Below are 54373 nucleotides of genomic sequence, written 5' to 3' on the forward strand. Positions count from 1 at the left end.
AAGGAGGAACCCGCTTCCCTTGCGGTTGAACATCCGCGCCTGATGAATGCAGCGGCGCGGCACGCGGGGTCCGCCGCTATTCTTCGAGGCAGCGAAAGCGAAGCAGAGTGGCGTGGTCGGCCGGGTCGGTCAGGGCCGTCGCGCCGACGCGGAAGGTCTGGGCCAGGCGGGCAGGGGTCAGCACATCCCGGGGCCGGCCGCAGGCGATCAGGCGCCCGTCCGCCATCACCCCCAACCGGTCGCAGCCCATGGCCTGGTTCAGGTCGTGCAGCGCCAGGATCACCGTCACCGGCAGGCGGTCCACCAGCCGCAGCAGCGCAAGCTGGTGGTGGATGTCCAGATGGTTGGTCGGCTCGTCCAGCAGCAGAAGCCGGGGGCGCTGCGCCAGGGCGCGGGCGATATGCACGCGCTGGCGCTCGCCCCCCGACAGGGTGGGCCAATGCGCGCCGGTCATCTGGGCCATGCCGACCGCGGCCAGCGCCTGATCGACGATCTGCGCATCCGCCGCGCCAAGCGGCTGCAGCGCCGACAGCCATGGGGTGCGGCCCAGCTCGACGGCAGCGCGGACAGAGAGCGACTCGTCGGTATCGGCCTGCTGTTCGACCAGGGCGATGCGACGGGCGATCTGCCGCCGGGACAGCCGGGACAGCGATGTGCCGTCCAGCCGCACCTCGCCCTCGGCGCGCGGCAGCAGCCCGGCGATCAGCCGCAGCAGCGTCGACTTGCCCGAGCCGTTGGGTCCGATCAGGCCGAAGGTCTCGCCTGACGCGATCTCGAGCGTCACGTCCTCGACGATGCGGCGCGGCCCGGCCTTCCAGCCCAGGGCGGTGGTGGACAGTCTCATCCCCGTCTCCGGCTGCGGATCAGGATCAGGGCGAAGCCCGGCGCGCCGACCAAGGCGGTGACGACGCCGATCGACACCACCTGCCCGGGGATCAACATCCGCGAGGCGATGTCGGCGACGATCAGGAACACCGCCCCGGCCAATGCCGACCAGGGCACCAGACGGCCATGCCGAGGCCCGACCGCAAGGCGCACGGCATGGGGGATGACAAGGCCGACGAAGCCGATGGAGCCGACAAGGCTGACCATCACCGCCGTCATCAGCGTGGTTGCCCCGATCAGCACCGCTTGCACCCGGCGGACCGGGATGCCAAGCGCCGCCGCGGATTGCGCGCCGAAGGCAAAGCCGTCCAGCGCGCGGATGTGCCAGCAGCAGGCCAGGAACCCCGCCAGCGCGACCGGCCCGGCCAGCGCGACGTCGGGCCAGCGTACGCCGGACAGGTTGCCCAGAAGCCAGAACATGATCCCGCGCGCCTGTTCGGCATTGGCGGATTTGGCGATGAAGAAGCTGGTCAGCGCGTTGAAAAGCTGCGACCCGGCGATTCCGGCCAGAACCAGTTGCGCCGACCCGCCGCCCGCGGCCCGCGCCAGGGTCGAGACCAGTGCGAAAGCCAGCAGCGCGCCGATGAAGGCGCCGGTCGAAAGCCCCAGCGTCCCGCCGCCGACCCCCAGGATCGCCACCGCCACCGCGCCGGTGGAGGCCCCGGCCGAGACGCCCAGCAGATAGGGATCGGCAAGGGCGTTGCGGATCAGCGCCTGCAGCACCACGCCCGACAGCGCCAGCCCCGCCCCGCAGGCGGCGGCGACCAGGATGCGCGGTATCCGGTAGTTCCAGACGATGGCCGCGTCGATGGGATCGACCGGAAACCCGGCCCCCCCGAGCTTGTTGGCAAGCACCGCCGTCACCGTCGCAACCGGCAGCGGCGTCTCGCCGATGACGACCCCGGCCAGGATCGCCGCCAGCAGCAGGCCCAGCCCGAAGGCCCCGCGCCAGACGAGAAGCCAGAGGTGGGGCCGGACCCGAAGCCGGCCGGCGGGGGACGCCGTCTCGGTCATCGCAGCCCAAGCACTGGCAGCGCCGCGGCCAGCGTCTCGAGCGCGGCGATGTTGCGGATCGAGGGGTCCATCGCATGCGCGTCCAGGATCACGATCCTGTCGTTTTCGACCGCATCCATCTGGCGGGTGACCGGATCGGATTTCAGGAAGGCGATCTTCTTCTCGTGATCGTCGGCCTCGTACCGGCGACGGTCCATCCGGGCGATGACGATGATCGACGGGTTGGCTCGCGCGATGGTCTCCCAGCTGATGGCCGGCCATTCCTCGTCGCTTTCGACGATGTTTCTCAGCCCCAGTTTCGCCATCAGGTAGCCGGGCGGTCCCTTGCGCCCGGCGACATAGGGATCGACATCCATTTCCGCCGAGGAGAACCAGAATACCGCCGAGGCGTCCTGCAGGTTCAGCGCCTTCGCCTTGTCGCTGGCCGCCGCCTCGCGCGCCTGCAGCTGCGCCACCAGCGCCTCGGCCCGCTCGGGCACGTCGAAAATGCGGCCCAGTTCGCTGACGCCGGCATAGACCGACTGCATCTCGAACATGGTCGAGCGGGTGCCGTCAGAGCCGCTGGCATTGTCCTTGTGCCAGCAGTCGGCGGGCAGGACATAGGTCGGGATGCCGACATCGGCGAATTGTTCGCGCGTGGCGACGATGCCCTGCGGGCCGACATGCCATTCGTATTGCGCGGCGACGAGGCCGGGCTTCCTCGCCACCACCGATTCGAAGCTCGGGTCGTTGTCGGCCAGCCGCTCGATCCCGGCATTCGTGTCGCGAAATTCGGGCAGGACTTCGGTGAACCAGACCGAGGTGGCGGTCACCTTCTCGGCCAGCCCCAGCGAATACAGGATCTCGGTCGCGGCCTGGCCCAGGGTGACGGCGCTGTCGGGCGCCTGGTCGAAGGTCAGATCGACCCCGCAATTCTGCAGCTTCAGCGGGTATTGCGCCCCGGCTGTGACGGGCGGCGCGAAGCCGGTCGCGCAAAGCAGCGCGGCGGTCAGGAAGCGGACGAACATGGCATGTCTCCGATGATGACGGCAGCCGAAGACAGGAGGGGAGAGCGCGGCCCAAGACCGGCCGGCGCCCCGCCGGCGGTCGCGGCGGCTGGCTGGAACCGGTGCGGCAAGGCACCTCGGGGCAAAATTCATCCGGCACCTCCCCGGGCACCCCGCCCGGGCTGGGTTGAGATTGACGTCGGCAGGTCTCCTGACTGGCGGGTCATCGGGGCGTCGCGGCCTTCCCATGGCGGTTGCCACAGTGGCGTCGTCGCGAAATCCCTTGCCGCCTACAGTTGCGGGGGCAGTTCCGGTTCGCCGGACAGGTCCGGCGGCGGATTCCCTTTCAATTCCTTGCGGAAACCGACGATGTCGGACTAGCCCGCCCGCCGGCCGATGGCAAGCCGTATCGTCCGCCGAACCGCCGTGCGGCTTCCCGCCCGCCGCTCATGCTGCAGCGCAGAACGCATGGCGGGTTTGCCGCGGGCATGGCTACTGCCGCCGGCTGTCGCGGCCTATATCCGTCCTGTCCGAAACAGGCCCGCTGAACGGGCAAGATGAAAAAGGTGCCGAGATGTCCGCTGTCGAAATGAGCCATAACCCCGCTGCCGGTGGCTTGGGCCGCATCGTTGCGCGTGTGACCGCCACGGTTGCCGGCTGGAACAACGCCCGCATCACCCGCCGCGAGCTGAACCTGCTGACCGATCGCGAGCTTGACGATATCGGCCTGACCCGCGGCGATATCGAGCGGATTGCCCGCCGCGCCTGAGGCGTAGCCGGCGATGAACGGACCCCGCGGCGATGCCTCGGGGTTTTTTCATGTCCGCCGGCCCGGCCCGGGCGCAGATCGCCCGCCGGCGGGCGATTGGGCTTGCCCGGCCGCCGCCCTTGCCTGATGCTGGCGGCATGACCGCGGCCCGTTCCCATTCCTTTCGCGACGACCCGCTGGTGCCGGGCTTCGACGATTCCGCACCGCTGGCCGTGATGGATGCGGAATGCGCGCTTTGCAGTTGGGGGGCGCGGATGATCCATCGTATGGACCGCTCGGGAGACGTGCGGATATGTCCGGTCCAGACGCCGCTCGGGGCGGCGCTGCTGCGGCATTACGGGCTGGATGCGGAAGATCCCCCGAGCTGGCTGTTCATCGAGGATGGCATCGCCCATTCCGATTGCGACGCGCTGATCCATGCCGGGCGGCGGCTGGGCGGAGCCGGCCGGCTGGCCGCGCCGCTGCGCCTGCTGCCGCGCGGGCTGCGCAACTGGCTTTACCGGCGCGTCGCGCGCAACCGTTACCGGCTGTTCGGCAGGTCGGACATGTGCGCCCTGCCCGATCCGGCCTTCCAGCGGCGACTGCTTCGCTGACGGTCTCCGCCCCGGAGGAGCAAGGAGGGCCGGGAGCCGGCCGTCATTCGCCGCGCCGGGCCTTGCCCGGTGCCGCATCTATTTCCTCGGCCACCAGTTGCTGCAGCGTCCAGATGTAATCGTCATGGATGCCGTGTTCCGCCAGACCCCGGACCGTGCGCAGCAGGTATTCCGCGCCGGACCCGGCCGCCCCGGCCGCACGGGCCAGCCGCCGGGCCTGTTCCTCGACGGTCAGTTCGGCAAGCTGCGTGCCGACCGGATCGGCATAGAAGGTCAGGGCCGGTTCGCGCCCGCGTTCGGTCTCGACCTCGATCCAGCAGGCATTGGCCGCGAGTTCATGGGCGACCAGCTCGCGCCGCAGGATGGCGCGCAGCGATTGCGTCTCGGTTCCCGGGGCGATGTCCAGCACCAACCCGTCGCAGCAGCCGCCCGAGGCGAGGGCGAGCATCAGCCCCGGCCGGTCCGGGGTGCCGCGGAAATGTTCGAGCGAGATCGAGAAGCTGCGATGCCAGCCAAGCGCGGTGGCGCGGCGGCGGGCGCCGACGGCAAAGCCGGGGTTCCAGATCAGCGAGCCATAGGCGAAGACCGGAATCGGCCGCGGCCGCCCGCGCGTCAGCCGGTCGGCCAGAAGGTCCAGATCGTCATCCTCGAGCATCCGCCAGCGCGGGTCGTGCAGCGGTCCCTCGGCCGCGGCCACGCGGGCGACATGATCGTCGGACAGCGCGATGGGGCGGCAAGTGGTCATGGGCTCTCCTGCGGGCGGTGACGAATCCACCCCCGCAAGGTTTCCGCCGGCAAGGGACGGGTCAACCCCGAAACCGCGATGCCCTATGCCGCGCCCTGCAAGGGTCTTTCGCGGGATTTCGGCGCGGTCGCCGGCATGCCCGGCGGGGACATGTCCAGAAGCCGGCCGCACAGCCGCGCCCGTTGCGCCATCGTCGCATCGGGCCGGTCTGCACCTCGGTCACCTCGACCGCCGGCCAGGCCGGAGCAGGATCGCCCCGACGCTGGCCCTCGGGGCAGCGGATGGCAGAATCATGCGTCCGTCACGGCGGCCCCCGTTTCGGTTGCCGAGGAAAAACCTCGGGCCGGTGCGGCGATGTTCCGGCGCGCGCCTTCACCGCCGACCGATGCTTCCCCCCGGGATCACCGTTTCGGATTAGGGGTTCTCTGTCATGCGGGGGGCGGCGCGTCGATGTTAGTCTGAAGCCCGGAAACGTCATGCAGGAGGAGAGCAAGATGACGCAATTCACTCGGGCTGCGGGGATGGCCATCGCGACCGTGTCGATGTGGCTGGGCGGCATGGTCAGCGCCGAGGACGCTGCCCAGATCACCCATATCGACGATGCCCAGTCGATGGAGATCGCGCCCATGGAGACGCCCGGCGTGAACGCCTTCCTTCAGGACGTGGTCGGTTCGGACAATCCCGACAAGCCGATCACCTGCGGCTTCTTCCGGCTGGAAGCCTCGGCCGAGCCGCTGGTCTATACTTATGATTACGACGAGACCAAGCTGATCCTGGAAGGGGAGATCACGGTTTCGGATGGCACGAACAGCTTCGACGCGACCGCGGGCGATGTGCTTCTGCTGCCCAAGGGCGCCAAGGTGACATTCACCACCAAGACCGCCGGCAAGGCTTACGTCTGCGGCGCACGCCTGCGCGACACCGCCTAGGCGCGGGATCGGAAAGGGGAGGAAAAAATGAAAAAGATCAGCACGGGGATGATCCCCGTGGCGGTCGCGCTGATCGCGGGCGCGGCCGCTGCCGAGGAAAGGCTCAACCTGGGCGACCTGACGCAGGGCGACCCGTTCTTCTATACCGCCGACCAGTCGATCAAGGCCGATGACGGGCAGTCGAAGCTGCTCGGTACCGGCCGGCCGTCGCGGACCCATTCGCAGATCCCGCATCTGCCGGTCTATATCGGCTATATGAGCACCAACTACACCTATCGCTTCGTCACCGTCGCCGAGCAGGTGCTGACGATGATCGGCGAGGGCAAGCATGGGCTGTGGCGGGTGCAGGAAAACGGCACCATCCGCGAATATCTCAAGCCCGGCGCCAAGGGCCTGGCCCCCGGCGCCGATCCGCTGGCGCCCGAAAACCTGGAGGCCGTGCGCCAGGACTACGCCTCCTATCTGCCCAGCGAGGGCTGGGACGGCTATCGCTATCCCGATCAGCAGGTCGATGCCGAGGGTCGGCTGACCTTCGTCGACCTGCCGGTGACGCATCCGAAATACGAGGGCCGGTATGCCGGGCATGTGCCCATCGACCTGCCCAATTTCTACTGCACCATGTCCGAGAACGATTTCCCCTATGCCCGGCTGGCCATGGATTTCGCCTTCTCGCAGCCCGGCGCCAACCAGGTCGGGCCGCTGGGCAAGCGCGCCGGGCTGGACATCAGGGAAAACTACACCCGGGTGCTGCAACTGACGCAGTTCCCGGATGCGCGTTCCTGGGTGAATGTCGGCCAGCCGGGGCAGGACGCGCTGCATGTCGACTGGAAGCCCGTCGATGCCGGCCGCATGCAGGCGGAATATTACCTGGTCGAGCGGCCGTTCTTCAACAAGCCCTATCTGTTCCTGATGGCGGTGTTCGACAATCCGGACAATGCGGACTTCCGCTATGTCCGCCCGGACGGCGCCTATTGGAACGACCTGCCCGACAAGGACGGGCTGAAGACCGAGGTGACGCTTGCCCCGCGCTTCCATCTGGAAGGCGGCGAGATTGCCGATGCGGTCGGCCTGCCGCTTTACGGTGTGCATCACCCGAACCGCGCGGCCTTCGGTGCCGGCGGCGCCTGCCCGCTGAAGGGCGGCGACTGGGGCCGCTATCCCGACACCAGCGGCGGCAGCGGCTGGCCGACGCAATACGAGGAGGTCACGCCGCTTTGCGACGCGGTGCTGGTCGACCTGAAATTCTATGCCAATCTGGACGGCCGCGACTGGAACGACCCGCACAAATACCTGGCCAATGCCGGGGTGGGGACCAGGCAGGTGCAATATACCGTGCAGCCCGGCACCTACGGGACGTTCACCGATCCCTATAACGTGGCGCGCGGCGTCACGAACCCGCAGCAGATGGACGTGCCGGAGACCATCACCCTTACCTATCCCACTGCCGGGGCGCCGGTCGAATATGCCGAGGTGCCGGCGCCTTCCGAGGATTATCGCGTGGCGGTGCCTGCTCCCAGCACCTCCTGCCGGCCGATCCCGGGCTGAGCCCGGGATCGTGCCATGGCCCGGGCCGACCCTTCCGGCCCGGGCCTAAAGCCAGACCTCGCATTTGCGGATCAGCTCGGCGCGGTTCGCGGCCTGCAGGCCGATCCGGGCATTGCGCAACTGGTTTTCGACGGTGCGGGCGGACTTGCCGAGCAGCGCGCCGATCTCGTCGCAGCTCAGGCCCTGCGCGGCCAGCCGGATCGCCTGCAGTTCGGCCAGCGAGGGCCGGCGCGCCGGGCCATTGGACGGTGCCGCGGTCTTGCCATGCCAGTGGTGGCTGATCCCGGCCAGCGGTCCCAGGAAGTCGGCGGTGAACTCGCGCACGAAACCCTTGTCCGCGTCGGTCCAGGCATGGGGGTCGTGGGTATAGTCCAGGCACATCATCCCCACCGCGCGATGCGCAAAGGACAGGCGCTGGAACAGGATCGAGCGGCTGTCGATGGCGGTGAACTCCTCGCGGCAGTCGGCCAGCAGCGGATGCGATGCGACATCGTTGCAGGCGACCGGGCCGGGCTGGGCCCAGGCCTGGCGGAAAACCCGGCTGTGGTTGCGATAGGTCGCGCCATCGCAGCGCTGCGGATCGGAGCCGGTATTGTAATGCACGATGATCGGTGCATAGACCGGATCGCGCGGCGTGGGAAAGCCCAGGTCGCCCCGGCAGACCCCAAGCCTGCGCGAGATATATTCCAGCGCGACCACCACCATCTCCTCGGACGTGTCGATGGCCAGGATCATGTGTGCGACGCAGTTCAGCATCTCGGCCGGATGCTGCTGCCGCTGATAGCGATCGAGAAAGATCTCCTTCAGACGCTTGCGCGTCGGAGGCGATTCGATCAGCTCGCGCATGATGTCACAAGGGCCATGAGGGCCTGATTGGGTTATCACGGAGTCGGAACAGATTAGCCAGCGACAGGCCACCGGGCAACCTGTCAGTTTGGCGGGGCTTGGGCTGGCGGCGCTGCAGGCGTCCTGCATCGACGCCGGGGTCGCGCAGGCGGTTGTCCTTTCCTCTGCGCCCGTCCCCGGCCGGGCGACATCTTCGCGCCCAAGCCGCCGCCGAAGATGCGGGCCGGTTGGGCAGCACGGCATTCCGGCCCGCCACCGTCCGTCCGGCATGTTCCCGGCAATCCGCGGCATCGCGGCGGCGACCCGCCATCGGCGCGCCTCTCAGGCATATGCCTGGATCTCGCGGACAGCGCCAAGGCCCTGCGAGGGGCTATGAAGGCCGATTTTGCTCGGCTATGTTGAGGGGATCTTCAGATTTCCCGACGCTTGAACCGCCTGCATCCAAGCCCGACGGAACGCCCGCCATGATCCCCAACCCGACCGGCGTGCCGGTCCACACGCCCGAGACGGAACCGCCCCAGCGCATCCTCTTCGTCGAGGATGACCGCAAGCTCTGCACCTTCCTGTGCCGCTATTTCACCGAACAGGGCTATCTTGTCGAAGCAGCGCATGACGGGACCGCGATGCGTCGGGCGCTGTCGGGCAGGGCGTTCGACCTCGTGGTGCTGGATGTCGGCCTGCCGGGGCGCGAGGACGGCTATGCGCTGGCCCGCGAGCTGAAGAAAGAGCGCGACATCGGCATCCTGTTCCTCTCGGCCCGGCAGGAGGCGCTGGACCGCATCGTCGGGCTGGAGATCGGCGCCGACGATTTCCTGGTCAAACCCTTCGAGCCGCGCGAGCTTCTGGCCCGCATCCGTGCCATCCTGCGCCGCCTGCCCGGTGCCGCGATCCGGCCGCAGGGCGAGACGCGCCGGATCGGCTTCGACGGCTGGCTGCTGGACCTCGATGCCCGGGTGCTGCGGGACGCGCAGGGCGGAATGCAGGATCTGACCACGCAGGAATTCAACCTGCTCAGCGTGCTGGCGCAGCGGCCCGGCCGGGTGCTGAGCCGCGACCAGCTGCTGGACCTGACCGTCAGCCGCAACTGGTCGCCCTATGACCGCTCGGTCGACGTGATGATCGGCAAGATCCGCCGCAAGATCGGCGACAGCGGTCCCGAGCCGCGCCGGATCCGCACCATCCGCGGCGCCGGCTACATGTTCTCGCCCGAGCCCTGACCGGGCGCGGCCGCGGGATTGGGATCGGGGCGCAGGCAAGGCAGGTCCAGCACCGCGCGCGCGCCGCCGCCCTCGGCATTGCCGATGCGGAAATCGCCGCCGCTGACCAGCGCCAGCTGCTGGATCATCGGCAGGCCCAGCCCGGTCCCCTCGGGCTTGGTGGTGAAAAGTGGTTGCAGCGCATGGTCCAGTCCGCCGGCGTCGAAACCCGGACCATCGTCCTCGACCACCAGCCGCGCGTAATCGCCGCCGCGCCAGACATGGCGCAAGGCCAGCCGCACGCGACCCCGGCCATCGGTGGCATCCCGCGCGTTGATCAGCAGGTTGACCAGCGCGGTGCCGATCTGGCCGGCATCGACCGGCGCCAGCAGCGGATGGTCGGGCAGGTCGCATTCGATCCGCATCCCGGCGCAAAGCGTGCGCGCCAGCATGGAGGCGGTGGTCCGGACCGGCAGGCGCAGATCCCGGGGCTCGGGCGACAGGATCGGCTGGCGGGCGAAGCCCATCAACCGGGTGACCAGATCGCCCGCCGTCACGGCGGCGTCCAGCGCGTCGCCGGCATAGGGTTTCAGCCCGTCCTGCGCCGGCAGCCGTTCGGCGATCACCGCCAGATTGGCCCGGATGACGGCCAGCATGTTCTTGAAATCATGCGACAGCCCGGCGGCCAGCTGCGAGGTGGCCTCGATCTGGCGCATCAGCGCCAGTTCGCGCTCGGCCCGCGCCTTGGCGGCGCGCAGCTCGACCAGCTGGAAACAGCGCTCCAGCGCCCCCATCAGCTCGTCCAGGAAGAAGGGCTTGCGCAGATAGTCGTAGGCGCCCGCCTTCAGCGCTGCGACGGCGCTGTCCACCGAGGCATAGGCGGTCATGATCACCATGACCAGGCCGGGATGGCGGGCGTGCAGCCGCGCGGCAAGCTCGGTCCCGTCCTCGTGCCGCAGCCGGATGTCGATCAGCACCACCTCGACCGGCTCGGCTTCGAGCAGGGCGAAGGCCGAGGCCCCGTCCGGCGCGAGGCGGCATTCCACGCCCTCAAGCGCCAGCGCGCGCGAGGTCGAGACGGCGAAGTCGCTGTCGTCGTCAAGGATCAGCAGCCGCCGGGTCATGGCGGCTCGGCGATGCTCAGGCGCATGACCGTGCCCTCGGGGCCGGTGCGGGCGATCCAGGCGTCGCCGCCATGCAGCTCGGCGACGCGGCGCACCAGCGACAGGCCCAGCCCCACGCCGGAATCCTTGGTGGTGACCAGCGGGTCGAAGGCGCGGGCGCGGATCTCGGGCGCAAGGCCGGGGCCGTTGTCCTCGATCTCAAGGATGCTGCGACGCCCGTCGCGAAAGGCGCGCAGGGTCACCCGGGGCACCCGGCCGGGCACCGATTCCGCCGCCTGCCAGCCGTTCTCGATCAGGTTGCGGATGGCGAATTGCAACCGCGCCGGGTCGCAGCGCAAGCGCATGCCGTCGGGCACCTCCAGCGTGACATGAGCCGCGGCCGGATGTTCGGCCACCAGGGCCGAAAGCCAGTCGCGCAGATCGACCGGCACCGTCTCATGCGCGCCCTGGCGGGCGAAATCCAGCAGGATGTCGATGATCCGGCTGCAACGGGCGATGTTGCGGCGGATGCGCTGCACGTCCTCTTCGGCATCGGGGCCCAGGCCGGGGCTGCGCGACAGCACCTCGACCGAGCTGGTGATGGTGCCGAGCGGGTTGCGCAGCTCGTGGCTGATCGTGGCCGCGACCTCGCCCACGGCGGCAAGGCGCTGGCGGATGGCCAGCTCGCGCTGGGTCGAGCCCAGCCGGCGCAGCGCGTCGATCAGGTCCTCCTCGGTCAGGCGGCGGCGCTCGTTCGCCATCACCGCCCAGAAGGCCAGCAGGGCCAGAAGCGGCGCCGAGCCAAGGAAGACATGCGCCACGACCTGCATGTCGCGCAGGCTGGCCGACAGGTGCCGCGCGAGCAGGTAGAGCATCCCGAGCCCGGCCATCAGCTGCGCGAAGACCGCCGCGACCTGCCAGGCCCGCCGGCCCAGCCGCGGCGGCATGCGGTGCAGCCGCAGGGCAGGCGCGGCGGGATCGACCGCGCCCGGCGTGCGGCCGCGCTTGCAGAAGTCGCGGCAATGCGGCTCGAGGCTGCAGCAGAGCGAGCAGATCGGCCGTTCGTAGAAGGTGCAATAGGCCATGTCGCGCGTCTCGTAGCCATGGCTGCAGATGGCGCAGTCGCAGCGGCTGCGGCGGCGGAAGACATGCGGTTCGCGCGCGATGAAGCCGCGGCCGTGCCGCATCAGGCCCAGGCCGGTCGCCGCGACCAGCGACAGGGCAAAGGCGATGGGCGCCGACCAGGCCTGCGCCATCGGCCCGCCAAGGCCGGCGTAAAGCGCCAGCCCGGCCAGCGCCCCCAGCGCCATGCCGCCGCAGCCGACCGGGTTGAAATCCGGCAGGTGGGCGCGCCGGAACTCGATCCGCGCCGGGCTCAGCCCCAGCGGCTTCAGCACCGCCAGGTCGGCGAAGATCGCCCCCAGCCAGGCCAGCGCCAGGTTGGCATAGATCGCCAGCACCGCCTCGAGCGTGGCAAACACCCCCATCAGCATCAGCGCACAGCTGATCGCGACGTGGATCAGCAGCCAGATCAGCCGCCCCGGATGATAGCGCGCCACGCGCAGGAAGAAGTTCGACTGCGCCAGCGAGCCGGCATAGGCGTTGGTGACGTTGATCTTGACCTGCGCGACCAGGATATAGGCGGTCGCCACCAGCAGCGCCATGCGCGGCCCGAACAGGTATTCGTAGGCGTGCCAGAACATGCCGATGGGCTCGACCGCGAATTCCGGCGCCATGCCGTCGCCGATGGCCAGCCAGACCAGGAAGCTGCCCATCAGCACCTTGGCGCCGCCGATCAGGATCCAGCCCGGCCCGGCCAGGATCAGCGCCCCCCACCAGCGCAGCCGCGTTACCGCCTCGGGCGGGGGCAGGAAGCGCAGGTAGTCCACCTGTTCGCCGATCTGCAGCGTCAGGGCGCAGAGCACGCCGATGGCGCCGCCCAGCGACAGCAGGCTGAAGGCGGGACCGGGCGCGGCCAGCCAGCGCGCCGCCGCATCGGGCTCGGCCCAGGCGATGGCGGCAAAGGGCAGCAGGGCCAGCACGATCCAGGGCAGCTGCGTCGCCACCTGGAAGCGCGAGATCGCGGTCATCCCGCGCGAGGCCACCGGCAGGATCGCCAAGGCCGACAGCAGATAGCCCAAGGGCAGCGGCAGGCCGAAGCAGACCAGCAGCGCCTGGCCGATGATCACCCCCTCGAGCGCGAAGAAGATGACGGTATAGGTGGCATAGATCAGCGAGGTGATGGCCGAGCCGATATAGCCGAAGCCCGCGCCCCGCGTCAGCAGGTCCATGTCCACATTGGCGCGCGCCACATGATAGGCGATGGGCAGGCTGGTGACGAAGATGAAGGCCGAGGCGATCAGCACCGCGACCACCGTCACATGCACGCCCCAGGACAAGGTCAGCGCCGCCCCGATCGCCTCGAGCGCCAGGAACGAGATGCCGCCCAGCGCCGTGTGGGTGATGGTGGCGGGGCTCCAGCGCCGGTGGCTGGCGGGGGCGTAGCGCAGCGCGTAATCCTCGATGGTCTCGTCCGCGACCCAGGACTGATAGCTGCGCGGCGCGGGCTCCAGGCCGGGAAAGCCGCTTGCGTCCCGCGGCGGCAGGTCGGCTTCCCCGATGGCGCTCTGCCTGTTCATCGCTCCCCCCGGCGGCCGTCCCCTGCGGCCGCCGCCGCCAGCCTAGCGGGCTTTGCCCGGGCTGGGAATTGCCCTTGCCGTTCATGGCGCCGCGAAACCCCGTGCCGCGCCAGCGCCGGTTACAAAGAATTACAATTCCCCGGCTTGCGGCATGCATGGCGATTACATGCCCGGCCCAGGCTGGCGGCGGGGCCGGCCTGCCCGCCGGCCCGCAAGGAGGGAGGAGAACATGTCGAAAACCGTATTCAAGGTCGATCTCAACACGGCCCCCGAACAGGCCACGCAAAAGCCGCACAACCGCTGGCATCCCGACATCCCGATGGTCGAGACCTTCAAGCCCGGCGAGGTGCTGCGCGTCGAATGCTACGACTGGACCGGCGGCCAGATCGGCAACAACGACAGCGCCAACGACATTCGCGACGTGGACCTGACGCGGGTGCATTACCTGTCCGGTCCCTTCGGCTTCGAGGGCGCCGAGCCGGGCGACCTGCTGGTGGTCGACATTCTCGACATCGGCGCGCTGCCGGAGTCGCGCTGGGGCTTCAACGGGCTTTTCGCCAAAGAGAACGGCGGCGGCTTCCTGACCGAACATTACCCGCAGGCGACCAAGTCGATCTGGGATTTCGAGGGCATCTACACCACCTCGCGCCATATCCCCGGCGTGCGTTATCCCGGCCTGATCCATCCCGGGCTGATCGGCTGCCTGCCCGACCACAAGCTGTTGGCCGAGGCGAACCGGCGCGAGGCGGCGCTGATCGCCACCGATCCGAACCGAGTCCCGCCGCTGGCCGCACCACCCCATGCCGCGACCGCGCTGATGGGGCAGATGACCGGCAGCGCCGCGCAAAGCGCCGCCGAGGAGGCCTGGCGCACCGTGCCGCCGCGCGAACATGGCGGCAATTGCGACATCAAGAACCTGTCGCGCGGCTCCAAGGTCTATTTCCCCGTCTATGTGAAGGGCGGCGGGCTTTCGATGGGCGACATCCATTTCAGCCAGGGCGACGGCGAGATCACCTTTTGCGGCGCCATCGAGATGGCCGGCTGGATCGAGATCAAGGTCGATATCATCAAGGGCGGCATGGCGAAATACGGCGTCATCAACCCGATCTTCCGGCCCTCGCCCATCGACCCGCATTTCGACGACTACCTGATCTTCGAAGGCATCTCGGTCGACGAGCATACGGGCGAGCAATATTACCTCGACGCCCATGTCGCCTATCGCCGGGCCTGCCTCAACGCCATCGAATACCTGAAGAAATTCGGCTATTCCGGCGAGCAGGGCTACATGATCCTCGGCACCGCCCCGGTCGAGGGCCGCATCGCCGGCATCGTGGACATTCCCAATGTCTGCGCGACGCTGGCGATTCCGACCGGCATCTTCGACTTCGACATCCGGCCCAACGGCGACGGGCCGAAACGCTCGGTCCCGGACATTCCGGTCGCCAAGACCAGCTGACGGTGCCACGCGCCCGCGTCCCGGCTTTCGGGGCGCGCGGCCTCACGAGGGAGGAGAGGTCCATGCTGCTTGGTTTTCTATTGTTCTATGTGGGCGCGGTGCTGTTTCTGAACGGGCTGTGGCTCATGGGCCGGATCGAGGATCGCGAGATCGTGGTGATCAACGTGGTCTCGGGCCTGGTCGCCGCGGGCGTGGTGGTGCAGGGCGCCTTCGGTGCGGGGGCGGATCTGCAGACGGTCCGGGCGGCGGCGCTGACGCTGATGTTCAGCACCACCTATTTCTGGGTCGCCCACAACCGCGTCGTTGCAGTGGACGGCCGGGGCCTGGGCTGGTTCAGCCTGTTCGTGGCCATCACCACGGTTCCGGTCTTTCTGCGCGCGCTCGCCGCCGCCGGCTCGCCGACCGAGCTTTGGCTGGCGGGCAACTGGCTGGTCTGGGGCGTGCTGTGGTTCATGTATTTCCTGCTGCTGGCGCTGGGGCGGCCGATCCTGCGCGCCACCGCCTGGGTGACGCTGCTGGCCGGGATCGTGACCGGCTGGCTGCCCGGTTTCCTGCTGCTCGACGGATTGATGTGAGGGTCATGCCATGCCGATCTATGATTTCGCCTGCGCCGAACACGGCCTTTTCACCGAGCGCATGAGCTACGAGGCCAGCCTGGCCGGCGTGCCCTGTCCGCATTGCGGCGCGCCCGCCGGGGTGCTGCCGGCCCTGCCGCTGGTCAGCACGCTTTCAAGCGGGCTGCGCCGGGCCGAGCGCCGGGCCGAGGCGAGCTCGGCCGAGCCGCGCCTGGTCAAGCGCGGCCACCTGCCGAGCTGCGGCTGCAACCTGTGCCAGAAGAAGGCGCCGCCCACCTCGCGGCGCTGGATGCTGGGGCAATGCTAGCATCCCGGCTGTGTTCAATGCACCTTTCGCCATAGCGGCCATGCGATGACCTGGGCGGGTTTGGTGGCGAAGCCGGGTGCCCGCGGGCTGGCCCGTGGTGCGAGACATAAGCGGCCAAGACCCCGATCTGGCAATTGGTGATCTGGTCCGCCAAGCCGGTGTATCGGCGCGCGACCCCACAGGAGGCATGACCAGGGCGCCGGCATTGCCTCGACACAGAATCCCGAGAGCCATGACCTCATCCCCGTCATGCTGGCCCCCTGATTCAGAGGACGGAGGAAACCGCGACTGGAATGCTAGGGCTGGAAATCGGCCTGATAGGCGTCGTAGCGGCCGCGGAACTGCTCGAAGATGGCGATGGTGCGGCGGGCGATGCCGGTCCAGCCGAAGACCCGGCGGGCAAAGCGGGCGCCCTCGACCGCCAGCACGTCGCGCAGCCAGGGATAGTGCAGCGCCATGTTGATCATGGCGGCGAATTCCTCGGGCCGCTTGGGATCGGCCACCAGCGCGTGGCGGCCGAATTCCACCTGCTCGTGCAGCCCGCCATGGATGGTCATCACCGTGGGGGTGCCGCAGGCCATCGCCTCGACCGCGGTCATGCCGAAGGGCTCGTAGCGCGAGGGCAGGGCAAAGATCCCGGGCGCGCGGTAATGGTCCACCAGCTCCTCGTCGGGGACATAGCCGCGCCAGTCGATGGCATCGGCCACGCCGGCCTGGGCGGCCACCGCCTTCCAGTCGCCGATCAGCGCCAGGTCGGCCTCGGAATTGCCGCCGGCGGCCAGGACCAGCCGCGCCTGGGGCTGCAGCACCTTCAATGCCGGCAGCGCCTGGATGATCAGGTCGTAGCCCTTGTTTTCGGCGGCGCGGCCGACGACATAGATGTCGTTCGGCCCCATGTTCAGCCGCGCCCGCGCCGCCGCCACCTTGTCGGGCGGGGCCGGGGTGAAGCGGTTCTCGTCGATGCCGGGCGGGATCATGGTGATATGCTCGCGCGGCAACGCATATTCGGCCGAGATCAGCTCGACCTGCTGTTCCGAGGTGGCGATGATGTGGTCGCAATTGCGGTAAAGCACGAATTCCTTCTGGATGCGCTCGTCGAAGCGGTAGCCGGCCATCTCTTCGGCGGTGGCGCCGCGCATGTCGTGCTTTTTCCACCAGCCCAGCGAATGCGGGGTGTGGATATGCGGGATCTGCAATTCCTCGGCGATCTTCTGGCCGCAGACTCCGGCATCCCAGTAATGGCTGTTCACCACGTCATAGCGCAGCTCGCGGCGGCGGATGGCGGCCAGCGCATTGGTGATGAAATCGCCATACCAGTCGTGCATGTCCTCCTTGCGGATGAAATCCGGGCCGCCGAAGGGGATGCGCCAGATGCGCAGGTTGTCGTTGATGATGTCCTCGGCCGGCTGGTCCTCGAAGCGGCGGGTCATCACGTCGACCTTGTAGCCCAGCCGCGCGAAACGCTTGGCAAGCTCCAGCACGAAGACCACCTGGCCGCCGGTGTCCGGCTTGCCCAGTTCGGGCGAGCCCGCGACATAGCCATGCAATGAAATCATCAGCAGCGAACCCACGGATTGGGCCATGCTTTCCTCTCCTCTCTTGTTGCGGCGTCAGCCGGGCAGGATACCCAGCGCGACAAGTCCCTCGAGGACGCCCGCCGCATGGGGCGCCCGGGCGCGATAGCTTTTGGCCCGAGGCATGGCCTCGATCAGCTCGCGCCGCGCATTGCCGACCGCAATGGCGCGGAACCCAACGTCGAACAGCGCCAGATCGTTTCCCGAGTCCCCGGCCACGACCATGCGCTGGGGCGCAATGCCCAGCCTTTCGGCAAGAAACCGCGCCGCCGCGTCCTTGCCGGCACCAGGCGCCAGCAGGTCGAGATCGCTTTGCCCGGAAAACACCGCCCGCACCGGCAGGCCGGCGGCGGCCAGCGCCTGCAGCACCCGGTCGCGCGCCCCGGCATCGGGCACCGCGAAGCTGAGCTTGCCGGCGGTCAGGAACTCGGCCGGATGCGGGGCGAAGCCCATGCCGGTGACCAGCGCGAAGATCGCCTCGGCCGGCCAGGCGGCGAAGCGCGCCGACCAGTCCGAAAGCCATTCCCCGCCGATGCGGATCTCGGTGCCCATGCCGGTGATGATGGCATCGGGGGCGAAATCCGCGGGAAACTCGCGGGCCAGGGTCGCATCGACGCTGGCCGCCGGCCGCGACGAGTTCAGCGCCAGCCGCAGCCGCTGGGGGTGGCGCCGGATCGCCGCCCAGAGCCGCTCCAGCGCCGCCCGGTCGCCGGTCAGCGTGTCGTCGACATCGCTGACCAGAAGCCAGGGCCCCCGGCCGGCCGGCTGGCTCATTCGCCGGCCCCGGCGGCGGCCAGCATCTCGGGCGCCTGGGTGGTGGTATAGACCATTTCGGGCGCATGTTCGCTGACCGGTCGGCTCAGCGTTTCCAGCGTCACCTCGCGCAGGCCCAGCACCGCGGATTCGGTCCAGAAGCCGACGGCGCCGGTCAGGAAGCTGTCATCGACCAGGCTCAGCACCACATGGCCGTCGATGGACAGCTCCAGATAGGTGCCATGCGCGACCAGCTCGATGCGCCAAGGCCCCTGCGCCGCGCCGCGGAAGCGTGCCTCCTGCAGCGGCTTGTAACGGAAGGCGTGCTCGAATTCCGGCGTCGGATTGGCGCCCCAGGCGCGCATCTGCGCGATGCCGTTCATGCAGTCCAGCGACAGGTGATAGCCGTCGCCCTCGTCGCTGGCGCGCAGGATCAGGCCGGTCTTGCCCGGTCCCTCGATGGTCAGCTCGGCCCGCAGGCGGAATTCGTCGTGCTGGCCGGGCAGCAGGAAGGCCTCGAAGCCGCTGCGGCTGCCGATGAACAGCCGCTCGCCGCGGGTCTCGGCCCGGGCGGTGGGATTGCCGCAGAGCAGCCGGCATTCGGCGGCGCTGTCGAAGGCCAGCCGGTCGGTCACCAGCGCGTCGAAGCCGTGGAAGGATTTCAGCCGCAGGCGGCCGTCGGGCAGGGCGACGATCTCCTTGGGGGGCGGCAGCAGGCGCTTGATGAATTCATGGCCGTTGATCAGCAGCTCGGTCTTGCTGAAGAAGCTGAACAGCAGCAGCCGGTCGCCTGCCCGGCAGATGCGGCCGGCGTAATTGCCGTGCGGCAGCAGCACGTCGTCGCTGAAATTCTCGTAGGGCCCCTCGATGTCGTCGGCATACCAGTAATGGATCCTGGTATCCTCGCGGATCGAGCCCATCAGGTAATAGCGGCCGTGGAAGTGAAAGAGATTCGGCACCTCGATGTCGTCGTAAAGCCCGGGCCGGTGCAGCGGCGGGCCGAATTCGAAGCGGTCCGGCGCCACCTCGCGCGCCAGGCCGACGCAGCCGCGGCGGATCACCGGCCCGTCCTTGGCGCGTGCCGCCGCCAGCAGCAGCCGGGTGTCGCTGCCCGGTTCGTGAAAGAAGAACGGGTCGCGGAAGCTGACCCAGCAGCGGCCCTCGTCGGTACCGGATTCGTAATGCGGGCCGCCGATCTCCAGCGGGTAGGGGGCGCCGCAGCGCGTCCAAGTGTAGAGATCCGGAGATCGCGCCATGCCGACGCGCTGGACGCGGCCGTATTCGGCGCGGGTCAGGCCTGTATAGAACATCCGCCACTGGCCCGGCCGGTCCGGATCGGGGGTGACATGCATGGTCCAGAGCATGTCGTCATCCCATGCGCCGGGATCGCCGACGAAGAAGGCGTTCTTCACCCGTCGCCAGGATAGCCCGTCCGAACTGACCGCATGGGCAATGAAATCGTGGTTCGGCAGGACGAGGTGAAAGAGATGATAGATGCCCTCGTGAAACACCACGTCGACGTCGCCGATATCCGAGCGCAGGAAGCCGTGCGAAGCATACATGCCCCGAACTTGCCGAAGCCGGGTCCAAAGGTAAACCCGTTTTCTGGCCGGCGGCGGCAGGCCGCATATCGGTCGGCCGCAAGCGGCCCGCACCGTTGCTGGCGGGCGATGACGCAGGGCGGGGCGCCCGGTCGCGACCGGATCGCGTGGCCCGGGCGGAGGTCGTCGCGGGTGTCCAGCCGCTCATCGGCCCGCCGGGATCCGCTCGGCCTTGGCGATGTCGGCCGCCCGACACCCCGGCGGTAAACACCTGCCGCCCTGGCTGCGCGGCAACACCATCGCCACGCCCGGCATCGCCGATATGGTCGATCCCTGTGCCGCGCGCGCCCGCTTCGGGCGGACATGGGCGGACATGGGCGGACATGGGCGGTCGACCGGTCGGAACGCCTCGGGCCGACCCTGTCCGCACCCGGTTCCGGCGGAATTGCGCCGATCCTTTGCACCCAAAGCTTGTGCCGGCGCCGCGCCCTGGGCCTTAATCCCGGCATGACGGAAACGCGACGGACCTCTTTGCTTCGGCGTCTGAGGCTGCGCTTGGCCGCCTCGGCCGGGGTCGCGGCCGCGGTTCTGGTCGGCCTGTGGCTGAAGGTCGAGGAGGTCCGCGCGCCGCAGGAACCGCCGGCGGTGGTCCTTGGGCAGGCGGTCGATCAGGGCCGGACCGAGATCACGCCGCTGTCCTTGTCGCTGGCGCCGCCGGAACGCGCCGGCGAGCCGGGGCGGCTGTTGCTGCGTGCCCGGTTGCTGAACCTCACCGGAGAGACCCAGTTCGCCGTCTTCGGTTTTCCGCCGCATCCGCCCGAGCTTGCCGCCGGCGGTGTCGTCTGGCCCGAGCCGGAAGTCACGCTGGACCGCGACGGCGAGGTGCTGGCGCAACTGCATCCGCGGCTGGCCGAGCGGGTGACGCTGGCCTGGCAGCTTCCGCCGGACTGGCAGCGGCAGCCCGGGCCGGTCTCGCTGACCTTCCAGCGGCAGATCTTCAAGCTCAGGGACAATCTTTACGGCATGTCGAACTGGCTGCTGTTCCAGCCCGCCGGCCGCATGGCGATCACGCCGCAGGGGGCGCCATGATCCGGACGCGCCGCATCCTCATCGTGCTGGCCGGGGCGGCGCTGCTGGGCGCGATGATGCAGACCGTCCCCGACCACAACAGCGTCGTGCAGCCCTTCCGCAGCGCTGTCGCGGCGGGCGGGACGGGCGAGGCGCGCAGCTTCCGCGCCCGTTTCACCGGCCTGCGGCTGGCCGATCGCATCGCCTTTCGGCGCTTCGGCCGCGATCTGGTCCGCGACAGCGACGGCCTGTTCCTGATCGCCGATATCGAGGCCGAGGCCCGGGTGGCGTCGTTGCAGCTCGATGCCGTCTGGCAGGGCGCGAGCGGGCGGCGCTATGCGCTGTCGCACCGCGCCGAGGACATTCCGCGCGGGCTGGAAAGCCGCTGGTTCCAGCCCGGTCTGATCAACCGCGCCATCGCCGTCTTCGAGCTGCCCGAGGACGAGGTGGCGGGTGGCGCATTGGTGCTGACTAGCGGTTTCACCGCTGCCTTCGACAGCGCCCTGCACCTGGCCCCGCCGGCCGGTCCCGCCGAGCGCCAGCCGATCATCCGGTTCGAGCCATGAGACATCTGCTGTGGATCACCCTTGCCGCGGTTCTGTTGCTCGCCAGCGTGGTGGTCGGGGGCTGGACCGAGATCACCGACCTGCGCCGCGCCCGCGAATGGCGGGTGCGGCAGGCGGGCGAGGCGGGGGCCGAGCTGCGCGGCGTGCATGTCCGGGTCGACGAGGTCTGGGCGGGAAGCGCGCCCAACCTGCCCGAGCGGGCGCTGGTCCTGGTCCGTCTGGCGCTGCGCGGTCCCGAAACGGCACGCCAGGGCTGGACAGGCTGCGACGTCAGCCTGCGCAACGCGGCGGGCCGGGTCTGGCTGCCGCTGATCAGCGCCGATGCCGAGGGCGCGGTCAAGGTGCTTTCCCCCGACGGCGAGAACGAGGGGCGCTGCAACCCCATCCCCTATGACGCGCCGCCGGACGGGCAGGAATTCCTGTCGGACCAGATTTTCCTGGTGCCGGCGGAATTGCTGAAGGGGGCGCAGCTGCGCGTCTCGGCCCTGGGAACGCGGCCCGAGGCGCTGGAATTCCAGGTCAGGCCGGTTCTGCGCGATCTGCAGTAGCGGCGCGGGCGGCCTGCGCGCGACCGGCCAGTTCCAGCCCGGCGGCGAGGATGCAGAACTGCGCGACGCAAACCAGCACCCCGTCCTGTTGCTGGCCCGGGGCGCCGAAAAGCAGGCCCAGCGGGTATTGCGCCACCCGCCAGACCGCCAGGTCCTGCGGCCCGATCAGTTCGGCCAGCCCGACCCAGGCCCAGCGGCCCGCCCAGTCGACCAGCCGCCACAGCACCAGAACCGAGACGGTCAGCGCGAAGCCCGCCGACCCGGCCAGCAGCAGGCCGTTCGCCACCGCATGCCAGCGCTTGACCAGCCCGGCCCAGAAATGCCCGAGGAAGTCGGTCAGCGGTTTCGGCAGCCCCTGCCAGCGGTCCAGCACCCTGCCGGCCGAGCGGCGGGTCTCCTCGGACATCAGATTCAGGTCGTGGCCATAGACGATGGCGCCGAGATTGAACCAGATCAGCGGCAGCAGCGCATACCAGAACAGCCGGGTCAGCCAGGGCCATGGTTGGAAGGCGGGCGGCCAGTCCACCGGGCGGCGCGCGGCATCGACGACCTCGGCCGCAGCCGGCGGGAACAGGTTCTGCCACAATTCGCCGGGCGAGGGCAGGCCGGCCAGCCATGCGACGAAGCCCTCTTGCCAGCCCGAGATGACGTAAAGGCCCAGCACTGCCCAGCTCGCCTCGCAGGCAACGACCAGCAGCGGCCAGATTCCGGCCTCGCTGCGCTTGTTCATGGCTTTCGCGCCGCGCCGGACCGCCCAGATCAGCAGCACCGCCACCACCACCCAGAACGTGCTCTGCACCTCGAGCGCGGTTGGCGCGCGCTCGGGCGAGACTTCCGAGAAGTCGATGCGCTCCATCGAGGTGGACAGGAACGCCTTGGAATAGTCGCGCAGCGTGTTCGCGAGCAGGCCCCAGCCGGCATAATAGCCGTAGAACGGGATCAGCACCGCCAGCAGCGCCCCGGCCAACATGCCGATCCCCGCCGGAGCCTCGGCAGCGTCTGCCTCGGCGGCCGGCGCCTCGCGGCGGCGCCTGGCGCGGAAGCGCAGTACCGGCAGCCCGTCGCGCAGGATCACGAACATGGCGACGAACAGCACCAGCTGCAGCAGGATCACCGGCACCAGCGCAATCAGCCCGGCCAGCCGGTCGGCGAAGCCGATCTCGACCGCCAGCATGATCAAGCCGGTGCCAAGCAGCATGCCGGCCAGCCAGGTGGCGGCCAGCACCGCGCCGTAATTCCGAAACAGCCGCGCCGCCAGCAGCACATGCTGGCGCAGGATATGCAGGTCCCCGGTCATGGTCCCAGAATTGCAGGATCGCCCGCGCATCGCAAGCCGGGCGTTTGCTGCGGTCCGGGACCGGGCGCCGCCGGTGTGACGGCCAAAGTCCGATCCCGTGCCCGCTGCCGGTTTCGCCGCACGCCCCTGGATCTGCCGCCAGGCTGGCGCGCCGGGCGCATGAAGCCGCGCCGCGCCGCGACACGACCGGCTTGCAGCCTGGCCGCGGGCAGGATGCGCTGTCACGCGCTGAAGGCGACAAGCGCCTTCGGCGCCCCCGGCTGCGCCGAAGGCTTTATCCCATCGCAGCGGGGGTGCTGCGCCAGAAGGGTCCGCGCCGGTTAGCCCTGCTTGCGGCGCAATTCCGCTTCGCGCGCGCGCAGGTCCGGGGTCAGCTCGTCGCCGAATTCCTCGCTTTCGAAGACCGGGCGCAGCTCCAGTTCGCCGCTGCGGAACGGCGCCCTTTTCGCCCAGTCCAGCGCCTCTTGCATCGAGGCGACCTGCCAGAGCCAGAAGCCGGCCACCAGCTCCTTGGTCTCTGCGAAAGGCCCGTCGAGCACCAGCGGCGCGGCGCCGCCGAAGCGGATGCGGCGCCCTCTGGCGCTGGGGTGCAGCCCCTCGCCGGCCAGCATCACGCCGGCTGCCGCCAGTTCCTCGTTGAAACTGGTCATCGCGTCCAGTTCCCCGGTGGTCGGCATCACGCCGGCCTCGCTTTCCTCGGTCGCCTTGACCAATACCATGACACGCATCGTCCTCTCCTTTCATCTGGCTGGCATCGCATCGGGTGCCATGACCAAGGAACGATCGGCCGGCCCGGTTTCCGACAGGCGCGCGGAAATTTTTCGCACGCCTGTCGGTTGCTAGATGTGCAGCGCGTGACCCAGGGCGCGCAGGCAGGCCTCGTGCAACGCCTCGCCGCGGGTCGGGTGGGCGTGAATGGTGCCGGTGATGTCCTCGATCCGGGCGCCCATTTCCAGCGCCAGGGCGAAGCCGCCGGCCATTTCGGCCACGCCGGCGCCGACGGCCTGGATGCCCAGCACCTCATGCGTGTCGGCGCGGGCGGTGACGCGGATGAAGCCCGCCTCATCATCCGCCGTCATCGCCCGGCCGTTGGCCGCAAAGGGGAACAGCCCGGTCACGACCTCTTGCCCCAGCGCCTTCGCCTCGTCCGGGGACAGGCCGGTGCTGACGATTTCGGGATCGGTGAAGCAGACCGCCGGGATGGCGCGCTTGTCCCAGATCCGGGGCTGGCCTGCGACCAGTTCCGCCACCATCTCGCCCTGGGCCATGGCGCGATGGGCGAGCATCGGCTCGCCGGTCACGTCGCCGATGGCCAGCACCCCGGTCATCGAGGTGCGGCAACGCTCGTCGATGCGGATATAGGGGCCGGCCATGTCCAGCCGCAGCCCGTCCAGCCCGGCGCCGGTGGCGCGCGGGCGGCGGCCGACCGTCACCAGCACCTTGTCGGCGGCGATTTCCTCGGCCCCGTCGACGCCGGCGACGCGCAGCGCGCCGCTGTCCGACAGCCCGCCGGCCCGCGCCCCGGTCAGCACCCGCACGCCAAGCTGGGTCAGGCGCTGCGCCACCGGCCGGGTCAGCTCGGCGTCGTATTGCGGCAGGATGCGCGGCGCGGCCTCGACCACCGTGACCTCCGAGCCCAGCTTGGCAAAGGCGATGCCCAGTTCCAGCCCGATATAGCCGCCGCCGACCACGGCCAGCCGCTCGGGCACCTCGGTCAGCGCCAGCGCCCCGGTCGAGGAGATCACCTTGCCGCCGAAGGGCAGGGCCGGCACCTCGATCGGTTCCGAGCCGGTGGCCAGCACCAGGACCTCGGTGCGGATCTGCACCGGGCCCTCGGGCGTCTCGACCAGCACGGTCTTGCCGTCGCGCACCGTGGCCCGGCCGGTCACCAGCCGCACCTTGGCCTTGCGCAGAAGCGTGGCCACGCCGCCGGTCAGGCGCTCGACGATGCCGTCCTTCCAGGCCATGGTCGCGGCCAGGTCCAGCGTCGCGCCGCCGGCCGAGATGCCCATGGCCGGCGTCGCGGCAAGCTGGGTGAGGCGGTGGAACTCCTCGGCGGCATGGATCAGCGCCTTCGAGGGGATGCAGCCGACATTGAGGCAGGTGCCGCCCGGCGGCTCGGCATCGACGATGACCGTGTCGACGCCCAGTTGTCCGGCGCGGATGGCGCAGACATAGCCGCCGGGACCGGCGCCGATGACCAGCAGCCTGCATTGGATCTCGCGCATCTCAGCCCTCCACGAAGATCAGCGCCGGGGTTTCCAGCAGCTCTTTCAGCCGCGCCACGAAGACGGCGGCGTCCCAGCCGTCGATCACCCGGTGATCGAAGCTGCAGGACAGGTTCATCATCTTGCGCGGCTCGAAGGCCGCGCCGTTCCAGTGGGGCCGCACCGCCAGCCGGTTCACGCCGACGATGGCGACCTCGGGCACGTTCAGGATCGGGGTCGAGGCGATGGCGCCCAAGGGGCCCAGCGAGGTGATGGTGATGGTCGAGCCGGAAAGCTCGTCGCGCTTGGCGGTGCCGTCCTTGGCGGCATTGCCGATGCGGGCGATCTCGGCGGCGGTGGCGCGCAGGTCCAGCGCCTCGGCATGGCGCACGACCGGCACCATCAGCCCCGAGGGCGTCTGCGCGGCGATGCCCAGATGCACGGCGCCGAAGCGGCGGATCAGCCGGGCCTCGGCGTCGTAATGCGCGTTCAGGATCGGCTGTTCATGCACCGCCCGCACGATGGCGCGGGCGATGAAGGCCAGGGGGTTCAGCTTGGCGCCCTTGCCATGGGCGTTCATGCGGGCGCGCAGATCTTCCAGCGCGGTGGCGTCCACCTCCTCGACGATGGTGATCTGCGGGATGCTGCTCGCGACCTCCATGCGCTCGGCGATCTTGCGGCGCAGGCCGATGACGCGGATCTCCTCGACCGTGTTGTCGGGCTGCGGACCCGAGGGTGCGGGAATGCCGCCCGAGGCGATGAAGGCCTCCAGATCCTCGTGCCCGATGCGGCCGGCCGGACCCGAGCCGCGCACCAGCCGCAGGTCCACCCCGGCCTCGCGCGCCCGCGCCCGGACCGAGGGCGAGGCGATGGGCTTTTCCCCCTCGGGGCGCAGCGGCGCGGCCGAGGCGGCGGCGGGCCTCGCCGCCGGTTTCGGGGCCGGCGGTTCCGGTTCGGGTTCGGGCCGGGGCTCGGCTTCGGGCTTCGCCTCCGCGGGTTCGGGATCGGGCGGCGCGGTCTCGGCCTGCCGCGACGATCCCGGCGCCTCGGTCGGCGCCGGGGTCTGGGCGTCACCGGCGACGTTGCCGGGCCCGTCCACTTCCAGCCGCACCAGCTCGGCGCCGACGGCGATCACGTCGCCGGGCTGCCCGGCCTGCCAGACCACGGTGCCGGTGACGGGCGAGGGGATTTCCACCGTCGCCTTGTCGGTCATCACCGCGACCATGGGATCGTCCTCGCGCAGGACATCGCCGGGCTTGACCAGCCATTCGGCGATCTCGGCCTCGGCGATGCCTTCGCCGATATCGGGCATGCGGATTGCGTGAATACCCATGTCAGGCCACCTCGACCAGTTGACGCAATGCCTCGGCCACCCGTGCGGGGCCGGGGAAATAGCTCCATTCATGCGTATGCGGATAGGGCGTGTCCCAGCCCGCCACCCGCCGGATCGGCGCTTCCAGATGCCAGAAGCATTCCGCCTGCACCAGCGCCGCCAGTTCGGCGCCATAGCCCGAGGTCAGCGTCGCCTCGTGCAGCATCAGGCAGCGGCCGGTCTTGCTGACCGAAGCCGCCACCGTCTCCATGTCCAAGGGCAGCAGGGTGCGCAGGTCGATCACCTCGGCATCGACGCCCGATTCGGCGGCGGCGGCCAGCGCGACATGGACCATGGTGCCATAGGTTAGGATCGTGGCGGCCTGGCCCGGACGGCGCACCACCGCGCGGCCCAGCGGCACGGTGTAATGGCCTTCGGGCACCTCGCCCAGCTCGTGCGTTTTCCATGCGGTCACCGGCCGGTCGTGATGGCCGTCGAAGGGGCCGTTGTAGAGCCGCTTCGGCTCCAGGAAGATCACCGGGTCAGGATCCTCGATGGCCGACATCAGCAGCCCCTTGGCGTCGCGCGGGTTCGAGGGCACCACGGTTTTCAGACCCGTCACATGGGTGAACAGCGCCTCGGGCGACTGGCTGTGGGTCTGGCCGCCGAAGATGCCGCCGCCGGTCGGCATCCGCACCACCATCGGGCAGGTGAACTGCCCGGCCGAGCGGTAGCGCAGCCTTGCCGCCTCGGACACGATCTGGTCATAGGCCGGATAGACGTAATCGGCGAACTGGATTTCCACCACCGGCTTCAGCCCATAGGCGGCCATGCCGATGCCGGCGCCGACGATGCCGGATTCGTTGATCGGCGTGTCGAAGCAGCGGGTCTTGCCGTATTTCGCCTGCAGGCCGGCGGTGCAGCGGAAGACGCCGCCGAAATAGCCCACGTCCTCGCCGAACACGACCACGGTCGGGTCGGCGCCCATGGCCACGTCCAGCGCGTCGCGGATGGCCTCGATCATCGTCATGCGTGCCATGTCAGAACCCCGCCTCGTGACGTTGCTTCAGCAGATGCGGCGGCATTTCGGCATAGACGTCCTCGAACATGTCCACCGGGCTTGGGTGCTGGCCGTGATGCAGGGTGCCGATGGCCTCGGCGCGTTTCTGCGCGGCGGTGATCTCGGCCAGGATCTCGGCCTCGGCCTGGGCGTGGCGCTCGTCGCTCCAGACGCCCAGCCGGATCAGGTGGTTCTTCAGCCGCAGGACCGGGTCGCCCAGCGGCCAGGCGGTGCTTTCCTCGGCCGGGCGATAGGCCGAGGGGTCGTCCGAGGTCGAATGCCCGCCGGCGCGATAGGTGACATATTCGATCATCGTCGGGCCGAGGTTGCGCCGGGCGCGTTCCGCCGCCCATTTCGCCACCGCCATCACCGCCAGATAGTCGTTGCCGTCCACCCGCAGCGACGGGATGCCGAAACCCAGGCCGCGCGCCGCGAAAGTGCCCGAACCGCCCCGCGCGATGCCCTGGAAGGTCGAGATCGCCCACTGGTTGTTGACAACGTTCAGCACCACCGGCGCCTTGTAGGTCGAGGCGAAGACCAGCGCGGCGTGGAAATCGCTTTCCGCCGTCGAGCCGTCGCCGATCCAGGCCGCCGAGATCTTGCGGTCGCCCGAGATCGCCGAGGCCATGGCCCAGCCCACCGCCTGGATGTATTGCGTGGCAAGGTTGCCCGAGATGGTGAAGAAGCCATGCTCGCGCGAGGAATAGCAGACCGGCAATTGCCGGCCGCGCATCGGATCCTCGGCGTTGGAAAACACCTGGTTCATCATCGCGCTGAGCGGGTAGCCGGCCGCGATCAGCAAGCCGGCCTGCCGATAGGTCGGGAAGTTCATGTCGCCGGGTGCCAGGGCACGCTGGAAGCCGCAGGAGATCGCCTCCTCGCCCAGGTGCTGCATGTAGAAGCTGGTCTTCTGCTGGCGCTGCGCGTTCAGCATCCGCGCGTCATAGATGCGCAGCGTCATCATGTGGCGCAGGCCTTCCAGCAGATCCTCGGGGGTGAAGTCCAGCGCCTCGGCCCAGGGTCCGACCGCTTCGCCCTCGCGGTTCATCACCCGGATGATGGTGAAGGCGAGGTCGCGGATCTCCTCGGGGTCGGCATCGACCGGCGGGCGGCGGACGGTGCCGGCGCGCGGGATCGCCACATGCGAGAAATCGGGCTGGCCGCCGGGCCGGACCTCGGGTTCCGGCACCGTCAGGCTAAGCGGAGGAAGCGCGTCTGGATCGGGCATGGTCGTGGCGGCTCCGTGGGTTACGCTGAAAGGATAATGCCGGATCGCTGCGGCTGGTTGCGTCGGGCGATGCGGGATGGCGCGATTTCCGATGCGGCTGCACCACGATCGCGGCGCAGCCGCGGTCGCGGCCGGCGCCACGGCCACAGAAGGTGTTTCTGGATCATGCACTCCTCCCCCGAGCGCCCGGACCCGGTCCGGTGAGGGTCAGGATAATCCGGGAATGCGAAGACAGGTGTTGCTTTTTTCGGGTCTGCGGCACTGGAAATTGCAATCGTATCCTATAAAAACGTAATTTCAGGGGACAAATGTCACGGGAATGGCTGGATGGACGAAACGGACCGCCGGATTCTGCAGGTGATCCAAAGAGAGGACGACCTGTCGATCCGCGAGATCGCCGAGCGCGTGGGGCTGAGCCACACGCCCTGCTGGAAGCGGATGCAGGCCCTGCAGGAGGCGGGCATCCTGGCCGGTCGCCGCTATCGGCTGGACCGGCTGGCGATGGGGTTGCAGGTGCGGGCCTGGTGCATGGTGACGCTGAAGATCCACGACAAGCACACCCTGCCGGATTTCGAAGCGGCCGTGGCGCGGATCCCCGAGGTGGTCGGCTGCGCGCTGCTGACCGGGCACGAGGATTACATGCTCGAGATCGTCGTCCGCGACCTGCGCGCCTTCGAGCTGCTGCTCAAGGAGCAGTTGCTGCCGCTGCCGGGCGTCCAGCACCTGTCGACGCGGATCGGCCTGCGCGACATCCTGAGCGAGCGGCCCCTGCCGGTCTGACGCGGCGGGCCAGGCATTGGGGGAAATGGTGAAGCGGCGCGCGGCGTGACCGTCGCGTCGCGAGCGTTTGAGGAACGAAGAAGCCCGGGCAGGGGGCCCGCGCCGGCGCGGGGTGCGCGGGCGCGGGGGTATTTGCAAAACGGTGAAGGCAGAAGCGTCAGTCGTAGAGCCCGGCGAAGCGGTCGCGCAGCAGGTTCTTCTGCACCTTGCCCATGGTGTTGCGCGGCAGTTCGTCCACGAACAGCACCCGCTTGGGCTGCTTGAACTTCGCCAGCCGTCCCTCCAGCGGCGCCAGCACCGCGGCCTCGGTCAGGGCGGGGCTGCCGGTCGGGACCACCACCGCCGTCACCCCCTCGCCGAAATCGCGATGCGGCAGGCCGATGACCGCGGATTCGACCACGCCGGGCAGCGCGTCGATCTCGGTCTCGATCTCCTTGGGATAGACGTTGTAGCCGCCGGTGATGATCAGATCCTTGCCGCGGCCGACGATGTGCAGATAGCCGCGCTCGTCGAATTTCCCCAGGTCGCCGGTGATGAAGAAGCCGTTGTCGCGCAGCTCGGCGGCGGTCTTTTCCGGCATGCGCCAATAGCCCTTGAACACGTTCGGGCCGCGCACCTCGATCATGCCGATCTCGCCCCGCGGCAGTTCGGCGCCGGTCTCGGGGTCGGTGACGATGATTTCGGTCCCCGGCAGCGGCAGGCCGACGGTGCCGGCGATGCGCTCGCCGTCATAGGGGTTCGAGGCGTTCATGTTCGTCTCGGTCATGCCGTAGCGTTCCAGGATGGCATGGCCGGTGCGGGCCTGCCATTCGCGATGCGTCTCGGCCAAAAGCGGCGCCGAGCCCGAGACGAACAGCCGCATATTGGCGGTGGTCTCGGCGTTCAGCATGTCGTCCTGCAGCAGGCGGACATAGAAGGTCGGCACGCCCATCAGCACGGTGGCGCGGGCCATCGCCTCGAAGATCCGGTCCAGGTCGAATTTCGGCAGGAAGACCATCGAGGCGCCCGAGAACAGCACCACATTGGTGGCCACGAACAGGCCATGGGTGTGAAAGATCGGCAGGGCGTGGATCAGCACGTCCTGCGCGGTAAAGCGCCAGGCCTCGCGCAGCACCTGGGCATTCGAGACCAGGTTGCCATGGGTCAGCATCGCGCCCTTGGAGCGGCCGGTGGTGCCCGAGGTGTAAAGCAGCGCGGCCAGGTCGTCGCGGTCCCGCGCCGCGGTGGCGAAAGCCTCGGGCGCCGTCTCGGCCGCGTCGGTCAGGCTGCCCCGCCCCTCGGCATCCAGCGTGACCATGCGGGCGCCGGCGGCCTCGGCGGGTTCGCGCAGCGCCTCTTGCCGGGCCGGGTCGCAGACGAAGACCCGGGGCTCGGCATCGCCGAGGAAATAGCCGATCTCGGCCGGGGTGTAGCCGGTGTTCAGCGGCAGGAACACCGCGCCCGCCCGCAGGGTGGCGAGATAGAGGATGATCGCCTGCACCGATTTCTCGACCTGCACCGCCACCCGGTCGCCGGGCTGGACGCCGAAGGCCGCCAGCGCATTGGCCATGCGACCGCTGCGGGCGATCAGCTCGGCATAGCGGATGCGCTCGCCCGCCTGCGTCTCGATGGCCACGGCCCCGGGGTCGCGGATGCCGGCGACGAGAAGGTCGAACAGATTGTCACTCATGAGTTATCCCCGTGGTTCATGCGTTGGAGGCCGGCAGCGCGCGCCTGACATTGTCCGAGGCGGCGATGGCGCTGCGTTCGGCGAAGGCTTCGTGGTTCGCCTCGATCCGGCCGAGATCATAGAGATAGTTCACCATCAGCCCATGCGACTGCTTCAATCCGTTGGCCGAAACGTCGCCCAGGAAGTTCAACCGCTCGAGCCGGGCGCCGTTGCCCAGGTGGAAGCGCGCCACCGGATCGACGACGCGGCCCTTGCCGTCGCGGGCGCGCAGGAAATAGGTCGCGGCGGCGGCCATCAGCGGCGCGCGCAGGCTTTCGGCCTTCGCCGCATCCTTGTGCCAGCCGGGCTCGTCCAGCAGGACGAAGGCCAGGCGCTGGTCGGCGTCGATCAGTTCCGACATCTCGTCCTGACGCTGCCGGGCCAGCCAGGCGGCAAAGCCCGGCACCGGCGACAGCGTGACGAAGGTGCGGATGTTGGGCAGTTCCGCCTTGAGTTCCTCGACCACCTGCTTGATCAGGAAATTGCCGAAGGACACCCCGGCGAGCCCCCGTTGGGTGTTCGAGATGGAATAGAACACCGCGGTGCTGGCCCGTTCCGCCTGGATCGGCTGGCGGTCGAGGTCGAGCAGCCCGGCGACATTGTCCGGGATCTCCTCGGTCAGGGCCACTTCGACGAAGATCAGCGGCTCGTCCACCAGCTGCGGGTGAAAGAAGCCGTAGCAGCGCCGGTCGGTCGGCTGCAGGCGGTTGCGCAGGTCGTCCCAGTTCTGGATGGCATGCACCGCCTCGTAGCGGATGATCTTTTCCAGGATGCTGGCGGGCGTGTTCCAGTCGATATGGCGCAGCACGAGAAACCCCCTGTTGAACCAGGACGCGAAAAGATGCGCGAAATCGCCGTCCACCCGGCGCAGCGCGGGGTTGCCCTTCAGATGGCGCAGCAGCTCCTCGCGCATCCGCACCAGCGCCGCCGTGCCGCCGGGGGCCAGGTTCAGGCGCCGGAACAGTTCCTGCCGGCGCGGCTCGGCGATCTCGTGCAGCGCCTCGATGGCCTCGATATTGCCGGCGTCGCGCTGCACCGCCTCCAAGGCCGTGCGGACCGCCGCCGGATCGGGGCCGAAACGGTCGCCGAGGTTCTGCAGGAAGGCCAGCCGCGCCTCTTCGCCGGCATCCTCGAAGGCCGCGAGCAGGCCCTGGGCGATGGCCACGCCCGAAGCCTCGCCCCGCCGCGACAGCAGCGCCTCGCCCAGTTCGCACAGGTCGGGCGCCTCGGTGGCGGTGTCGGTGCCCCGCCGCCCCAGCAGGCGGCGGCCGCGGTCGGTCAGCACCTCGAACAGCTCGCCCAGGAAGGCGGGGCGGCCGGGGCGCGGGGTCTCGACGGTCTTGATCATATCGGCCTCCGAAGGGGTTGGCATGCCGGGATCACCCCGGCAGCACGACGAAGATCAGCCACAGCACCACCGGGGCGACCAGCGTCACCAGCGCGCCGTAGTTCAGCAGTTTGCGGAAAAACATCTGGCGGTCCACCCCGCGGGCATTGGCCAGCACCAGCGCGCCGTTGGTCGAGAAGGGGCTGACATCGACGATGGTCGAGGCGACGGCCATGCCGGCGATGAAGCCGATGGCGCCGACGCCGGTATCGCCCTGCAGGAACGGCACCGCCAGCGGGATCAGCGAGCCCAGCACCGCCGTGGACGAGGCGAAGGCCGAGACCACCGCGCCGATGAAGAACAGCATCAGCGCCGCCAGCAGCGGCGAGGCCATGCCGGCCACGCTGTCGCCGACGAAGTCGATGGTGCCCATGTGTTCCAGCACCGCGACATAGGTGGAAACGCCTGTGATCAGCACGATCTCGGGCCAGGCGACCTGCGCCATGGCGCGTTTCTGCATGGTCGGGGCCCAGAGCGCCAGCGCCAGGCCGATGGTCAGCGAGACGAAGCCGATGTCGAGGTTGAAGGCCAGCACCAGCACCGCCAGCAAGGCCAGCCCGGCCAGGGTCGCGATCTGATAGGGGGTGCCGTCGGGTTGGTTGCCTTCCTCGACCTCGGCGACGAGTCGGTTCGATTCGCCGCCGCCTTCCTCGCCGATGCGGCGACTCAGCGCCTCGGCCTCGCTGTCGCCGAAGATCTGCGGGCCGGTGGCGGGGCGGGCGATCTCGACATGCGGCACCGTCACCGGCTCGATCCGGTCCGAGCGCGCCTGCATCAGCTTGCGGCCGCCCAGGGCCATGAACAGCAAAAGCGCCACCGCCGCGTTGACGAAGAAACTGGCGGCGAAGGTGGTCATCGGCGACAGCGGCAACCCGGCCTTGGCCACCACGCCATTGGTGATGCCGCCATAGATGCTGATCGGTGAAAAGCCCCCGGCCTGCGCGCCATGCACCACCATCAGGCCCATGAGCAGGGGCGAGATCTGATAGCGAAAGGCGAACCCCAGCGCGATCGGCGCCACGATGGCGACGGCGCCGGGGCTGACCGCACCGACGGCGGTCAGGACGGCCGAGATGCCGAACATGATCCACGGAATCGCGCCGATGCGGCCCTTGACGGCGCGCACCGCCATGCGCACCAGCCAATCGATGGTGCCGTTGTTCTGCGCCAGCGCGAACAGCCAGGTGATGCCGACCAGCGTCAGGAACAGGCCGCTGGGGAAACCGGCGATGATCTCCTTGGCGCCCTGGCCGGCCAGCAGGGTGCCGACCAGGAAGGCGCCGACAAAGGCCAGCACGCCCATGTTGATCGGCCAGATCGTGGCGACGACGAACATCGCCGCCAGCGTATAGATTGAAAGCAGATGCGGGGTCATGCGCGGCTCCTCTCCATGCAAACCTCCTTGTCGATTCCCGCGCCCTCCTCCGGCGCGCGAATCCTCACCGGGTTGTTATACGTTTCCGTTTGGTTGTTGTATATAACAAAAGGGAACATGGATAAATGCCGGCGAAGCGCCTATCTTCCCGGGCAGAGAGGCGAAGGAGGCTTTCATGGCGACGATTCCCACCCCGCTGCGTATCCGCAACGCGCTGGAAAACGCCATCGTGGAAGGCAGATACCTGCCCGGCGCCCGCCTGGACCCCGAGGCGCTGGAGCGGGAATTCGAGGTTTCGCGCACCCCGATCCGCGAGGCGCTGCACCAGCTCGAGGCGTCGGGGCTGGTCCGGGTGGTGGCCAAGCGCGGCACCTTCGTCACCGAATGGAGTCCCAGCGAACTGGCCGAGCGTTTCGAGGTCATGGCCGAGATCGAGGCCACCTGCGGCCGCCTGGCCGCCCGCCGCATCACCGAGACGGAACTGGCGGCGCTGGAGGCGGTGCATGGCGAATGCCGCCGGCTGGCCGAGGCGGGCGAGGTCGAGGCCTATTACGCCCGCAACTCGGATTTCCACCATTGCATCTATCGCGCCACGCACAACGCCTTCCTGGAACAGGAGGCCTCGCGCCTGCACGCCATGCTGCAACCCTATCGGCGCATGCAGCTGAAGGTGCGCAACCGGATGATGCGGTCCTTTGCGGAACATGACGCGGTGGTGGCGCGCATCCGCGCCGGCGATGGCGAGGGCGCGGCCGAGACGCTGCGCGCTCATGTCATCGTGCAGGGCGACCGTTTCCATGATCTGATCGCAGCGCTGCGCCAGGGCGACTGAGTCGCCGGCGCCGGGGCGATTCGCGGTGGCGGATCGCGCCGAATTTGTGCCGCGACAAGGAACGGCGGCGGAAATTGCGTGAGGATGGGGCAAAGCATTCCGAGGTGCCCCATGATCGGCAAACAGCTCTCTCGCTGGACGATGGCCTGGTTCGCTGCGGCGCTGGCCTTTCTGCTGGCGGCGCTGGGCCTTGCCGTGCTGGGCGCGGCGGGGCCGGGGCGGTGGTCCTCGGGACCGGGGCTGGCGGTGCTGCACCTGTTCGCGCTGGGCTGGCTTTGCCAGATGATGCTGGGCGCGTTGATTCAGTTCACCCCGGTCCTGGCGGCCCGGCCGCTGGCGCTGGCCCGGCTGGCGCTGCCGGCGCTGCTGGCCTGCAGCTTCGGGACGGCGCTGCTGGCCGGGGGCTTCCTGGCGCTTGACGGCTGGGAGCCGGGCTTCGCCTTGCTGGCCGCCGCGCCGCTGCCGTTGGCGCTGGCCTTCGCGCTGGTGGGCGCGATGGTGGCCGCGACGCTGCTGGCGGTCCGGGGCTGGCGGCAGGATGCCGGGCGCACGGTGCTGGCGGCGCTGCTGGCGCTGGCGGCGCTGTGGGCCAGCGGCGCCGGCATGGCGCTGGCGCTCTCGGGGTCCGATATCGGCATGGCGCTGCTGCCGGAAGGGGTGCCGCTGCATGTGTTGCTGGGCGTCGGCGGCTGGCTGACGCTTTCGGCCATCGGCGTCAGTTACCAGTTGTTCCCGATGTTCCTGCTGGCGCCCGACAGGGGCAGCCGGCTGCGCGATGCCGGCTTCGCCTGCGCGCTGCTGGTGCTCGGCCTGATCCTGGCCGGGCTGGCGGCGCTGCTGCTGGGCGGGGGAGCCGCGCTGCCGCTGCTGCTGCCGCTTGCGGCGCTGGCCTCGGCGGCGGTGGTGGCGCTTTATCTGGCCGAAGCCCGGCGCATGTGGCAAGCCCGCCGCCGCCCGCAGCCCGAGCTCAACATGCAATGGAGCCGCGCCGCTTTGGCTTTCCTGGGCCTTGCGGTCCTGCTGAGCGGGCCGGCGCTGTGGCGCGGCGGCGTCTGGGCCGAGGCGGCGGTCTTTGCGGCGCTGGTCGGCTGGCTCTCGACGCTGACGCTGGCGCAGATGGTCAAGATCGCCAGCTTCCTGACCTGGATCCAGGTGTTCTCGCCACTGATCGGCCGGCGGCCGGTGCCGATGGTGCATGAGCTGACCGGCACCCGCGCCGCCGGGCGCTGGCTGGCGCTGTGGGCGGCGGCGGCGGCGGGCGGCACCGCGGCGCTGCTTGCGGGCTTTGCCCCCGGCTTCCGGCTGGCGGCGCTGNNNNGCTTTGCCCCCGCCTTGGCGCTGGCGGCGCTGGTGCTGCTGGCGGGCTGCCTGGGCCTGTGCCGCGAGGCCGTGCTGATCCGCCGCCTGCGCCACCTCGCCGCCGATCGCCGGCCCGCCCTTCTGCCGCCGATGATCCTTCCCCCTTCACCCCGGAGATCCGACCATGACCATCCCCGAACCGCTGGAGCTTGACGTCCGCGCGCCTCTGGCTCGCGGCGAGGAGCCGTTTTCCGCCATCATGGCGGCGGTGGACAGCCTGCTGCCCGGCCAGCCGCTGCGCCTGATCACCCCGTTCCGGCCGGTGCCGCTGTTCGGGGTGATGGCGAATCGCGGTTTCGGCGCCAGCGACCGGCCGTTGCAGGACGGCGGCTGGGAGGTGACCTTCACCCCGGTCGCCGGCGCCGCGCCCGAGGCGGGGCTGACCCCCGGCTCGGCCGCCGGCGCGGCGCTGTGGCCCGATCCCGCGCAGACCCTGGACCTGACCGGGCTGATGCCGCCCGAGCCCATGGTGCGCATCCTCGAGACGCTGGAGGCCATGGCGGCGGGCGAGGTGCTGTTCGCGCTGCTCGACCGCGAGCCGATGTTCCTATTTCCCGAACTGGCCATGCGCCATCACGAATGGGCGGGGAACTTCGCTGCGGATGGCGCGAGCTATCGGCTGATGGTGCGCCGCGGCGACGGCGGCGGGCGGGGGTGACGGCCATGGCCGATCTGCGCGATCTCGTCCGCGACCGGCTGCGCGAGGTGCTGGACCCCGAGACCGGCCGCGACCTGGTCGCCATGGGCATGATCTATGCCATCGCCGAGGAAGCCGGCCATGTCACCATCGACATGACCACCACCACGCGCGGCTGCCCGCTGACCGAGATGCTGCGCCAAGGCGTCGAAGCGGCGGTGTCGCGCCTTGACGGCGTGCGCGGGGTCGAGGTGCGGCTGACCTGGGATCCGCCCTGGACCCCGGATCGGATGGAGCCGGCCTGAGGCCCGCCCGTGCCCTTCGCCGCCCGGAAAAACGCATGCTCTTTGCGCTGCATCAAATATCCGGGCGAAAGAGTCGAAGTTGCTTGTTCCGGCACAACGAAGGGCTTGGCGAAACCTGCCATCATTATGGCAACCGGAAAGAACCGGGTCGCAAAGACAGACCGAAAGGAGCAAGCCATGACCACCCTGAATGTCAGCCGCCGCACCATGCTGGCGGGCGCCGCCGTTGCCGGGGTTCTGACCCAGGTGCGCCGGGCCGCAGCCGAGACCGGCGAGGTGCTGACCCCCGCCGCCGCGACCGACGTGGCCGGCCTGCCGCGGGTCCAGGTCAAGCTGGTCGATCCGCCCTTCGTGCACGCGCATGAGCAGGTGGCCACCGGCGGCCCGAAGATCGTGGAATTCCGGATGGTCATCGAGGAGAAGAAGATCACGCTGGACAATGACGGCGCCGAGGTCTGGGCCTCGACCTTCAACGGCACGGTGCCCGGCCCGCTGATGGTCGTGCATGAGGGCGACTATGTCGAGCTGACGCTGGTCAACCCGCCCTCGAACGAGCTGATGCACAATATCGACTTCCACAGCTCGACCGGCGCTCTGGGCGGCGGCGGCCTGACCCAGGTCAACCCCGGCGAGCAATGCGTGCTGCGCTGGAAAGCGACCAAGCCCGGGGTCTTCGTCTATCACTGCGCCCCGCCCGGCATGGTGGCCTGGCACGTCGTTTCGGGCATGAACGGCGCCGTCATGGTGCTGCCGCGCGACGGGCTGAAGGACCGCGACGGCCAGCCGGTCAAATACGACCGCGTCTATTACATCGGCGAACAGGATTTCTACGTGCCCAAGGACGAGAACGGTAAGTGGAAAACCTACGACACCCCCGGCGAAAGCTACGAGGATACCGTTGCCGTGATGAAGACGCTGACGCCCAGCCATGTGGTCTTCAACGGCGCCGTTGGCGCGTTGACCGGCGACAACGCGCTGAAGGCGAAGGTGGGCGAGACGGTGGCCTTCATCCACAGCCAGGCCAACCGCGACACCCGGCCGCACCTGATCGGCGGGCATGGCGACTATGTCTGGGCAACCGGCAAGTTCACCAACCCGCCCGAGCACGGGCTGGAGACCTGGTTCATCCCCGGCGGCACCGCGGGGCTGATGATCTACAAGTTCCAGCAGCCCGGCGTCTACGCCTATGTGAACCACAACCTGATCGAGGCCTTCGAGCTGGGCGCCGCCGGCCATGTGGTGGTCGAGGGCGACTGGGACGATGATCTGATGAAGCAGGTGATGGCCCCGAGCCCGATCAGCTCGTGATCCGATCCGGCCGCCCCGCGCCTGTCGCCGGGGCGGCCTTTTCCCTTCTGCTGTGAACGGAGAGATCCGATGCACGGATCCGCCTTCCTCTTCGCCGCGGCGCTTGGCGCGCTTGGCCTGAGCCTGTGGCCGCCCTTCCTGCAGCGCGAGGCGGCGAAGGGCCCGGACCTGCCCGCCATGGTGCGGCTCGAGCCCCGGCCCTTCGAGCATCGGCTGGACGGCGACTGGCAGCGGGACGGCTGGCCGGTGGACGCGCCGGTCGCCACCGTCTCGATCCCCGCGCCGGTCGAGATCATGGCGACTCCGGTCAGCACCGGGCAATACCTGGAATGCGTGGCGGCCGGGGCCTGCACCGCGCCCGGCGGCCCGACCGACCGGGGCGAACTGCCGGTGACGGGGGTGAACTGGCTGGACGCCACCGCCTATGCCGCCTGGCTTTCGGCCGAGACCGGCCAGAGCTGGCGCCTGCCCAGCGATGTCGAATGGGCCCATGCCGCAGCCGAGCTGTTCCGCGACGACCGGCTGGGGGTGGACAGCGACCCCGCCAATCCTGCGGTGCTGTGGCTGGCGCAATATGCCGTCGATGCCGCCCGCCAGCGCGAACTGGACCGCGAGATCCGGCCGGTGGGTCAGTTGAATGTCAACTCGCTGGGCGTGCATGACATCGGCGGCGCCGTCTGGGAATGGACCTCGACCTGCCTGCGCCAGGTCCAGATCGACGACAGCGGCCGCATCCTGCGCGAAGGCGAAAGCTGCGGCATCTACATCGCCGAGGGGCTGCATCGTGCGGCCATGGTCGATTTCATCCGCGATCCGAAATCCGGCGGCTGCTCGGTCGGGGTGCCGCCCGCCAATCTGGGGTTCCGTCTGGTGCGCGAGACCGGCTGATCCCGCGCGCCTGGGACGAAACACCACGGAAGAAGGCCATAGGAATGCTTTGCTCTCGCCCGGTTTTGCGGCACCTAGGGGGAAACCCATGGTGAAGGCGCGGAATGTGGCGATCGACATTTCACTGGTGCGGAACCTGCCGCTGTTCCGGGACATGGCGTCCGAGGCGCTGACGCGGCTGATGGCGCGCGCCGGCGCGCATCGCGTGGCGCAGGGCGAAACGGTGTTCGAACAGGGCGCGCAGGCCACGGCCTTCTACCTGCTGCTGCACGGCCGGCTGAAGGTGACGCAGATCACGCCGGACGGCCAGCAGGTGATGATGCGCGTGGTGCATCCCGGCGACCTGTTCGGCTTTGCCCGCGCCCTGGCGCGGCCCGACTATCCCGGCACCGCCCGCGCCGCGGTCGATTCGATCGTGGCCGGCTGGCCGATGTCGGATTGGGACACGGTGGTCGAAAGCAATCCCCGGCTGGCGATCAACGCCCTGCAAACCATCGGCCAGCGCCTGGACGAGGCCCATACCCGCCTGCGCGAGATGTCCACCCAGGAGGTCGAGCGCCGGGTCGCCCATGCCGTCCTGCGTCTGGCCGAGAAGGCCGGCCGCATCGAGGGCGGCGGCACCCGCATCGACTTTCCCATCACCCGCCAGGACATCGCCGAAATGACCGGCACGACGCTGCACACCGTCTCGCGCCTGCTGTCCGGCTGGGAGGCGCGGGGCCTGGTCGAGGGCGGCCGGCAGAAGCTGACGGTGATCGACGCCGGCGCCCTGGCGCGGATCGCCGATCCCGCGAACTGATTTCCGGCCGCTTCTTTGCGTTCGCTCAACGAGGCGGCGCGCGGAAGGGCATAGAGGCTTGGTTCCGAACCCATGACCCGGATACCATGCCGATGCACCCGCCTTCGCCCTTTGCCGCCCCTGTCCCGGCCGTGACCGCCGGGGTCGGCCGGCCTTGGTCCCGGAAAGGTCCGATCCGATGAGAATGAAGCTCTCTGCCGCGCATCGCCAGATCGCCTGCCAGTCGCGGCTGCTTTCGGCCGTGCCGCCCGATCTGCGCGACAGCCTGCTGGATGCGGCGCATGTCAGCCGCCAGCGCCGCGGCCAGGTGGTCTTTCACCAGGGCGATGCCGCCCATTCCATCCATGTCGTCGCCGACGGCTGGGTCAAGCTCTACCGCATCGCCGCCAACGGCTCCGAGGCGGTGGTGGGGGTGATGACGCGCGGGCAAAGTTTCGGCGAGCCGATCGCGCTGCGCCGCGCCAGCTATCCGGTCTCGGCCGAGGCATCGACGGATTGTCAGCTGATCGCCATTCCGGCGCGCGCGGTGCTCGACCTGCTGCACGCGCATCCCGCCATCGCCATCTCGATCCTGTCGGCCACCTTCATGCATCTGCAGGGGCTGGTCGAGCAGATCGAGCAGCTCAAGGCGCTGTCCGGCGCCCAGCGGGTCGCCGAGTTCCTGCTGGAGCTTTGCCCCGAAGGCGAGGCCAGCGCCACGGTGGTGCTGCCCTATGACAAGGCGCTGATCGCGGGGCGGCTGGGCATGAAGCCGGAAAGCCTGAGCCGCGCCTTTGCCCGGCTGCGCGACCATGGCGTGCGGGTCAGCCAGACCAGCGCCGCCATCGCCTCGGTCAGCCGGCTGCGCGACCTGGCCCAGGCCGACACGCTGGGCGCGCTCGGCCCCGCCGGCTGAGCCGGACGGAAGGCTTGACATCGGTCGAGGAAGCGGCTGGGCTTTCGGCCAGACCGCCGGCGGCCGGCGGCTGCGCAGGAGGCAGGGGTCATGGACAGGATAAGCCGGCAGGATGGACGCTTCGTCGTCGATGCCGATCTGCTCGGCCCGGCCTTCGGCCTGGACCCGGCCCTGGTGCCGGGGCTGATGCAGCAGGGCCGGATCACCAGCCGCCACGAGACCGGCGAGGGCGCGGATGCCGGCACTTTCCGCCTGAGCTTCTTCCATGCCGGCCGCGTCCTGCGCCTGACCGTCGACGCCGAGGGGCGCATCCTGAAACAGGCGCGCTTCGACCGCCCCGAACGCCCGGGCGGCGCCGGCTGAGGCGCCGCCGCGACCCGGCCGGATTCAGGCGGCCAGCGCCCGCGGGAACAGGATCGTTTCCTCCAGGTGGATATGCGCGACCACGTCGTCGCAAAGCTTGCGCAGCCCGGTATAAAGCGCGGTCCACGAGCCGCAGGCGCCGATGGGCAGGCGCAGCCCGTTGGTGACATGCTCGATCCGGCGCAGCAGTTCCGAGGTGTCGGCATGGTCCTGGTGCATCACCTGGATCGGCCCGGCCAGCGTGGCGCCGGCACCTTGCAGAATGGCCGGGAACAGCACCTTTTCCTCTTTCGTCATGTGGGCGTCCAGATCGCCGTGCAGCAGGATCAGCGCCTCGGTCAGGCCCAGCGGTGCCTCGTCATGGTCGCCATGCACCGATTCCACCCGGTTGGCGAGCTGGACCAGAAAGGCCAGCTCCTCGCGATGGGTGGCGTGGTAGCGGTCCAGGATATGCGCGACCAGCCCGGCCGTGTCGGCGGGGGCGTCCTGTGCCGCGCGGTCGATCAGCGCCTGCAGCCGCGCGGTCAGCGCCGCCAGGTCCAGCCCGGCCTTGCGGGCGGCTTCGGCCAGGCTGATATCGCCGCCGCAGCAGAAGCTGATATCGGCATCGCGGAAGATGCCGGCGGCGCCGGGCAGTTTCGCGGCGATGTCGCGCACGGTGTTTTCGGGATAGAGCAGCGTGTCGGTCATGGGTGGTTTCCTTTTGCTTCGGGGTTCCAGGCCCCGGCCTGCGGCGGGGCGAGATGCAGCAGATCGACGGCGCGGGCCGCGATCTGGGCCACGGCCTCGGTCAGGCTGGCCGGGCGCAGGTAGAAGGCCGGGACCGGCGGCAGGATCACCGCCCCCATCTCGGCCGCGGCCTGCATGTTTCGCAGATGCGCCAAGGTCAGCGGCGCCTCGCGCGCCAACAGCACCAGCGGCCGGCGTTCCTTCAGCTGCACGCCGGCGGCGCGGGTCAGCAGGCTGTCGTCGAAACCATGGGCGATGGCGGCCAGGCTGCGCATCGAGCAGGGCGCGACGATCATCCCCGCCACCGGGCAGGAGCCCGAGGCGATGGCCGCGCCCAGGTCGCGCTGCGGATGCACCCGCGCCGCCATGGCGCAAAGCCCGGCCAGCGCCTGCGGCCCGACCTCCTCGGCCAACGTCCGCTCGGCCATGGCCGAGACCACCAGGTCGATCTCGGCCCCCAGCCGGGCCAGCTTCTCGGCGCAGGCGAGCGCCAGCGCCGCGCCCGAGGCGCCCGAGACGCCCAGCACCACCCGGCTCATGCCACGACCTCCGCCAGGATCGCCGCCGCCCGCGCCTCATGCGTGGGGTCGAGGCGCATCTCGCGGCCCCAGTCGCGGGCGGTCTCGGTGCCGATCTTGGTGGTGGCGTCGATGCCGATCTTGCCGGCCAGCCCCTCGCGCGGCGAGGCGAAGTCCAGGTAGTCCATCGGCGTGCGGTCGATCAGCATGACATCGCGGGCCGGATCCATGCGCGTGGACAAGGCCCAAAGCACGTCGTCCCAGTTGCGGATGTCGATTTCGCCATCCACCACCACGATCATCTTGGTATAGCAGAACTGCGGCAACATGCCCCAAAGCGCCATCATCACCCGCCGCGCCTGGCCGGGATAGGCCTTGTCGATGCGCACCACCGCCATGCGATAGGAACAGGCGGCGGGCGGCAGGAACAGGTCGCGGACCTCGGGGATCTGGCTGCGGATCACAGGCAGCGCCAGGTCGTTGAACACCTCGCCGATGACCGAGGGCTCGTCGGGCGGCCGGCCCGTCACCGTGGTCAGGTAAAGCGGGTCGCGTCGGCAGGTGACGGCGCTGACGCGCATGACCGGGAACGGCTCGACGGCGTTGTAATAGCCGGTATGGTCGCCGAAGGGCCCCTCGGGCGCGGTTTCGCCGGGATGCACCCAGCCCTCGACGACGATCTCGGCGCGGGCGGGCACCATCAGCGGCACGGTGCGGGCGGCGGCGAGTTCGGTGCGCGCGCCGCGCAGCACGCCGGAAAAGCCCAGTTCCGAGACGGTCTCGGGCAGCGGCAGGGCGGCGGCCAGCAACAGCGCCGGATCGGCGCCAAGCGCGATGGCGACCGGCATCGGCTCGCCCGCGCGCAGCCACGAGCGGTGATGCGCAGCGCCGCCGCGATGCGCCAGCCAGCGCAGGATCAGCCGGTCCGGCCCCAGAACCTGGGCGCGATAGACGCCCAGGTTATAGCGGCCATGGTCCGCGGCCTCGGACCCGTGCGGCCGGGTCATGACCACGGGCCAGGTGATCAGCGGCCCGCCATCCTCGGGCCAGGGGGTCTGCACCGGCAGACGGTCGAGGCCGGGCAGCACCTCCTCTTGCGAGGCGGCATGGCGCGACAGACGCGGCCGGGCGGCCAGCGCCGCGCGCAGCACCGGCCAGCGCGACAGCGCGTCGCGCATCCCCTCGGGCGGCTCGGGGCTGCGCAGGCTGGCCAGGAAGCCGCCGAAGGCCGGGATCTCGTCCAGCGCCAGCCCCAGGCCGGCCGCCACCCGCTCGCGCGTGGCGAAAAGATTGGTCACCACCGGCATCGGTGGCCCGTCATGCGCGTCGAAGCGCAGCACCGGCCCGCCACGGCGCAGGGCGGCAAGCTGCACCGCCGTCATCTCGTGGCGCAGCGAGACGGGGGCGGCGATCCGCGCCAGATCGCCGCGCGCCTCGGCAAAGGCAAGAAACGCCCGCAGGTCGGGAAAGGGCGGCAGGCTGCGCATCGGGGGCTCCGGTCTCGGCTCGTTGCGGCGGAACCTAGGGCCGGAAATGCGCGTGCCGCTTGACCGATATCAATTCGGCTGCGGAATTTGCGGGCTAGGTCGGAGGCATGACCTCGCCCCGCCCCCTTCCGACCGTGCTGCGCCGTCTGCCGGTCCCGCCACTCGCCCCGCGCCTGATGGGGATTGCCCTGACCGCGCTGCTGCGGCGCATCGCCCGCCGCCAGCCGGCGATCCTGTCCCGGCTCGGCCCGTATGAGGCCGCGCGCTTCCTGATCGACGTGACCGATGGCCCGGTCCTGCTGCTGATCGAGCCCGCGGCCCGGCGCATCGCCGCCCATCCCCGCAGCCGCGAACCCGACCATGATGCGGCGATCCGCGGCCGGCTTGCCGCCTTTCTCGCCATGCTGCACGGCGCCGAGGACGGCGATGCGCTGTTCTTTTCCGGTGAGCTGCAGATCGGCGGCGACACTTCCGCCGTGCTGGCGCTGCGCAATGCGCTGGACGACGCCGAACTGGACCTGGCCGCCGAGCTTGCGGCGATTCCCGGCCGCCCCTTCGACCGCTGGCTGCGCCGGGGCGCCGACCTGCTGGCGCGGCGCAGCGGCTATGTGCTTTCCAGACAGGAGACGAGCCCATGATGGAACTGGTCTGTCCCGCCGGCACCCCCGCCGCCCTGCGCGCGGCCGTGGATGCGGGGGCGCATACGGTCTATTGCGGCTTTGCCAATGAAACCAACGCCCGCAACTTTCCGGGGCTGAACTTCTCGGCCCAGGAGCTGGCCGAGGGCGTGGCCTATGCCGCGGCGCGCGGCGCCCGGGTGCTGGTCGCGATCAACACCTTCCCGCGCGCCGGCGACCAGGCGATCTGGCACCGCGCGGTGGCCGAAGCCAAGGCGGCCGGCGCCCATGCCGTGATCCTGGCCGACCTGGGCCTGATCGCCCATGCCGCCGAGGCGCATCCCGACCTGCGGCTGCATCTGTCGGTGCAGGCGGCGGCGGCCAACCCGGATGCGATCAACTTCTATGCCGAAACCTTCGGCATCCGGCGCGTCGTCCTGCCGCGGGTGCTGACGGTCGAGGAGATCACCGCCATCAACCGCGAGATCGACGTCGAGACCGAGGTCTTCGTCTTTGGCGGGCTCTGCGTCATGGCCGAGGGACGCTGCTCGCTGTCCTCATACGCGACGGGGCTGTCGCCGAACATGAACGGCGTCTGCTCACCGGCCAGCCACGTAGTCTATGGCGAGGTGGGCGGCCAGAATGAGGCCCGGCTGGGCGGCTTCCTGATCCACCGCACGCCCAAGGGGGCGCCCGCACCCTATCCGACGCTGTGCAAGGGCTGCTTTACCGCGCCCGCCACCGCCACCGGCGCCGCCCAGACCGGCCATCTGTTCGAAGACCCGGTGAGCCTTGATGCCACCGAACTGATCCCGCGCCTGCGCCAGGCCGGGGTGACGGCGCTGAAGATCGAGGGCCGCCAGCGCTCGCGCGCCTATGTGGCGCAGGTGGTGCGCGCCTTCCGCGCGGCGGTCGAGGCGGTGGAAACCGGTGCACCGATGCCCGCCGGCCTGCTGGCGAAGCTGACCGAGGGTCAGGCCGCCACCACCGGCGCCTACGCGAAAACCTGGAGGTAGCCATGGATCTGACCATTGGGCCGATCGCCTTTTTCTGGAACGCCGAAACCGTGCGCGGCTTTTACCGGACTTTGGCCGCAAGTCCGGCGCGGCGGGTGGTGATCGGCGAATGGGTCTGCTCGAAACGCCTGCCATTCTGGCAGCAGGAGATTCCCGGCGCCGTCGAATGCCTGCGCACCGCCGGCAAGGAGGTGGCGCTGTCCACGCTGGCGCTGATCACCCTGCGACGCGAGCGTCGGCAGACCGAGGAACTGTTCGCCACCGGCCTGCCGGTCGAGATCGCCGATCTGGGGGCGCTGAAACACCTGCCCGAGGGGATGCCCTTTCAGGTCGGGCCGCTGGTCAATGTCTATAACGAGGGCACGCTGGAATGGCTGGCGAGGAAGGGCGCGACCCGCATCTGCCTGCCGCCCGAGCTGCCGCTGGCCTCGGTCGCCCGGCTTGCGGCGGCGGGTGCGGCGGCGGGTCTTGCCGTCGAGGTCTGGGGGCATGGCCGCGCGCCGCTGGCGATCTCGGGGCGCTGCTATCATGCTCGCCTGCACGACCGCGCCAAGGACAGCTGCCAGTTCATCTGCGGCGACGACCCGGACGGCCGCGATGTCGAGACGCTTGAAGGCGTGCCCTTCCTGACAGTGAACGGCGTGCAGACGCTGGGCCATGCCCATACCACCGCGGCCGGGCAGATCGACGAGCTGCGCGAGGCCGGCGTGACGGCGCTGCGGCTGTCGCCGCAGACCGGCGATTTCGCCGGGCTGGTCGGGCTTTACCACCGTATCGCCCAGGGCGGCACGCCGCGCCCCGAGGCGCTGGCCGGGCTGCGCCGGCTGATGCCGGAAGCCGCGCTCGCCGACGGCTTCCTGGCGGGGACGCCGGGCGCCAGCATCGCCGGCTGAGGCCGATCCGAGAGGGCCGGCCGGGCGCGAATCCGCGTCCGCCGGATCTGATCGCCCTCGGGTTGTGCCGGCCCGTCCGTGCCGATGACCCATGCCGTCGAGGGCAAACACCATGTGGTCATCGCGGCCGATGGCCTCGGCTCGGCCGGCACCCGGGCGCCCGTCAGTCGGCGGGGTCGGGAAACACCATGACGCTGCCCGGCCGCGGGGCCAGGCGGATCAGGCTGCCGGGTGCCGGCAGCACCAGGCCGGGGATGCGGGATTTCATCGCTGCGCCGCCCGGCTCCAGCCGGGTCTCGACCAGGCTGTCGCGACCCAGATAGCGGGCGCGCTCGACCCGGGCCGGGGTGCCGCCGACCTCGACCGTGACCAGATGCTGCGGGCGGACAACCACCTCGGCCCGGCTGCCCTCGGCCAGGCCGAAGGCCGGAAAGGCGCCCAGCACGGTCTGCACCCGGCCGTTTCTGACCCGGCCTTCGACCGTGTTCAGGTCCGAGAAGAAGGCTGCGACGCCGCGATCGGCGGGCCGGTCGTAAAGCTGATCGGGCCGCCCTTCCTGGATCAGCCGGCCCTGGCGCATGACGGCGATGCGATGGCCCATCAGCATCGCTTCCTCGGGGTCGTGCGTGACCATCAGCACCGTGGTCCGGGTCTCGCGCAGCAGGTCCAGCGCCGCGTCGCGCACGCCGTCGCGCAGCCGGTGGTCGAGGCTGGAAAACGGTTCGTCCATCAGCATCAGGCAGGGGCGCGGCGCCAGGGCGCGGGCCAGCGCCACGCGCTGCTGCTCGCCCCCCGAAAGCTCGTGCGGATATTTCGCCGCATGGCCGGACAGGCCGACCCGCTCCAGCAGCTCGCCGATGCGGCCGCGATTCTGCCGCGCCGGGCCCTGCAGGCCGAAGCCGACATTGGCCGCCACGTCCAGATGCGGGAACAGCGCGAAATCCTGGAAAACCATGCCGACCGGGCGCCGTTCCGGCGGCAGGAAGGTATCGGCCCCCGACATGGGCCGGCCGTCGATCCGGACGGTGCCCGAATCGGGCCGCTCGATGCCGGCGATCATGCGCAGCGTGGTCGATTTGCCGCAGCCCGACGGGCCGAGCAGGCAGGTCACCTCGCCTCGTGCCACGCGGAAGCCGATATCCTCGACCGCCGCCACGCCGGCGAAGCGGCGGCACAGCGCCTTGACCTCCAGCATGGGCAGGGTTGCGGCGATATCGGGCGCGGCCTCGCGCGCATCCACCTGGCTGGCCCAGTCGGGAGGGCTGGCTAACTGGTTCATCGGCATCCCTTCGTGACCGCACCCGCAGGAGAATAGTTTACTTTAGTAGTTAGTTTAGTAAACAGGTCGAGAAATCGCAAGGAGGACAGAATGCGTGTCGGACTCTCTGGACTGATCGGTGCCGTATTGGCTGCGCAGGCGGTTGCCGCAAACGCCCAGGAACTGAACCTCTACACCACGCGCGAGCCGAATCTGATCGAGCCGCTGCTGGCCTCGTTCACCGAATCGACCGGGGTGAAGGTGAACACCATCTTCCTCAAGGACGGCCTGCCCGAGCGGGTCGAGCAGGAGGGCGAAGCCTCGCCCGCCGATGTGCTGATGACCGTGGACATCGGCAACCTGGTCGACCTGGTCGATCGCGGCCTGACCCAGCCGGTCGATTCCGAGGTGCTGGCGGCCGCCATCCCCGAGAATCTGCGGGACAAGGACGGCAACTGGTTCGCGCTGTCGCAGCGGGCGCGGGTGCTTTACGCCGACAAGAATCTGGATCTGTCGAGCTTCACCTATGAGGATCTCGCCAAGCCGGAATGGAAGGGCAAGGTCTGCATCCGCTCGGGTCAGCATCCCTACAACGTGGCGCTGACCGCCTCCTACATCGTGCATCACGGCGAGGAAGCCGCGAAGACCTGGCTGGAGGGCGTCAAGGCGAACCTGGCCCGCACTGCCGGCGGCGGCGACCGCGACGTGGCGCGCGACATCATGGGCGGCATCTGCCAGATCGGCATCGCCAATTCCTATTACGTCGGCCTGATGCGCAGCGGCGCCGGCGGCCCCGAGCAGCAGGAATGGGTCAAGGCGATCAAGGTCGTCCTGCCGACTTTCGAGAGCGGCGGCACGCAGGTGAACGTCTCGGGCGCGGCGGTGGCCAAGCACGCGCCGAACAAGGACGAGGCGGTGCAGCTGCTGGAATACCTGGTCTCGGACGAGGCGCAGAAGCTCTATGCCGAGGCGAATTTCGAATATCCGGTCAAGGCCGGCGTCGCGGTCAGCCCGGTGATCGAGGACATGGCGGGCCTCAAGGCCGATGCCGCCGACCTGACCGAGATCGCCCGCCAGCGTAAGACGGCGAGCGAGCTGGCCGAGACGGTCGGCTTCGACAACTGAAGCGAAGCGCGCAGGCATGAACCCGGAATTGACACAGGCTTCCCGCGACCGCGCGGGGACGGGCTGGCAGGCGGCAGCTTTGGTGATCGCCGCGCTGGTTCTGTTGCCGGTGCTGGCGCTGGGACTGTTCGCGCTGCAGGGCAGCCCGGGGCTTTGGGCGCATCTGATCGGCAACGTGCTGCCGGTGGCGGCGCGGCAGACGGTGATCCTGTTGGTGGGTGTCGGCATCATCGTCGCGACGCTGGGCACGGTGACGGCCTGGCTGGTCGCGGCCTGCGATTTCCCGGGGCGGCGCATCTTCGGCTGGGCGCTGCTGCTGCCGTTGGCGGTGCCGACCTATATCGTCGCCTATGCCTATCTGGACATCCTGCATCCGGTCGGGCCGGTGCAGGGCGCGATCCGCGGCTGGCTGGGCTATGCCAGCCCGCACGAGTTCCGCCTGCCCGACATCCGCTCGATGCCCGGCTGCATCCTTCTGCTGGGGCTGGTGCTTTATCCCTATGTCTACCTGCCGGTGCGGGCGCTGTTCGCCATGCAGGCCGTCAACCTGCTGGATGCCGGCCGAACCTTGGGGGCCGGGCCGGTCGCCACCTTCCTGCGCGTGGCGATTCCCCTGGCCCGGCCGGCCGTCGCCATCGGCACGGCGCTGGCGCTGATGGAGGCGATGAACGACATCGGCGCGGCCGAGTTCCTGGGCGTGCGCACGCTGACCGTCTCGGTCTATTCGACCTGGATCAACCGTTCGGACCTGCCGGGGGCGGCGCAGATCGCGCTGGCGATGCTGGCCATCACCATGGCGCTGGTCATGCTGGAGCGCCGCGGTCGCAAACGCCAGCGTTACGCGGCGGGGGCGCAGCGCAGCCAACCCTTGCGGCGCACGCGGCTGCGCGGCTGGCGGGCCGGTGCGGCGGTGCTGGTCTGCGCGCTGCCGGTCGCCTTCGGTTTCGCGGCGCCGGCCTGGTATCTGGTCGGCGCGGCCTGGGCGCGCTACCGTTTCGCCGGCCTGTCGCCGCGCATTCTCGAAGAGGCCGGCAACACCGCCTTCTTCGCCGCGCTGGCGACGCTGGTGGCGCTGCTGTTGGGGCTGGTGGTGACCGGCGCCGCGCGGATGCGGCCGGGGCGGTTGACCCAGACCATGGTGCGGCTTTCGACCTTGGGCTATGCGGTGCCGGGCACCATCCTGGCCATCGGGCTTCTGCCGGTGATCGCGCTGGCCGACCGCCAGATCGCCGCCGCCTCGCAGGCGCTGCTGGGCGCCGGGCCGGGGCTGTTGCTGCTGGGGTCCGGCGCGGCGCTGGTCTATGCCTATGTGGCGCGTTTCCTGGCCATCGCCACCGGCGGCATCGAGGCCGGGCTGAGCCGGGTGCCGCGCTCGCTCGACCATGTGGCGCGGACGCTGGGCCGCAGCCCCGGCCAGGTGTTCCGGCAGGTGCATGTGCCGATCTCGCGTCCGGCGCTGGCCGCCTCGGGGCTGCTGATCTTCGTCGATTGCGTCAAGGAACTGCCGGCCACGCTGCTGCTGCGGCCGCTGAATTTCGAAACCCTCTCGACGCATCTTTACGGCGAGGCGGCGCGCGGCACCTATGAGGATGCGGCCATCGCGGCGCTGATCATCGTGGTCATCGGCATCCTGCCGGTCATGGTGCTGGCGCGGACGATCCGGCGCTGACGGCGGCCGGGCGGGACCGCCCGGCTGCGGGCGGCCCGGTCCCTGCGGGTTATTCGACCGTCAGGGTGATGCGGTCCTTGCCGACCTTTTCGACATCCTCGCGCAGCAGGGCCTGCGGACGGCATTCGAAATTCTCGTAGAGCGTCAGTTGGTCGTCGTAATGCGGGGATTTTTCGCCCGAGGGGCTGATGAAGCCGCTCTGGCCGGGCGGGGCGACGATGCAGACGCTGACCTTGCCGTCCCTGAAGGTGATCAGGTCGCTTTGCGTCCCGCGGTTCATCGCCGTGCCGATGGACAGCGCCTCTCCCTCGTCCGCCTGCGGGATGCCCAGGTAGTTGTCGGTCAGGAAATCGTGCTGCGGCAGCGGCATCCGCCAGTCCGCGACCTCGTCGCTGCCGTAATCCGCGGCCAGCTTGTCGCCGGTCTTGCTCAGCGCGGCCAGCATGACCTCGGCCTTGTCGGCGCCGTTGAAGAAATCATGCGTCTGCGGCACGCCCGCCTTGTCGCCCAGCAGCGCATTGCGCAGCACCTGGACCGGGCGCGAGACGCGGTTGTAAAGCACCGTCGGGTCGATGCCCGGCGCGTCGTCCATCAGCACGTCCTGCACCATCGTGTCGACCCAGGTGCGGAAGATCTGCACCGCCGGCGCGGTGGCGCGGCCGTCCTCGGCCCGCCGCATCTGCCCGTCCCAGTCCCGCAGCGCCGCCAGCATCGCGCCGCGCGGATCCTGCGCCGGAACCTCGTTTGCCGCCTCCAGCAGGAAGGGCAGCAGGGCGCGGGCGTTGATGTCGAGGAAGCTGATCTCGCGGTTGAGATCCCAGACCTCCTCGGGCGTCAGCTTGTCCTTCGCCTGCAGCCGGGACATGATCTCGTGCACCCGGTCGGCGCCGCCCCAGGGGTTCGCCTCGAAATTGCCGACCGGCCCGTGCGTCGAGCGGTTGTTCCAGTTCGCGATCCAGCCCTGGCGGGGTTGTAGGTCTTGGGCACCTCCGAGAAGGGCCGGATGCCCTGCCAGTCCTGGCTGCCGTCGCCCCTGGCGGGCACGCGCTGGTCCTGCGTCTCGGCCCGGAGGGGCAGCAGGCCGGGCGAGACATAACCGATGTTCCCGTCGCGGTCGGCGTAATACCAGTTGATGGTGGTGGCGACCTTCTCGGCCTGTTGCAGCCAGTCCTGATAGGTCTGCGCCTTGGTCGAATCGACCCAGGCCATCAGGGTCTGGATCTCCTTGCCCTTCCAGCTGCGATGAAAGGCATAGGCCCGGCGGTTCGCCGGATCGAAGCGGCTGACCACGCCGTATGCGCTGCTATAGACCGTCGTGGTCACGTCGGGCTGGCCTCTGACCTTGAACACCTCCTGCCGGGCCGTCATCTCGACCAGCTCGCCGTTCTTGCGGTAGCGGGTCGGATCCTCGGGGTCGAGTTCAAGCTCGACGTAATCGTTGACGTCCAGCGGGCCGGCGGTCGCGCCCCAGGCGATCCGGCCGTTGGTGCCGAACAGGATGTTGGGAACGGCAAAGGGCGTGCTGCCGGTCAGGTCGAATCCGGCGCCGTGCAGCCCGATGGAATAGACATAGGACGGGTTGAAATTGCCGAATTGCGGCCCGTTCAGCAGGATCGTGCTGCCGTCGCTGGTCTTTTCCGGTCCCACCAGCCAGATGTTCGAGGCGCGCGGCCGGTCGTTGTCGCCGCCCGGCACCGCCAGGTCGAGCAGGCCGTGGAAACGGCCCGCCTTGGGCGGGGCCGCATCCGCCCTGATCCGGTATTGCCCGCCCTCGGGCACGGTGGTCGGGGCCAGCGGATCCTCGAGCCAATACATCTGGTCGAAAAGCTCGGCCGCTTTTTCCGGGCCATGGGCCTGTTCCAGCCGGGCCAGCACCTTGGCATTGTCGAGCTCGGTCGAGTAATGCGAGAAGCGGCCGGCCATGGTGCCGACATAGATCATCGCCACGTCGAACTCGGTCCAGCTGCTCGGCTCCATGCCGAAATCGGTGAACTGCCTGGGCAGCAGATGCTCGCGGTCGGCCAGCACCTCGGCCAGGCGCTTGTTGTAGCCCGCCGCGTAGCCGCGCAGGATGTCGCGCTGCTCTGCGGGAAGCGCCTCGATCTGGGCGCGGATGTCGGCATGGTCGAAATCGGCGCGGGTGGCGATGTCGAAGGGCAGCCGCTCGGCGCCCAGCACCTCGGAGACGGTTCCCAGCACCGAGCGCCTGGCCATCTCCATCTGGAACAGGCGATCCTCCGCGACCGCATAGCCGAAGCCCGCATAAAGCCCGTAGACGTCATCGGCATAGACATGCGGCACGCCCCAGTCGTCGCGGATGATCTCGACGCTGGATCCGGCATTCGCCGCCGCCGATCCAAGTCCGACCGCTGCCGAAAGCAGCAGCCATGCCAGGGGTTTCCGCTTCAGATTCATTCCATGCTCCTCCCAGAACCGCGCCGGGATGCTGCCCGTGACGCCGCGTCACTTATACATTGACCGCCCGGTCGGTCAATGTGATTAGCAGCCTGGCGGGCAGAGAGCGGCGGGCTACAGATACATGTGCCGGATGGTGTCGTCCTGCAGCATCGCCGCGCGCGTGCCGGTGACGGCGATCCGGCCGCGCACGATCAGATAGCCGCGGTCCGAGATCGACAGGGCGGTTTCGGCGTTCTGCTCGATCAGCAGGACGGTCTTGCCCTCGGCATGGATGCGCGAGACCGTGTCGAAATATTCGTCGATCAGCTTGGGCGAGAGGCCCAGCGACGGCTCGTCCATGATCAGCATCTGCGGGTCGCCGATCAGCGCCCGCGCCAGGGCGACCATCGCCTGTTCGCCCCCCGACATGGTGTTGGCCTGCTGGTTCAGCCGCTCCCTGACGCGGGGGAACAGGGCGCAGATCACTTCGAGCCGCGCCTCGAAGGGCTCGCGGCAGCCCGAGGCGTCATAGCCGAGCCGCAGGTTCTGGCGCACGCTGAGCGAGGGGAACAGCCGCCGGCCCTCGGGGACGAAGCCGACGCCGAGCGCGGCAAGCCGCTCGGTGCCGAGGCGCGAGACATCCTCGCCCATCAGCCGGATCTCGCCGCCGTCCAGCGGCAACAGGCCGGACAGCGCCTTGAAGGTGGTGGATTTCCCCGCGCCGTTCGGGCCGAGCAGGCAGACCAGCTCGCCCTGGCCGATGTTCATCGAGACCTCGCGCAGCATGGCGACCGGGCCATAGGAGGTGCTGACATTCTTCAGTTCAAGCATGTTCGACTGCCTTTTGTCCCAGATAGGCCTGCTGCACGCGCGGCAATTGCCGCACCTCGGCAAAGGCGCCTTCGGCGATCTTCTTGCCGTAGTCGATGACCACCACGCTGTCGGGCAGTTCCGCGACCAGGCGCATGTCATGTTCGATGATCAGGAAGGACAGGCCGGGATTGTCCGCCATGACGCGGCGGATATCGGCCATCAGCGCGGCGGTGTCGCGGTCGTCCATGCCCGAGGACGGTTCGTCGAGCAGGATCAGCCGCGGGCGCGAGGCCAGCGCGCGGGCGATCTCCAGCCGGCGCCGGTCGGCCTGCGGCAGGATGCCCGCCGGCTCGTAGCGCCGGGCGTGAAGCTCCTCCGAGATGCCGCGCAGGATGGTCTCGGCCTGATCCGCGCAGGCGCCGAGCTCGCGCCGCGATCTCTTGGGACGCAGCAGCGCGGTCAGCACGCCGGTC

The 54373-nt window shown here is 69.5% G+C and carries 50 protein-coding genes, 2 pseudogenes and 1 riboswitch (1 of these 53 running past the window's edge); of the genes and pseudogenes, 25 read left to right on the forward strand and 27 right to left on the reverse strand.

The window, feature by feature from the left end; translation table 11 throughout:
- Positions 1-76: 76 nt before the first annotated feature.
- Genes ACFOMP_RS00260 through ACFOMP_RS00270 form a run of 3 tightly spaced genes read right to left on the reverse strand, consistent with a single transcriptional unit; the run spans position 77 to position 2906 of the window.
- Positions 77-844, reverse strand: coding sequence for an ABC transporter ATP-binding protein (locus ACFOMP_RS00260; RefSeq protein WP_379027367.1), 768 nt, complete (start codon positions 842-844; stop codon positions 77-79).
- On the reverse strand, positions 841-1899 hold the full coding sequence (locus ACFOMP_RS00265) for a FecCD family ABC transporter permease (RefSeq protein ID WP_379027369.1): 1059 nt from the start codon (positions 1897-1899) through the stop codon (positions 841-843). Before ACFOMP_RS00265 ends, ACFOMP_RS00260 begins: the two co-directional genes overlap by 4 nt.
- Entirely contained in the window at positions 1896-2906 is a 1011-nt protein-coding gene (locus ACFOMP_RS00270) for an ABC transporter substrate-binding protein (protein ID WP_379027371.1), read from the reverse strand. The genes ACFOMP_RS00265 and ACFOMP_RS00270 overlap by 4 nt, the downstream gene beginning before the upstream one ends.
- A 163-nt stretch (positions 2907-3069) precedes the next feature.
- A riboswitch (cobalamin riboswitch) is annotated at positions 3070-3268 on the reverse strand.
- Between the two features lie 191 nt (positions 3269-3459).
- Here ACFOMP_RS00270 and ACFOMP_RS00275 point away from each other — a divergent pair.
- Together ACFOMP_RS00275 and ACFOMP_RS00280 are read left to right on the forward strand one after the other, a co-directional pair.
- Positions 3460-3654 carry a DUF1127 domain-containing protein gene (locus tag ACFOMP_RS00275; protein WP_289896422.1) on the forward strand — a complete coding sequence of 65 codons (195 nt, stop codon included), beginning with the start codon at positions 3460-3462 and terminating at the stop codon, positions 3652-3654.
- 137 nt (positions 3655-3791) lie between these two features.
- Entirely contained in the window at positions 3792-4247 is a 456-nt protein-coding gene (locus ACFOMP_RS00280; RefSeq protein ID WP_289896421.1) for a thiol-disulfide oxidoreductase DCC family protein, read from the forward strand.
- A 43-nt stretch (positions 4248-4290) separates the two neighbouring features.
- On the opposite strand, the gene ACFOMP_RS00285 is transcribed toward ACFOMP_RS00280, so the two are convergent.
- Positions 4291-4992 (reverse strand): gamma-glutamylcyclotransferase, encoded by a 702-nt coding sequence (locus tag ACFOMP_RS00285; RefSeq protein ID WP_289896420.1) that lies wholly within the window; start codon positions 4990-4992, stop codon positions 4291-4293.
- Between the two features lie 494 nt (positions 4993-5486).
- Here ACFOMP_RS00285 and ACFOMP_RS00290 point away from each other — a divergent pair, with 494 nt between their 5' ends.
- Both ACFOMP_RS00290 and ACFOMP_RS00295 read left to right on the forward strand, forming a co-directional pair.
- On the forward strand, positions 5487-5921 hold the full coding sequence (locus tag ACFOMP_RS00290) for a cupin domain-containing protein (protein WP_289896419.1): 435 nt from the start codon (positions 5487-5489) through the stop codon (positions 5919-5921).
- A gap of 27 nt (positions 5922-5948) precedes the next feature.
- Entirely contained in the window at positions 5949-7466 is a 1518-nt protein-coding gene (locus ACFOMP_RS00295; RefSeq protein ID WP_379027374.1) for a hypothetical protein, read from the forward strand.
- Positions 7467-7511: 45 nt separating this feature from the next.
- Here the strand turns inward: ACFOMP_RS00295 and ACFOMP_RS00300 are convergent, their stop codons facing one another.
- The gene (locus ACFOMP_RS00300) at positions 7512-8312 is read right to left on the reverse strand and encodes a helix-turn-helix domain-containing protein (RefSeq protein ID WP_379027376.1); all 801 of its coding nucleotides are present in this window, start codon (positions 8310-8312) and stop codon (positions 7512-7514) included.
- Positions 8313-8776: 464 nt separating this feature from the next.
- On the opposite strand from ACFOMP_RS00300, the gene ACFOMP_RS00305 reads away from it, so the two are divergent.
- Positions 8777-9529, forward strand: a complete 753-nt coding sequence (locus ACFOMP_RS00305; RefSeq protein WP_379027378.1) for a response regulator — start codon at positions 8777-8779, stop codon at positions 9527-9529.
- Here the strand turns inward: ACFOMP_RS00305 and ACFOMP_RS00310 are convergent.
- A complete protein-coding gene (locus ACFOMP_RS00310) occupies positions 9505-10632 on the reverse strand; it encodes a sensor histidine kinase (protein WP_379027380.1) in 1128 nt (375 codons plus the stop codon). The two genes, ACFOMP_RS00305 and ACFOMP_RS00310, sit on opposite strands and share 25 nt — an antisense overlap.
- Positions 10629-13250, reverse strand: coding sequence for an ATP-binding protein (locus tag ACFOMP_RS00315; RefSeq protein ID WP_379027382.1), 2622 nt, complete (start codon positions 13248-13250; stop codon positions 10629-10631). The genes ACFOMP_RS00310 and ACFOMP_RS00315 overlap by 4 nt, the downstream gene beginning before the upstream one ends.
- 229 nt (positions 13251-13479) lie before the next feature.
- On the opposite strand from ACFOMP_RS00315, the gene fmdA reads away from it, so the two are divergent.
- From fmdA to ACFOMP_RS00330, 3 genes are all read left to right on the forward strand, one after another.
- Positions 13480-14706: a formamidase gene (gene fmdA / locus ACFOMP_RS00320; protein ID WP_263566961.1), complete on the forward strand. Its 1227-nt coding sequence runs from the start codon at positions 13480-13482 to the stop codon at positions 14704-14706.
- 62 nt (positions 14707-14768) lie between these two features.
- On the forward strand, positions 14769-15281 hold the full coding sequence (locus ACFOMP_RS00325; protein WP_379027384.1) for an AmiS/UreI family transporter: 513 nt from the start codon (positions 14769-14771) through the stop codon (positions 15279-15281).
- Between the two features lie 10 nt (positions 15282-15291).
- Positions 15292-15588, forward strand: coding sequence for a zinc ribbon domain-containing protein (locus ACFOMP_RS00330; protein WP_379027386.1), 297 nt, complete (start codon positions 15292-15294; stop codon positions 15586-15588).
- Between the two features lie 85 nt (positions 15589-15673).
- On the opposite strand, the pseudogene ACFOMP_RS00335 reads toward ACFOMP_RS00330, so the two are convergent.
- The 4 genes and pseudogenes from ACFOMP_RS00335 to ACFOMP_RS00350 all read right to left on the reverse strand — a co-directional run.
- A pseudogene (locus tag ACFOMP_RS00335) lies at positions 15674-15787 on the reverse strand (IS701 family transposase); the annotation flags it as partial.
- 97 nt (positions 15788-15884) lie between these two features.
- Positions 15885-17171 (reverse strand): glycosyltransferase, encoded by a 1287-nt coding sequence (locus ACFOMP_RS00340; RefSeq protein WP_289896411.1) that lies wholly within the window; start codon positions 17169-17171, stop codon positions 15885-15887.
- A 27-nt stretch (positions 17172-17198) separates the two neighbouring features.
- Positions 17199-17936, reverse strand: coding sequence for an HAD family hydrolase (locus ACFOMP_RS00345; protein WP_379027388.1), 738 nt, complete (start codon positions 17934-17936; stop codon positions 17199-17201).
- The gene (locus tag ACFOMP_RS00350; protein ID WP_379027390.1) at positions 17933-19477 is read right to left on the reverse strand and encodes a hypothetical protein; all 1545 of its coding nucleotides are present in this window, start codon (positions 19475-19477) and stop codon (positions 17933-17935) included. The genes ACFOMP_RS00345 and ACFOMP_RS00350 overlap by 4 nt, the downstream gene beginning before the upstream one ends.
- A 510-nt stretch (positions 19478-19987) precedes the next feature.
- Here ACFOMP_RS00350 and ACFOMP_RS00355 point away from each other — a divergent pair.
- Genes ACFOMP_RS00355 through ACFOMP_RS00365 form a run of 3 tightly spaced genes read left to right on the forward strand, consistent with a single transcriptional unit; the run spans position 19988 to position 21638 of the window.
- Positions 19988-20545, forward strand: a complete 558-nt coding sequence (locus ACFOMP_RS00355) for a hypothetical protein (RefSeq protein ID WP_379027392.1) — start codon at positions 19988-19990, stop codon at positions 20543-20545.
- Positions 20542-21090: a hypothetical protein gene (locus ACFOMP_RS00360; RefSeq protein WP_379027394.1), complete on the forward strand. Its 549-nt coding sequence runs from the start codon at positions 20542-20544 to the stop codon at positions 21088-21090. The genes ACFOMP_RS00355 and ACFOMP_RS00360 overlap by 4 nt, the downstream gene beginning before the upstream one ends.
- Positions 21087-21638: a hypothetical protein gene (locus ACFOMP_RS00365; RefSeq protein ID WP_289896406.1), complete on the forward strand. Its 552-nt coding sequence runs from the start codon at positions 21087-21089 to the stop codon at positions 21636-21638. Before ACFOMP_RS00360 ends, ACFOMP_RS00365 begins: the two co-directional genes overlap by 4 nt.
- Here the strand turns inward: ACFOMP_RS00365 and ACFOMP_RS00370 are convergent.
- The 6 genes from ACFOMP_RS00370 to ACFOMP_RS00395 all read right to left on the reverse strand — a co-directional run bounded on the left by ACFOMP_RS00370 (position 21610) and on the right by ACFOMP_RS00395 (position 28742).
- Positions 21610-22935 carry a hypothetical protein gene (locus tag ACFOMP_RS00370; protein WP_289896405.1) on the reverse strand — a complete coding sequence of 442 codons (1326 nt, stop codon included), beginning with the start codon at positions 22933-22935 and terminating at the stop codon, positions 21610-21612. The two genes, ACFOMP_RS00365 and ACFOMP_RS00370, sit on opposite strands and share 29 nt — an antisense overlap.
- A gap of 320 nt (positions 22936-23255) precedes the next feature.
- Positions 23256-23663 carry a YciI family protein gene (locus ACFOMP_RS00375; RefSeq protein WP_289896404.1) on the reverse strand — a complete coding sequence of 136 codons (408 nt, stop codon included), beginning with the start codon at positions 23661-23663 and terminating at the stop codon, positions 23256-23258.
- Positions 23664-23774: 111 nt separating this feature from the next.
- Positions 23775-25163, reverse strand: coding sequence for a dihydrolipoyl dehydrogenase (lpdA, locus tag ACFOMP_RS00380; RefSeq protein WP_379027397.1), 1389 nt, complete (start codon positions 25161-25163; stop codon positions 23775-23777).
- Between the two features lies 1 nt (position 25164).
- The gene (locus ACFOMP_RS00385) at positions 25165-26475 is read right to left on the reverse strand and encodes a dihydrolipoamide acetyltransferase family protein (RefSeq protein ID WP_289896402.1); all 1311 of its coding nucleotides are present in this window, start codon (positions 26473-26475) and stop codon (positions 25165-25167) included.
- A 1-nt stretch (position 26476) separates the two neighbouring features.
- Positions 26477-27493: an alpha-ketoacid dehydrogenase subunit beta gene (locus tag ACFOMP_RS00390; protein ID WP_379027399.1), complete on the reverse strand. Its 1017-nt coding sequence runs from the start codon at positions 27491-27493 to the stop codon at positions 26477-26479.
- Between the two features lies 1 nt (position 27494).
- Complete coding sequence (locus ACFOMP_RS00395; RefSeq protein ID WP_289896401.1) at positions 27495-28742, reverse strand: 3-methyl-2-oxobutanoate dehydrogenase (2-methylpropanoyl-transferring) subunit alpha; 1248 nt, start codon at positions 28740-28742, stop codon at positions 27495-27497.
- A gap of 327 nt (positions 28743-29069) precedes the next feature.
- Between ACFOMP_RS00395 and ACFOMP_RS00400 the strand changes: the two genes are divergently transcribed.
- Positions 29070-29522 (forward strand): Lrp/AsnC family transcriptional regulator, encoded by a 453-nt coding sequence (locus tag ACFOMP_RS00400; RefSeq protein ID WP_289896400.1) that lies wholly within the window; start codon positions 29070-29072, stop codon positions 29520-29522.
- A gap of 157 nt (positions 29523-29679) precedes the next feature.
- On the opposite strand, the gene ACFOMP_RS00405 is transcribed toward ACFOMP_RS00400, so the two are convergent.
- The 3 genes from ACFOMP_RS00405 to ACFOMP_RS00415 are packed head-to-tail and all read right to left on the reverse strand — an operon-like array spanning position 29680 to position 33992.
- Positions 29680-31191 carry a malonate--CoA ligase gene (locus ACFOMP_RS00405; RefSeq protein ID WP_289896399.1) on the reverse strand — a complete coding sequence of 504 codons (1512 nt, stop codon included), beginning with the start codon at positions 31189-31191 and terminating at the stop codon, positions 29680-29682.
- Positions 31192-31207: 16 nt separating this feature from the next.
- Complete coding sequence (locus ACFOMP_RS00410; protein WP_379027402.1) at positions 31208-32578, reverse strand: malonyl-CoA decarboxylase; 1371 nt, start codon at positions 32576-32578, stop codon at positions 31208-31210.
- Between the two features lie 31 nt (positions 32579-32609).
- Positions 32610-33992 carry an SLC13 family permease gene (locus ACFOMP_RS00415; RefSeq protein ID WP_379027404.1) on the reverse strand — a complete coding sequence of 461 codons (1383 nt, stop codon included), beginning with the start codon at positions 33990-33992 and terminating at the stop codon, positions 32610-32612.
- 175 nt (positions 33993-34167) lie between these two features.
- Between ACFOMP_RS00415 and ACFOMP_RS00420 the strand changes: the two genes are divergently transcribed.
- From ACFOMP_RS00420 to ACFOMP_RS00455, 8 genes are all read left to right on the forward strand, one after another.
- Positions 34168-34824 carry a GntR family transcriptional regulator gene (locus ACFOMP_RS00420; protein WP_289896396.1) on the forward strand — a complete coding sequence of 219 codons (657 nt, stop codon included), beginning with the start codon at positions 34168-34170 and terminating at the stop codon, positions 34822-34824.
- Positions 34825-36307: 1483 nt separating this feature from the next.
- Positions 36308-36841 (forward strand): DUF2249 domain-containing protein, encoded by a 534-nt coding sequence (locus ACFOMP_RS00425; RefSeq protein WP_289896394.1) that lies wholly within the window; start codon positions 36308-36310, stop codon positions 36839-36841.
- Positions 36842-36846: 5 nt separating this feature from the next.
- On the forward strand, positions 36847-37125 hold the full coding sequence (locus tag ACFOMP_RS00430) for a metal-sulfur cluster assembly factor (RefSeq protein ID WP_289896393.1): 279 nt from the start codon (positions 36847-36849) through the stop codon (positions 37123-37125).
- 177 nt (positions 37126-37302) lie between these two features.
- Complete coding sequence (nirK, locus tag ACFOMP_RS00435) at positions 37303-38433, forward strand: copper-containing nitrite reductase (protein ID WP_379027406.1); 1131 nt, start codon at positions 37303-37305, stop codon at positions 38431-38433.
- A 69-nt stretch (positions 38434-38502) separates the two neighbouring features.
- A complete protein-coding gene (locus ACFOMP_RS00440) occupies positions 38503-39321 on the forward strand; it encodes an SUMF1/EgtB/PvdO family nonheme iron enzyme (protein ID WP_379027408.1) in 819 nt (272 codons plus the stop codon).
- Positions 39322-39409: 88 nt separating this feature from the next.
- Positions 39410-40120 carry a Crp/Fnr family transcriptional regulator gene (locus ACFOMP_RS00445; protein ID WP_379027410.1) on the forward strand — a complete coding sequence of 237 codons (711 nt, stop codon included), beginning with the start codon at positions 39410-39412 and terminating at the stop codon, positions 40118-40120.
- Positions 40121-40298: 178 nt separating this feature from the next.
- Positions 40299-41015: a Crp/Fnr family transcriptional regulator gene (locus ACFOMP_RS00450; RefSeq protein ID WP_289896389.1), complete on the forward strand. Its 717-nt coding sequence runs from the start codon at positions 40299-40301 to the stop codon at positions 41013-41015.
- Positions 41016-41105: 90 nt separating this feature from the next.
- Entirely contained in the window at positions 41106-41378 is a 273-nt protein-coding gene (locus ACFOMP_RS00455) for a DUF6522 family protein (protein ID WP_379027412.1), read from the forward strand.
- A gap of 24 nt (positions 41379-41402) precedes the next feature.
- Here ACFOMP_RS00455 and ric read toward each other — a convergent pair whose 3' ends face one another.
- The 3 genes from ric to ACFOMP_RS00470 are packed head-to-tail and all read right to left on the reverse strand — an operon-like array spanning position 41403 to position 44112.
- Positions 41403-42068, reverse strand: coding sequence for an iron-sulfur cluster repair di-iron protein (gene ric, locus ACFOMP_RS00460; protein ID WP_379027414.1), 666 nt, complete (start codon positions 42066-42068; stop codon positions 41403-41405).
- Positions 42065-42646 (reverse strand): UbiX family flavin prenyltransferase, encoded by a 582-nt coding sequence (locus ACFOMP_RS00465; protein ID WP_379027416.1) that lies wholly within the window; start codon positions 42644-42646, stop codon positions 42065-42067. Before ACFOMP_RS00465 ends, ric begins: the two co-directional genes overlap by 4 nt.
- Positions 42643-44112, reverse strand: a complete 1470-nt coding sequence (locus ACFOMP_RS00470; RefSeq protein ID WP_379027418.1) for a UbiD family decarboxylase — start codon at positions 44110-44112, stop codon at positions 42643-42645. The genes ACFOMP_RS00465 and ACFOMP_RS00470 overlap by 4 nt, the downstream gene beginning before the upstream one ends.
- 107 nt (positions 44113-44219) lie before the next feature.
- On the opposite strand from ACFOMP_RS00470, the gene ubiT reads away from it, so the two are divergent.
- Genes ubiT through ubiV form a run of 3 tightly spaced genes read left to right on the forward strand, consistent with a single transcriptional unit; the run spans position 44220 to position 46638 of the window.
- The gene (gene ubiT, locus ACFOMP_RS00475; RefSeq protein ID WP_289896384.1) at positions 44220-44750 is read left to right on the forward strand and encodes a ubiquinone anaerobic biosynthesis accessory factor UbiT; all 531 of its coding nucleotides are present in this window, start codon (positions 44220-44222) and stop codon (positions 44748-44750) included.
- Positions 44750-45745 carry a ubiquinone anaerobic biosynthesis protein UbiU gene (gene ubiU, locus ACFOMP_RS00480; protein ID WP_379027503.1) on the forward strand — a complete coding sequence of 332 codons (996 nt, stop codon included), beginning with the start codon at positions 44750-44752 and terminating at the stop codon, positions 45743-45745. Before ubiT ends, ubiU begins: the two co-directional genes overlap by 1 nt.
- Before the next feature lie 2 nt (positions 45746-45747).
- On the forward strand, positions 45748-46638 hold the full coding sequence (ubiV, locus tag ACFOMP_RS00485; RefSeq protein WP_379027420.1) for a ubiquinone anaerobic biosynthesis protein UbiV: 891 nt from the start codon (positions 45748-45750) through the stop codon (positions 46636-46638).
- A gap of 163 nt (positions 46639-46801) precedes the next feature.
- Here ubiV and ACFOMP_RS00490 read toward each other — a convergent pair whose 3' ends face one another.
- The gene (locus ACFOMP_RS00490; RefSeq protein ID WP_379027422.1) at positions 46802-47917 is read right to left on the reverse strand and encodes an ABC transporter ATP-binding protein; all 1116 of its coding nucleotides are present in this window, start codon (positions 47915-47917) and stop codon (positions 46802-46804) included.
- A 90-nt stretch (positions 47918-48007) separates the two neighbouring features.
- On the opposite strand from ACFOMP_RS00490, the gene ACFOMP_RS00495 reads away from it, so the two are divergent.
- Both ACFOMP_RS00495 and ACFOMP_RS00500 read left to right on the forward strand, forming a co-directional pair.
- Positions 48008-49021 carry an extracellular solute-binding protein gene (locus ACFOMP_RS00495; RefSeq protein ID WP_289896381.1) on the forward strand — a complete coding sequence of 338 codons (1014 nt, stop codon included), beginning with the start codon at positions 48008-48010 and terminating at the stop codon, positions 49019-49021.
- Between the two features lie 28 nt (positions 49022-49049).
- Positions 49050-50690, forward strand: a complete 1641-nt coding sequence (locus ACFOMP_RS00500; RefSeq protein ID WP_379027424.1) for an ABC transporter permease — start codon at positions 49050-49052, stop codon at positions 50688-50690.
- Between the two features lie 49 nt (positions 50691-50739).
- Here the strand turns inward: ACFOMP_RS00500 and ACFOMP_RS00505 are convergent.
- From ACFOMP_RS00505 to ACFOMP_RS00515, 3 genes and pseudogenes are all read right to left on the reverse strand, one after another.
- A pseudogene (locus ACFOMP_RS00505) lies at positions 50740-53105 on the reverse strand (penicillin acylase family protein).
- A 114-nt stretch (positions 53106-53219) separates the two neighbouring features.
- Positions 53220-53918 carry an ABC transporter ATP-binding protein gene (locus tag ACFOMP_RS00510; protein WP_379027426.1) on the reverse strand — a complete coding sequence of 233 codons (699 nt, stop codon included), beginning with the start codon at positions 53916-53918 and terminating at the stop codon, positions 53220-53222.
- Positions 53911-54373 carry the 3' portion of an ABC transporter ATP-binding protein gene (locus tag ACFOMP_RS00515; RefSeq protein ID WP_379027428.1) on the reverse strand. Its footprint extends 329 nt past the window's final position, so the window shows 463 of its 792 coding nt (coding positions 330-792); its start codon lies beyond the right edge, outside the window; it ends in the stop codon at positions 53911-53913. Before ACFOMP_RS00515 ends, ACFOMP_RS00510 begins: the two co-directional genes overlap by 8 nt.

This window comes from Paracoccus simplex (assembly GCF_042648325.1).
GTDB classification, from domain to species: Bacteria; Pseudomonadota; Alphaproteobacteria; order Rhodobacterales; family Rhodobacteraceae; genus Paracoccus; species Paracoccus simplex.

What these genes read in the sequence shown, in the direction of transcription:
- ACFOMP_RS00260 (WP_379027367.1), bottom strand. Translation starts at nt 844, where the DNA reads ATGAGACTGTCCACCACCGCCCTGGGCTGGAAGGCCGGGCCGCGCCGC.
- ACFOMP_RS00265 (WP_379027369.1), bottom strand. Translation starts at nt 1,899, where the DNA reads ATGACCGAGACGGCGTCCCCCGCCGGCCGGCTTCGGGTCCGGCCCCAC.
- ACFOMP_RS00270 (WP_379027371.1), bottom strand. Translation starts at nt 2,906, where the DNA reads ATGTTCGTCCGCTTCCTGACCGCCGCGCTGCTTTGCGCGACCGGCTTC.
- ACFOMP_RS00275 (WP_289896422.1), top strand. Translation starts at nt 3,460, where the DNA reads ATGTCCGCTGTCGAAATGAGCCATAACCCCGCTGCCGGTGGCTTGGGC.
- ACFOMP_RS00280 (WP_289896421.1), top strand. Translation starts at nt 3,792, where the DNA reads ATGACCGCGGCCCGTTCCCATTCCTTTCGCGACGACCCGCTGGTGCCG.
- ACFOMP_RS00285 (WP_289896420.1), bottom strand. Translation starts at nt 4,992, where the DNA reads ATGACCACTTGCCGCCCCATCGCGCTGTCCGACGATCATGTCGCCCGC.
- ACFOMP_RS00290 (WP_289896419.1), top strand. Translation starts at nt 5,487, where the DNA reads ATGACGCAATTCACTCGGGCTGCGGGGATGGCCATCGCGACCGTGTCG.
- ACFOMP_RS00295 (WP_379027374.1), top strand. Translation starts at nt 5,949, where the DNA reads ATGAAAAAGATCAGCACGGGGATGATCCCCGTGGCGGTCGCGCTGATC.
- ACFOMP_RS00300 (WP_379027376.1), bottom strand. Translation starts at nt 8,312, where the DNA reads ATGCGCGAGCTGATCGAATCGCCTCCGACGCGCAAGCGTCTGAAGGAG.
- ACFOMP_RS00305 (WP_379027378.1), top strand. Translation starts at nt 8,777, where the DNA reads ATGATCCCCAACCCGACCGGCGTGCCGGTCCACACGCCCGAGACGGAA.
- ACFOMP_RS00310 (WP_379027380.1), bottom strand. Translation starts at nt 10,632, where the DNA reads ATGACCCGGCGGCTGCTGATCCTTGACGACGACAGCGACTTCGCCGTC.
- ACFOMP_RS00315 (WP_379027382.1), bottom strand. Translation starts at nt 13,250, where the DNA reads ATGAACAGGCAGAGCGCCATCGGGGAAGCCGACCTGCCGCCGCGGGAC.
- fmdA (WP_263566961.1), top strand. Translation starts at nt 13,480, where the DNA reads ATGTCGAAAACCGTATTCAAGGTCGATCTCAACACGGCCCCCGAACAG.
- ACFOMP_RS00325 (WP_379027384.1), top strand. Translation starts at nt 14,769, where the DNA reads ATGCTGCTTGGTTTTCTATTGTTCTATGTGGGCGCGGTGCTGTTTCTG.
- ACFOMP_RS00330 (WP_379027386.1), top strand. Translation starts at nt 15,292, where the DNA reads ATGCCGATCTATGATTTCGCCTGCGCCGAACACGGCCTTTTCACCGAG.
- ACFOMP_RS00340 (WP_289896411.1), bottom strand. Translation starts at nt 17,171, where the DNA reads ATGGCCCAATCCGTGGGTTCGCTGCTGATGATTTCATTGCATGGCTAT.
- ACFOMP_RS00345 (WP_379027388.1), bottom strand. Translation starts at nt 17,936, where the DNA reads ATGAGCCAGCCGGCCGGCCGGGGGCCCTGGCTTCTGGTCAGCGATGTC.
- ACFOMP_RS00350 (WP_379027390.1), bottom strand. Translation starts at nt 19,477, where the DNA reads ATGTATGCTTCGCACGGCTTCCTGCGCTCGGATATCGGCGACGTCGAC.
- ACFOMP_RS00360 (WP_379027394.1), top strand. Translation starts at nt 20,542, where the DNA reads ATGATCCGGACGCGCCGCATCCTCATCGTGCTGGCCGGGGCGGCGCTG.
- ACFOMP_RS00365 (WP_289896406.1), top strand. Translation starts at nt 21,087, where the DNA reads ATGAGACATCTGCTGTGGATCACCCTTGCCGCGGTTCTGTTGCTCGCC.
- ACFOMP_RS00370 (WP_289896405.1), bottom strand. Translation starts at nt 22,935, where the DNA reads ATGACCGGGGACCTGCATATCCTGCGCCAGCATGTGCTGCTGGCGGCG.
- ACFOMP_RS00375 (WP_289896404.1), bottom strand. Translation starts at nt 23,663, where the DNA reads ATGCGTGTCATGGTATTGGTCAAGGCGACCGAGGAAAGCGAGGCCGGC.
- lpdA (WP_379027397.1), bottom strand. Translation starts at nt 25,163, where the DNA reads ATGCGCGAGATCCAATGCAGGCTGCTGGTCATCGGCGCCGGTCCCGGC.
- ACFOMP_RS00385 (WP_289896402.1), bottom strand. Translation starts at nt 26,475, where the DNA reads ATGGGTATTCACGCAATCCGCATGCCCGATATCGGCGAAGGCATCGCC.
- ACFOMP_RS00390 (WP_379027399.1), bottom strand. Translation starts at nt 27,493, where the DNA reads ATGGCACGCATGACGATGATCGAGGCCATCCGCGACGCGCTGGACGTG.
- ACFOMP_RS00395 (WP_289896401.1), bottom strand. Translation starts at nt 28,742, where the DNA reads ATGCCCGATCCAGACGCGCTTCCTCCGCTTAGCCTGACGGTGCCGGAA.
- ACFOMP_RS00400 (WP_289896400.1), top strand. Translation starts at nt 29,070, where the DNA reads ATGGACGAAACGGACCGCCGGATTCTGCAGGTGATCCAAAGAGAGGAC.
- ACFOMP_RS00405 (WP_289896399.1), bottom strand. Translation starts at nt 31,191, where the DNA reads ATGAGTGACAATCTGTTCGACCTTCTCGTCGCCGGCATCCGCGACCCC.
- ACFOMP_RS00410 (WP_379027402.1), bottom strand. Translation starts at nt 32,578, where the DNA reads ATGATCAAGACCGTCGAGACCCCGCGCCCCGGCCGCCCCGCCTTCCTG.
- ACFOMP_RS00415 (WP_379027404.1), bottom strand. Translation starts at nt 33,992, where the DNA reads ATGACCCCGCATCTGCTTTCAATCTATACGCTGGCGGCGATGTTCGTC.
- ACFOMP_RS00420 (WP_289896396.1), top strand. Translation starts at nt 34,168, where the DNA reads ATGGCGACGATTCCCACCCCGCTGCGTATCCGCAACGCGCTGGAAAAC.
- ACFOMP_RS00425 (WP_289896394.1), top strand. Translation starts at nt 36,308, where the DNA reads ATGACCATCCCCGAACCGCTGGAGCTTGACGTCCGCGCGCCTCTGGCT.
- ACFOMP_RS00430 (WP_289896393.1), top strand. Translation starts at nt 36,847, where the DNA reads ATGGCCGATCTGCGCGATCTCGTCCGCGACCGGCTGCGCGAGGTGCTG.
- nirK (WP_379027406.1), top strand. Translation starts at nt 37,303, where the DNA reads ATGACCACCCTGAATGTCAGCCGCCGCACCATGCTGGCGGGCGCCGCC.
- ACFOMP_RS00440 (WP_379027408.1), top strand. Translation starts at nt 38,503, where the DNA reads ATGCACGGATCCGCCTTCCTCTTCGCCGCGGCGCTTGGCGCGCTTGGC.
- ACFOMP_RS00445 (WP_379027410.1), top strand. Translation starts at nt 39,410, where the DNA reads ATGGTGAAGGCGCGGAATGTGGCGATCGACATTTCACTGGTGCGGAAC.
- ACFOMP_RS00450 (WP_289896389.1), top strand. Translation starts at nt 40,299, where the DNA reads ATGAGAATGAAGCTCTCTGCCGCGCATCGCCAGATCGCCTGCCAGTCG.
- ACFOMP_RS00455 (WP_379027412.1), top strand. Translation starts at nt 41,106, where the DNA reads ATGGACAGGATAAGCCGGCAGGATGGACGCTTCGTCGTCGATGCCGAT.
- ric (WP_379027414.1), bottom strand. Translation starts at nt 42,068, where the DNA reads ATGACCGACACGCTGCTCTATCCCGAAAACACCGTGCGCGACATCGCC.
- ACFOMP_RS00465 (WP_379027416.1), bottom strand. Translation starts at nt 42,646, where the DNA reads ATGAGCCGGGTGGTGCTGGGCGTCTCGGGCGCCTCGGGCGCGGCGCTG.
- ACFOMP_RS00470 (WP_379027418.1), bottom strand. Translation starts at nt 44,112, where the DNA reads ATGCGCAGCCTGCCGCCCTTTCCCGACCTGCGGGCGTTTCTTGCCTTT.
- ubiT (WP_289896384.1), top strand. Translation starts at nt 44,220, where the DNA reads ATGACCTCGCCCCGCCCCCTTCCGACCGTGCTGCGCCGTCTGCCGGTC.
- ubiU (WP_379027503.1), top strand. Translation starts at nt 44,750, where the DNA reads ATGGAACTGGTCTGTCCCGCCGGCACCCCCGCCGCCCTGCGCGCGGCC.
- ubiV (WP_379027420.1), top strand. Translation starts at nt 45,748, where the DNA reads ATGGATCTGACCATTGGGCCGATCGCCTTTTTCTGGAACGCCGAAACC.
- ACFOMP_RS00490 (WP_379027422.1), bottom strand. Translation starts at nt 47,917, where the DNA reads ATGAACCAGTTAGCCAGCCCTCCCGACTGGGCCAGCCAGGTGGATGCG.
- ACFOMP_RS00495 (WP_289896381.1), top strand. Translation starts at nt 48,008, where the DNA reads ATGCGTGTCGGACTCTCTGGACTGATCGGTGCCGTATTGGCTGCGCAG.
- ACFOMP_RS00510 (WP_379027426.1), bottom strand. Translation starts at nt 53,918, where the DNA reads ATGCTTGAACTGAAGAATGTCAGCACCTCCTATGGCCCGGTCGCCATG.